Genomic DNA, 57,671 nt, shown 5'->3' with positions numbered 1-57,671 from the left:
TCTTTGCTTGAAAAGCTTATTTTTGCTCAGCATTTATTCTTTGGGTAATATATAGTCTTATTATTGGATATAAAAAGAAAATTAAAGTAACTATAGAAAAACTAAAATACGATAAATAAACATACAATTGAAAATAACTTTTCACTATTCTTTTATATCTTCTTCGTTTTGAAATAATTGGTTTTCTGATTCTATATTAGAAGAATCTTTTAAAGAATCAATTTCATCTAAAATTTCCTGATTAATATCATCTAAAGTATTTTCTTGTTTTTTAAGTAAGATGTCTTCCTGATTATCAATAAATGTTTTTTTCACAAGAGAACTTTTTAAATTTTCTATATCTAAAACGCCTGCAGCAATTTCTCTTAATGCAACAATAGCCTCTTTATCTTTTTTTACATTATCAATCTTGATTTGCGCACCATGATTTAATTCTTTTCCTCTTTGTGCAGCAACTAATACTAACTCAAATCTATTTTCTACAAATTTATTACAATCTTCAATAGTTATTCTTGCCATTTTTACTAATACATATGTTATTTATACTTTATTTTTTTTCTCATCTTCAATTTTATCCTTCTTATCTTCAGCACCCTTCTGAGATTTATTATCTTGTAATTCATTTAAATTATCTTTTTTTACCTTAACTTCACTTTTTTCATTTTTTATTGCACTTTTAGCTTCTTCTTCAGATCTAGCAACTATAATTTTTAATTTAGCCTCAACTTCAGAATGTAAATTAACTACAAAATTATGAAAACCAATTTCTTTTATTTTATTAATTAATACTATATCTTCTACAGAAATTTTTACTTGAAATTTTTCATCTAAATTTTTTGCAATATCTTTATTACTTACAGAACCATATAATTTACCATCGTCTGCAGCCTGTCTGATGATTGTTATAATCTTTCCGTCTATCTTTTTAAAACTGTTTTGTGCTATTTTCTCCTTCTCAGCATTTGCTTTTTCTATAATCTCTCTTTCTACTTGAAATTTCTCTTGATTCTCTTTAGTAAATCTTAAGGCCTTATTCCTAGAAAGAAGATAATTTCTTGCATACCCATCTTTTACTGTAATTAAATCCCCAATATCCCCAAGTTTTTTTATTTTCTCTAACAACAATACTTTCATAATAAATCCTAAAAAATTATAAAACTGTATATGGTAACAAAGCAAGATGCCTAGCGATTTGTATAGATTTTCTAAGCAATCTTTGCTTTTTAGGCGAAATATTTGATATTCTAGAAGGCACTATCTTTCCTTTTTCTGAAATATAATTCTTTAAAAGTTCAACATTTTTATAATTTATCAAACTATCATCTACCTTCTCAAGTGGACAAGTTTGTTTTTTAAATGTTGATGAAGTCCTATTAAATAATAGGGTATTTGGTATTAAATTTTCCATTTTCTATATTAATTTTTAGTTTCACTTGGTGTTTGCATCATTAATGTAGGTTTATCATCAATATTATCAACTCTTATTGTCAAAAATTTAATTACATCTTCGCTAACTTTAAAATCATTCTCAATTTTATTTATTACATCAGAAGAAGTACTTAGGCCAAAAAACACATAATGTCCTTTTTTATTCTTTTTAATTTCATATGCCAAACTTCTTAAGCCCCAATATTCTTTCTTTAAAACTTTACCATTCATTTCTTCAACTAAACCTTGATATTTATCAGCAAGTTTATGAACATCTTGAGCTGGTAAATCCTGCCTTATTACGAAAGCACATTCATAAAATCTCATTTATGCTCCAATTAGTATTATAATTTAAAGTCCTTAAATATTACACAAAACCAAAATAACTGCAAGCTCAATAATCAATTTATAAAAAATTTGTATAAAAATACTATTAAAACTGTAAGGGTATTAATTATCAATATGGCTATTATTAATTTAAAAATTGTTTGATTGTTGTTTAAACTAGTGTTTGAATTAGTGTTTATTTTATAATCATACAAAATATTCTTCATTCTTTTAACAAATTTTTCTTGTCTATATTTTATCTTTTGAATTGTTCCTTTTTTTCCTAAATTCTTTTTTGCCCAATCTTTTATCCAAGGACTAGCCAAATCCCACATATTTATTTTTGGATTTAGAACATATCCAGTGCCTTCAATAGTTAAAATTGTTTTATGTAATAATAATAATTCCGGATGTATTTTGACAGAAAATTTTCTACTAACTTCAAATAAGTGCTTTAACAACTTTCCCAAAGACATATCCTTTAATGATTTGCCAATAATTGGCTCTCCTATACTCCTACATGCTAATTCAAATTGATATTCTGATTGGTCACTTGGCACAAAACCCGAATCAAAATGTAAATTTTTTATTTTTTCATATTCCTTATTCAAAAATCCATATACTACTTCTGCAACAAAAGTCTTCAATTCATAATCTAAATAACATACTATGCCAAAATCAACTAAGGCTATATCACCATTTTTCATTATAAGTATATTTCCTGGATGAATGTCTGCATGAAAAAATCCATCCCTACATGCTTGATTAAAAAAAATTATAGCTAGTTTTTTTGTAAGCTCATCTAAATTAAAATCCTCCTTAATTAAATCTTCCTTTCTTCCTATAGATATACCATCTATCCATTCTAGAGTTAATATATTTTTAGATGTCAAAAACCAATATACCTTAGGGATATATATGTTAGAATCTCTTATACAATTTTCCTTTATTTTATTTGCAGCCGCACCTTCTAATCTTAAATCTAATTCTATTTCTGATGCCTTTTTTAGTGTATTAATCACTTCATCGATTTTGATTCTTTTATCATTCCTTAAAAATATATTTATAACTGAAGATATAAATTGAATAAAATGTAAATTGTTAATGTATTTTTGCTTTATTTTAGGTCTCAAAATCTTAACAGCAACAACATCACCTTCTTTAGTGACAGCTTTATGAACTTGAGCAATAGAAGCAGCAGCTATACTGTTAACATCAAAAATTTTAAATAACTCCTCTGTACTTGAACCAAATTCTGATTTAAATATTTTTTTAACTTCATTAATTGAGAAAGACGGCAATTTATCCTGCAAATTTGATAATTGAATTGCAACTTCTTCCCCAATTATATCAGACCTAGTCGATAAAACTTGTCCTAATTTTATAAAAGCAGGTCCTAACCTAGGAAAAATCTTAAGTAATTTTTCACCTATTTTTTGTTTTAATTTAGCTTTTTTTGATAAATCTTTCCTTACACATAATAAAAATAAATATGAATATATATTACTGCTTAATAAAATTAATATCAGTTTAATTAAAAAATATATATTTTTAATCCCAGATTTCATACCTATTTAATTCTTTGCCATATTCTCTTTTTTGCAATATAGAATAATACTGTAAAAATTAGTAAAAAGATTATAACTTTAATACCTAACGATTTTGAATCTTCCATTTCAGGCTCTGCAACCCATTGTAAAAAATTCACAACATCCTTTGACATTTGATCTATAGAAGCTTTCGTATTATCATTAAATTCTACTTGATCAGCGGTATGTAAAGGAGGTGTCATTGCTAATTGATTTCCACCTGCTGCAAAATATGGGTTATAATACATGTTTTCTCCTAGTTCAAAATTTTTTGGAGGAGTTGAATAGCCTGTTAATAAGGAATAAACATAATTTGCTCCATCATGCCTAGCTTTAATTATTAATGATAAATCAAGAGGATACGCACCATTATTTGCAGCTCTAGCAGCTTTTTCATTTGGATAAGGCCCAGGAATCATGTCTGTTAACCTTGCAGACCTATCAAACATCTCTCCTTCTTCATTAGGACCATCTTTAACTTCATATTCAGATGCAAGCGCTTTTACTTCATCTTCAGAAAATCCTATTTCCATTAAATTCCTAAATGCTAACCTCTTTACAGAATGGCATGCTGAGCAAACTTCTTTATAAACCTTAAAACCTCTTTGGATAGATTGTCTATCAAATTTACCAGTCACACCATTAAATAGCCAATTAATTTGCTTAGGAGGTTTAGGCTCATCTGAAGCTTTTATGTTTAATATTCCAAATTTTAGTAAAATAATAAAAAATACCGAAAACTTTTTCATCTACAAATCGTATAGCTATAAACTTTTATTAACATTTAGATACTGATACCTAATTTTTATATTAAAAATAAATTTCTAACAAGCTTAAAATTTATTATCAAATAATTTTAGACATGAAATAATATAAATCCTTATGATTTTCCTATGCTCTACTTATCGTTTTTTTATTATTGAATACCTTTTCCTTTGGAGCATAATCAACAGCACAAAAGCGGATAAAGTATATAAAACCCTAATTCTATCATCAAAAACGAACCATAACATAATAGTAAATGTGCAATAACAAAAAACTCTCCAAGGTACACTAGCTTATGTAATTTTCTCCATCTAGTAATTGCTAAAATTCTAATAGATACATTATTACTTGTTATCGCTAGAATTGCAAAAATTATAAGTGCAATAAATCCAGGCAATAAAATAGGGTGAAATAACCAACTTAAAGCATTAATAATGCCTCCTTTTTTCACAAGGTAACACAAAAAATGCAATGAAGCATAGGTAAATACAGCAACTCCAATTATTCTTCTGTGTTTATTAATTTTTTTGAGAAAAATATTAGACTTGAATATAATAATCAAAGGATTAAGTGCAAGAACTATGGCTAATAAACTTATTGCAATATATCCAGAATAGATAATAAAATCATGATATAAGTTTTTATTTATTATGAGTCCTAACGCCATGAACAAAGCTGGGAAATTCAACAATATCCAGTTTTTATTTTTACTAAAGAAACGAAACATCACTAATATCAGATTAATACGATTCACCATATGCTAAACTGTAAAACTCACCTATAATTCATCAACTTCATAATGACTACCATAATGATAAAAATCAAGTTGATTTTTAGTAGGTACGGGAATGATTACATTACTACTAATATCTTGTTCTTCAACTTTATCACTCTCACTTATATATTCCCTGTTTAATTCTTGAATTACTTCAGCTAAATCACTAGCGTTTTGTATCATTGAGTATAATGAACCTAAGACCATTACTCCACCTACTAAAGGCGCTGCTCCCGGACTTGAAACACTTAAAGCTACTAACCCTATTTTTATTATTCCTTCTATATATTCTCCTTTATACATATCATGTATAACTGTTACAGCCGTAACAGGTAACATTATACCCGTATTTCCATAATAGATTGCAGTTACCTGCACAGCATCATTCATTGTTTTTGTAATATTTTGTGTTGTTGGATTTATTGTCGTCCTTACCATATCTATTGCTATATCTGCACATTTTATCCCAAAGTGCATTTCACTTAACCCTGCCATCACCCTATCATTCATAGACCCTGTATAACCTGGTGCCGATTTTGCTGTTGATTCACCATTATCCAATCTCAACATAGGAGATATGCCGTCATACTCTTTAGTAGAGGATAAACCTTCATACGGTAATAAGCTTACAACATTATTAGCAAACCCTGTATTCTCAAATTCTTTATTAAATAAATTAGTTGTTTCTATACCAGATATTTCTGCTAATCTACTATTTATATTACTAACATGATTTGCACCAACAGATATACTCACATTATATCCCTTTCCCATCAATTCTGTTGCTTTTTCTGCCATATACTTTTCTCTCGCAAATGTGTATTCTACAGTACTTTTCTTGGAATATTCTAACCCTTTACCTTCCATTCCTAATACTATAACTCCATTTTCCATTGCTGTATTATACAACTTTGCATCCTGATATATTAATGACTCCTCTATACCTTCAGGAAGTGATATCTTATCATCACTTATTTCATTGTGTTTAAGTATTGCTGCTAATAGCTTTACATCTTTCATTCCTAAATTACTTCCTTCTTCCTTCCTCTCTAAAAGTATAGCCTCCATTCTATTTTCTTCTTTACTCCTTCCTTCTATTTGAGCAATTAGTATTTCTATATTAACTCCATGTTGCTCCAAATGATTATACTCTGGTATAATACTTGTACTGCCACTAGCATTCCATACTACCATTGATACAATATTTTCTTCATATAATGATTGTTGTAACTGCTCTATAACTTCGTTATTTTCTTTATTAGCATTTCTTAGCTCTTCTATAAAATTATAATCATCTTTCCCTGTTATATTTGCTAATTTTACTTTCTCACTCCTCTTCATATTATCACTAAATAGATAATTAACCGACATTGCTAAAGTTATTGTTGCTGCTACCTTCAAAACAGCATCATGATTAACTGAAGGAATCATACCTAATAACTTATTGTATATTGATGTTCCTACGTTAGTATAGTAGTAGTATAAGTGTGCATTGCCGTAAATATCTTTAACCAAAGCTGCTTCAGGTTTAGCTTCTAGTATTATTTTTACTATATCTTTATAATCACTTTTAGCAGCACGGTGCAATGGTGTTTTACCTAAAAAGCCTTGAAACAAAGCAGTTTCAGATTTAGCTTCTACTATTATTTTTACTATATCTGTTTGATAATTGAAAACAGCAAAATGTAATGGTGTTTCACCTTCATTATTTTGCTTCAAAGCTGCTTCTGAGTTAATAGCTAATAATTCTTTTACTACATCTATATAACTTCTGTTAGCAGCAGGGTGCAATGGTGGTATATAATCATCTATATCCTCTACTCGATCATTGCAAGCAGCAAGATGTAATGGTGTTTCACCTTCATTATTTTGTTTCAAAGCTGCTTCTGAGTTAATAGCTAATAATTCTTTTACTATATCTATATAACCTCTGTCAGCAGCAGGGTGCAATGGTGTGTTACCCCCAAAGTCTTGAACCGAAACAGCTCCAGGTTTAGCCTCTGCTATTATTCTTACTATATCTTCATAACCATTTTTAACAGCATTGTGCAATGGTGTGTTGCCGTTAAAGTCTTTAACCAAAGCTGCTTCAGGTACAGCTTGTACTATTGTTTTTACTACATCTGTTTGACCTCTATTAGCAGCACTGTGCAATGGTGTGTTGCCGTTAAAGTCTTTAACCAAAGCTGCTATAGGTTTAGTTTCTACTATTACTTTTACTATATCTGTTTGACCTCTATTAGCAGCATAGTGCAATACTGTCATATTATTATTTCTTACGTCTATAGCTGTTATATTTGCTCCTACATCTAATAATGTACCAAATAGTTCTTTGTTACCATATTTTGCTGATAAAATTAGTAAATTATTTTTTGATTCTTGTGATAACTCTTCTCTAAAAACAACTCTTACTTTATTCTTTACTTCTAATCTAAATTCTTTATTATTTGATGACAATAATAGATTTATAAATGTCCTCCCTTCTCTTGATAATTCACTATCTTCATCTAATATCATTGTCCTCTTTATTTCATTTTCTATAATATTTTTAAATACCTCATCTTCTTTTTTATATAATTCTTCCATATGTAACACATAACCTTTCTCTTCATTAAATACAAAATCCCTCATTAACAATTGATTATCATTTAGCTGTTTGAATTCTTTAAAACTTTTTGCTATCTGTTTGAGTAATTGAGTTTTTATACTTCTTATTGCAGGGCCTGCAAATCTTTCTATTGCTTTTTCATTAAACTCATTTGTAAATTCCCTATCTTCCTTTAGCTTATTTTTTATTTTTGCCAACAAATCTTCTTTTATTATTCCTGTATATAACCATTGTCCTATCAATTCTTTATTTTGTTCAGTATCTTGATAAAGCTTATCTAATATACCTGGCAAATGGTTTTCTATCGGACTTTGCATCGTGGTTTCATTAATTATCTGAATATTCACCAACTTATGATCAGATATATGTTTTACCACTGAATTCACTGCCCCAGACGTACACCTATTCTCATCTTCCTCCACTCTATGTTCTTGCCACTGATCTATATCATCTTTTAAGTACCTATCTATATTATATCCTTTTTTAGCATCATATAATCCTTCAACAAAAGTTATAAAATGCTGTTTTTCTGAATCTGGATTTTCCCAATTTTCTTTGTTGGATAATTCATTATATGCTATTGCCACTACTTCTTTCACACTAAATCCACAACTTGTCGGAGCAACAGCATTCACCGTATAGTTATTACCATATTTTCCTTTCTCCAACCCATCTATTAATCTTAATGCTGCTTCTATTTGATACTTGAATTTTGCTACCTCCTCTTGTATGTCATCTTTATTTGATAACGTATCACTAATATAGGCAGATATATTTTCTTCTTCTTTAAGTAATTTAAGCCTTTCTTTTAATTCTGTTATTGTGCCGTCTATATTTTTGTTCCATTCACTATCTCTCTCAACTTTTAATTCTCTCTCGTTAACTTTTGTTATTCTCTCATCTTTTACTTCTTCACCTATTCTTACTAACGATTTATCCACTGACGAATGTATTGATCCTGTATGTGTATCTACTTGAATTTCTACTACATCACCTTCATTTGGAAATAACCTTACATACTTTCCTTTCAATTCATCATAAATTCCTTGATATACTACTTTATTATTTTGTTGTTTAAGTAATTCAATAATAGATATTCCGCCTGGATTATCACTTAAATTCATATAATTTTTAGCTAATTCTTTATCGTATCCTAATACATCATGCACTTTTGCAAAATAATGCATTACATTTTCTTTTGATGCTTCTGCTAGAAATAATTCATGTGCAAATGTTGTTGATTTCTTTATTTGCTCTATTGTTCCATCATCCTTATAATTATCTTCTAATTCTCCCACATTCAATAAGATTAATTCTTCTGTACTTACCTCATCTTTAAACTGATCATATCTTTTAGCTATCTGCCCTATATTTCTTTCTTCTACTAATTCCTCTAAACTTTTTGAAGCACTTTTATATGCATTAACTGCTTGATTGAACAATCCTTGAGTACCATCTGATCTTTTAAGCAAGTTTAATGCAATTTTATACTGACTTTCATCTAATTTATATTCTTCAACTTCTCCCTTTGCTATATCATTTAATTCTCCATTCTCTACTCTCTTTTTAGCTTCCTCAGCTAAAGCACTAATATTAATATTATTTTCTGCAATATAAGTTCTGTACAAACCTAATTCACGTTGCTTTAGACTTTCTAATATTTCGATTAATGTCATTTTCACTACCCCTAGTGTTTATTGTTTTTGCGGCATTATAGACAAAAAAAGTATAAAGTCAAGTATAATGATTTATTTTTATCGCATAAAGAAATAAATGGATAAAAAATGTCTAGGTAGAAGTTAAGCGAGCTTAATGATTCAACCTAAAATAACTTAAATAGAGATACTTATATAAAATCTCACCAAGAACAAACAATTTAATAATTGATGTAATCTATTATAATTATATTCATCACACCCTTTATTTATTAATTTGACGATGTTATAAATTTAAATAGCTAAAGAATCATACATTAATCTAATTAACAATATCTGACTCTTTATATAAACCTTGATTCTTTTATTATGTTAAATTTTCCCACAAGACAAAAGGTACTTTACCATTCCTTTACTTAAGTTATTCTTTTGAGAATATTAATCTTATCTATAAGTATATGCTTAAAAGTCCCTAAAAGATGAAAAATTATTAAAGCTATAAATACATAATTTGCATAGCAATGCACTTCATATGCAATGCCAGCTAATTCTTGATTTTTAGGCAATAAATTTGGTATTTTCATTCCAAAAACCTTAACGCCATATTTTCCTGAATCAGACATTACAAAACCACTAATTGGCACAATGAACATGCAACAATATAACAAAAATATATTAATTTTAGCAGCTATTCTATCAAATAAAGGAACACTATAAATAAATTTTGGAATTTTTGAAAATAACCTATTAATAACTCTTAGAAATACTATTAAAATTACACATACACCTATAGACTTATGAATACTATACCAACTCAATTTATTAATCGATTCATTTGGCAAATATTTCATTAACAAACCTCCTATAATATTACAAAGTATTATAAGAGATAAAAGCCAATGAAAAAATCTCATTGACTTTGAATATTTTGTCATTTTTTTATCAATCAATTGATTATTATATTAATTAGAGCTCATCATGCACTTCTTCACCACCTGTTTGAACACTTAATTCTTCAGGCCTCATATTAGCAGGAGGACCAGGAAAATTAACTGTAACTGAATCTTGGCTATTTTTTATAATTACTATTCCATCAGTTATTGGATTATAAGGTTCTACCATATGATGCTTTAGATATATTTCTTGATCTACCGCATTAAACTTTACTTTGAGAGGACTAGATACATCCCTTAATATTGTTGAAGGTCCAGGTATAATTGTTTGCCCATTATAAACTAAGTTATAATATGCTTCATTACCATTTTTACCAAGATTGACTGTAACTGTATATTTTAAACTATCCTCGTAAGGATTAGGAATATTTAAACCTGATAAATCACCAATTTTCACCGTAACTTTTCCAATAGCATCTTTGTTTGGATTATGAAGAGTGCCATCTTGCCCTAATGCATCATCATATGCAAATGTATAAACTGGTTGCCCTTCAAAACTATGAAAAGCTTTAGAATAAACATCATACCAAGGACTACTATTATCACCTTTAATATTAGGATTTGCCTTATAAAATTCTCCTTTTTTTGATTCAAAGTAACTTTTTTTAAGCAAGGCATCATCTTCAGCAGGTAATAAACCTGCATCAAAGGCAGAAGTTAATTCCCTTGCTATTATCGCACCAATTGAGTGATTTGGAAAACTAAATGAACCTTGAGCTCCTGCAAAAAAAGAAATTGAATGTGGTTTAACGATTTCAATAGACTTCTCATTACCTTGATTGCTAAATATAAATTTATCCCCTTCTGTATGTCCTTCAAAAATATATCCATTAGATAACTTCGGTTGAAAATCTTTATCTCCAGCAAGCTCACTACAATCTATTTTAATTTTGTTACCCTTTTCAGGTGAGTAATAATCCCACACATACTCAATGTAATTTAATCCAAATTTATCACTAGATAAATAATTAGGTGCAAAAACTGGATTTGAACCTGGGCCTGTATCTATCATTGCTTTACCAGGAGACATTACTCTTAAAACAGCATCATCCTCACCAAATTTCAAAAACAATTTATTCCATTCTTCTCTTGCCCCAACTTCATCAAAAATGCCTTTCACTTTATTTAATATTTCACTTCTAGAATCAGATAATCCAGCTTGTTGAAAAGCAGATGTAGACGTAGGCATTGAAATTTGCAGTGGTATTGAGAAGAAATCAACTGCAGTTGGATTCATCCACATTCCACCATTATTATATGTAAATTCAAACTTATCATATACGGTATAATAATTTGCATCTCTTGTCTTAAATCCATCTGGATCAATAATTGCTATAGCCCCTGGATTACTAGAATCAATATAAAGCTGTAGAGGATATTTAACAGATAAATACACCCTTGCTGAATACATTTGTGTAAGATTAAATTCATAACTACCATCTTGATTTCTTGATAAATCTGTAAGTCTATATGAATAATCTAAAGCATTTGTTTTTGCAGTTACAGTTTTACAAACTCCTATATTATCTATAATTTCAACTAAGCATTGCTTTTTTTCATTATTAGTAGCTTTTATAGTTACAAATACATCTTTATCATCTACAATTTGTGCATTATTAATAAAATCAATTGGAAATGTTGGTGAATTAGTCATTTTACTGTACCCCATTATCAGTTAAGTATATTAACGATATTATAATGCAAATAATATTGTCAAGATTTAAATTACAAGTTGTAAAAAGGCATATCAACCAAATTTCTGTCATAATAATATAAACTTTAATACCACCTATAATATTTAAATAAAAAATCACTCATAAATTTATCTCACTCCACATGATAAAAAATATCTTTATTATTTAGCTTTAGTGTAAGACCTTTATCCTATTCAACTCACTGCATTCAACTTTCACACATTTGTGTAAGATTAAATTCATGATTACCATTTTGATTTCTTGATAAATCTGTAAGTCTATATGAATAATCTAAAAAATGTATTTCCACAGTTACAGTTTAAAAAACTCTAATATAATTTTCAATTTTAACTAAATATCACTCCTCCTTATTATTAATAACTTTCATAATTAAAAATATATCCTCAGATCATGCAGTTTCAGCATTATTAATAAATTTAATTGTGAATGTTAACGCATTAGTAATTTATATTACCTAGCCTCATATATGCTAAGGTTTAATATTAGTTATTTTTTTAATTAATTTCCTTAAAAATCTTGACCAGCGCTTGCTAAAACACTTTTAGCCTTCTTATTGCCCATCTTAGCAGCTTTAATTAAATAATCAAAAGCAATATCATAATCTTTTTTAATTCCATTTTCACCATCTTTATATATAACACTTAATATATAATAAGCTTTGGAATACCCATGCTTACCTGAAAGAATGTAATATTTGATTGCTTCATTAATATTTTTCTTAATAGCTAGCCCAAATTCATAACACCTAGCTACATTATATAGGCCATACATATTTTTTAATTCCGCAGCTTTGTTATAGTTGAAAAATGCTTTTGCATAATTTTTTTTAACACCTTCACCATATTCATATGCTATACCTAAATAATTATAGGCATCTGACAATCCTAATTCAGCAGACTTTTCAAAATATTCTACAGCTTTTTTATAATCTTTATTCACTACATCACCAAGATAGTAAAATGTTCCTACTGAATATAGACCTTTTCTCTTAACTTCTTTATTCTTTACCTCTGAAGCTTTCTTAAATAATTCAAATGATTTTTCATAATTCTTCTTATCATCATAAAGTAAAGCTAGATAGTATATAGAGCCTTCATTTCCTAAGTCTATAGCTTTTTTATAATATTCTATAGCTTTGCTATCATCCTTCTTAAAACCACCCAATCCTCGTTCATAGCATAATGCCAAATTATCAAATGATATTGAGCTACCACCATTATCTACTGCCTTCTTATACATCAAACATGCAGTGTTTAAGTTTTTCTTAACCCCCAAGCCATAATGATACATTATACCTAAATTATTTGTAGCAGCAACATACCCATAACTAGAAGATAAATTATAATACTTTAAAGCTTTGTTATAATCTCTAGGAAGCCCATATCCCTTATCATACATAAGACCAAGATAAAATAATGCTTTTGTATTATTAAAATTAGCTGCTTTCTTAAAATGTATTAAGGCATTAGCATAATCTTTTTTATCATAAAAATCTTCCCCTTGATCAACGTTAACCAAAGAATGCTTTATTTGCTCTTTTGTTAATGATTTTATGCTTTGATGATCGTTAACACAACCTGAGAACGCTAAAGTAACTAAAATTAGGATTATGTACTTTTTCATTTTTGTATTTTTAAGCTTGAAATATAGAATTTATAAGACGGTGGCGATAGTAATTGTTCTTGATAACATAAAGTTATCTATATTTGTCTTTAGGAGGTAATCCAGCCGCAGGTTCCCCTACGGCTACCTTGTTACGACTTAACCCCAGTCATCAAACTCTCCTTGGTAAACTGCCTCTTTGCAGTTAGCTCATTTACTTAAGGAAAATTTAACTTCCATGGCTTGACGGGCAGTGTGTACAAGACCCGGGAACGTATTCACCGCAGCGTGCTGATCTGCGATTACTAGCGATTCCAACTTCATGCACCCGAGTTGCAGGGTACAATCCGAACTGAGGTAGCTTTTATAGATTTGCTCCAGGTCGCCCTATTGCATCATATTGTAACTACCATTGTAACACGTGTGTAGCCCAAGTCATAAGGGCCATACTGACTTGACATCATCCTCACCTTCCTCCAATTCTCCATTGGCAGTTTCTTTAAAGTTCCCAGCATTACCTGTTGGCAATTAAAGATAAGGGTTGCGCTCGTTGCGGGACTTAACCCAACATCTCACGACACGAGCTGACGACAGCCATGCAACACCTGTGATAGTCCAGCCGAACTGACTGACTAGTTTTCTAATCATACGACTAACATGTCAAGACTTGGTAAGGTTTTTCGCGTAGCATCGAATTAAACCACATGTTCCACCGCTTGTGCGGGTCCCCGTCAATTCCTTTGAGTTTTAACCTTGCGATCGTAGTTCCCAGGCGGAGTGCTTAATGCGTTAACTTCGACGCTAAAACATAGTTCTAACATCTAGCACTCATCGTTTACTGCGTGGACTACCAGGGTATCTAATCCTGTTTGCTCCCCACGCTTTCGTGCAACAGCGTCAGTATTTAGCCAGACAGATGCTTTCGCCTTCGATATTCCTCCTGATATCTACGGATTTCACCCCTACATCAGGAATTCTTCTATCCTCTCTAATACTCTAGTTTTACAGTTTTGTAAGCAATTCTTTGGTTGAGCCAAAGGCTTTCACTTTCAACTTATAAAACCGCCTACGCACGCTTTACGCCCAATAATTCCGAGTAACGCTTGCCCCCTTCGTATTACCGCGGCTGCTGGCACGAAGTTAGCCGGGACTTTTTCTGTGGATACCGTCATTATCTTCTCCACTAAAAGAATTTTACAACCCTAAGGCCTTCATCATTCACGTGACGTCGCTGGATCAGGCTTTCGCCCATTGTCCAATACTCCCCACTGCTGCCTCCCGTAGGAGTCTGGACCGTGTCTAAGTTCCAGTGTGGCTGATCATCCTCTCAAACCAGCTAAAGATCGTAGCCTTGGTAAGCCATTACCTTACCAACAAGCTAATCTTGCATGGGCTTATCTTGCAGCGATAAATCTTTCACCTCTCGGCAATATACGGTATTAGCTACTGTTTCCAATAGTTATTCCGTACTGCAAGGAAAATTCCCATGTATTACTCACCCGTTTGCCACTAACTTTATTTGTGCAAGCACAAATATCGTCCGTTCGACTTGCATGTGTTAAGCACGCCACTAGCGTTCACTCTGAGCCAGGATCAAACTCTCAAGTTTGACTTATATCTAAGTAGTAAACTTAAAATAAGATTACCACCGTCTTATAAATTCTATATTTACTATTTCAAATATTGTGATCAGGTAGAAATATTTATAAACTTTTTATATGCTAAGTCAATGACTTTTTAACATTTCTATATACTATTTTTACAAATTATTATTTTAAACTAAATTTAAAACCTTTGAATACTTCATTTTTTTTATTATAAAGTAAATAAATATCATTTCATATATAAACTAATATATTAATTATTCATCAAAAAATTATCTTTAAAAACACTTTTAAAAACAATATTTTAGCAAATCTTGCTTTGAAATACCCTTGTTTTTATTAGAATAATAACAAATACTGCCATCCTGAAGTGCATATATTTTATTTCCATATTTTATAGCATATTCAAGATTATGGGTAACCATAATAGATGTAATTTTATGTTTTTTAATTATTACAGAAGTTAATTCCATAACTTCATCTGAAATCTTTGGATCAAGGGCAGATGTATGCTCATCAAGCAATAATAATTTAGGTGGATTAATAAATGCAAGCGCAAGAGCTAAACACTGTTTCTCACCACCAGATAAATCCCTAACTAACGTATTCTTTTTTAGAAGTAAATTCTTATTATAAGGCTTTAACGCTTTATTAAAAAAATCTGCAGATTTTGAATTATTTTTCCCTAAGTACATTAAAAAATTTTCAAATACAGTAAAACTCTCAAATAAATTTTCTTCTAACCTTTGTGTAATTGTAATAACTTTTTTAAAAAACTCTGCACTTGAATACAACCTCACTGATTTCGACTCCAATGTAATATCCCCAGATGAATAATCTATACTTCTATTAACTGCATTTAAGAAAGTACTTTTTCCAGAGCCATTATGGCCTATAATTATAATAAAATCACCTTCATCAACATCAAACGCTATATTTTTAAGTATAGTTAATTTACTATTTGGTAAATAATAATTTATATCTTTAATTTTTAATAATTTCTTTTCCATGGATTACAATTTTTATTAGACATAGTCTTTAACAATAATATAAGTATAATACCTATTAATAATTTAAGATTTATTGGATTTACTCCTATATTTAAAAAAATAGTTACAGCTGAATAATATAAAAAAACACCTAAAAAACATGCTAGAGAATCTATAACCACCGAATAATTATTATGCTTAAAAATTTTCTTAATTATTTGAATACCTATAAGCAAAGCCCCAATTGCAGTAAGTGCAATCCCAAATCCCATATTTATATCAGCAAAATCATAAATTTGACAGGTTAAGGAACCACTAACTGCAGCTAAAGCATTACTAATAGCCAAACCAATTAATCTATATTTCTCTGGATTTTTTCCAAGTTTATAAAGCAATCTATAATTATCACCATATGCCCTCAAATTTAACCCTAACTTCGTTTTAAATAAAACAAATACCAAAATAAAGCATACAATAGCAAAAATAGCTGAAAATACAAATTCATGATAGTGACTAAATAAATAGCTAAAGTAAGTATTTACCGTAATATGATCATATGTTGTTAGATTTGGAACACCCATAATCTGCAAATTAATACTATATAACATAAAAATCATTAATATCCCTGCTATAAGGCTATCTATTTTATTATGTCTTTATACTAATGCCACTATAATTCCTGATAATGCTCCTGATAAAATTGCGCCAAACATTGCAAGTAAAGGGTTTACTAATTCAGTTGTCAATTTAGCAAAAACCACTGCACCTAATACAAAACTACCTTCAACAGTTAAATCTGTCACATTTAATACCTTGTATGAGATATAAATCCCCAAAATCAATGGAAATAAAATAAAACTCTGCTGAAAAATATCTAATATAATATTCATGATTTATTCTATAATTAATAATTTTTCGTTTTGCAATTTATCTTCATTAATATGAACTGATGAAAATTTATTCTTAAATATCATAAAATCCAGCATTATATTATCATTATTTTCAGTTGCATTATCAAATGACATCAAAATTTTTGCAGCTGCAACACCTAACTCCTTTTCTTTTACCCCAATTGCTACATCAGCACCATTCTTAACGCTACCTTCATCAGAAGCAATAACTGGGATACCAATTTTTTTAGCCTCTTTAACAATAGAAGCTATGCCACTAACTACAAGATAATCTTTAAGAATTATTATTGCTTGTGATTTATTATTAATGCTCTTTAAAGAAGACAGAATATCTGAAATATTTTGTACAGAAATAACCTGCACCTCACATTTTTCATTTTTTAATTCTTCAGTCAACAATTTTGATTGCTGAAACATTCTAACATCATTACTATGAATTAATGTTAAATACTTAGGATGATGAATGACAGCATTTATTAAGCTCACAAATTTTTTCATTGGAATTTGATCTTCAACATTGATGAAATTCTGAGCTTTATATTTTTTAGAGAGTTCAGCAGCAATACTAATTATTGTTTGATCTTTCACCATCTTAATTGCAAATTGCGTTGCATTAGTCCCTATTGGCACAACTACATCATAATCACTTCTGGCAATTTGTTGAAAAATTGACTTCATCAAATTAGAGTCACCTTGAGCATTATAAATTGTTAATTTATACTTTTTATTTCTTTCGACACTCAATTCTTTTTTAAATCCAGCAACTATATCATTCATAGCTTGGTGATCCATAGGCAATATAATAGCCACTTTATAAAAATCTTCCTTAGAATAAGTTTTATTAACTACGGAAATTACTAATAATATTATTAGCAAAAAATTATTTATTATCTTTGACATAACTATTTATAAAAAAATATTAAAATATAGAGAATTTAGTGTAGGTGCTAAAAATTATGACAGGCGACTAACGCCAGTTCAAATTGGATGTTGAGATAGAAAATCTCTTATGTTTATAAAAGTAATTCATAAGTACATGGTATATAAACATATTCATAATGACAAGCAAAAAAATTACTTTTTTTATTGACAACATCCTTACGGCGTGGATAAAGTTTTATAATATTTAAAATTTTATGGGGAGTGAAATGTTTGGAAATTGTAGTACATTTAGATTAGTAGATTCATGTAGACCAACAAGGTCATGTATAACTCAACAACAAGGTAACGATATATCAGAGGAAGATGTCGTGGGAGAGTTTCAAATTCCAGGACTACCTAGTGATTTGCAAATATCACACCGCAACGATCTGACTGAAACAGCACCTGAACACTGCGAATTTTGGAATGGATTAGAAGAGCAATCGTCCCAAAGACCATTGCCAGCACCAACACCAGATCTAGAAGAGCCAACAATAACAATAGCAATTCCAGGACAAGTATCTGTGCCTGGGCAAGTATATGAGATTTAAAAAACAATAAAGCTTAAATTTATATATAGTACAAATAATATACATAACCTGAGCTAAAAATTAGAAATTTATATCAAGTCTTGTCATTAAAGAGTACGATTTTTCTCAACAGTCATCACGAGCCATATTAATGGCATGGTGATCTAAGGATACTGCATTACTTATATTTTGTTGATGCATTTCTGGATTGCCACACAAATCAAAGATTTGCTCGCAATGACAAAAAAAAAGTGGTTTGCCGCACTATGGCAATGACTATATCGACAATCAAAACTGTACTAAAACGTTCCTGTATAACAATTTTTTTATCTAATAATTCACTATAAGCAAAATTCAATTATTCAACACCTCATCTAAAAAGCGCATTATAAGCATTTTATAAGCAAATGCAAATTTTTTCCCTTTTTATCCCAAAATTTCCCAAAATAATACTATAATATCCCACTCAAATATGATATAAGTTAATTATAAAGTGTTTTCATTAAATATACTTAAATTGAAAAATGAATCGTGGAAATACTATTTTTCTTTCAACATATGAGGGAAAAATAGATGATAAAAACAGAATATCTATACCTGCAAGCTTTAGGAATATACTTGAATATAAAGCTAGTAGAGAGATTTACGCTTATAGCTCATTCTTAAATGAATGCATTGAGGTTTGCACTGTTGAAAGAATTGATAAATTACAAAACTTTTTAGAAAATATGGATTTATTTTCTGAAAAAAGAGACGCTATATCAACTGCAGTACTTGCTGATTGTGTACCATTGCAATTAGATTCAAAAGGCAGAGTATCATTACCTGAAAGATTAGTTGATTTTGCAAAATTTGGCAAAAAAGTTTTCTTTGTAGGCAAAGGATTAACATTTGAAATATGGGATAAAGACAAATTTAATACTTATTATAAAAAAGCTAGACAGATAGCAAAAGAAAATTCATTTTCACCACCTAAAACAAATACTAAAAGGTAAATAATGAAACATCAGCATCATACCCCAGTATTGTTAAATGAGGTCATAGAAGCGTTAAATCCATCAAGTGGAAAAACTTACATTGATACCACTTTTGGTGCAGGTGGTTATTCTAAAGCTATTCTAGACAAAGCATCATGTAAGGTCATAGGAATTGATTGCGATCAAATAACTATAAATTATGCAGATAAATTAAAAAACACATATCAGGATAAATTTACATTCATTAATGATAATTTCATCAATATAGACTCTGTTTTAAATAACCTCAATATTTCAAAAATTGATGGTATTGTATTTGATCTTGGTGTTTCGTCGATGCAATTAGACAATAAAGATCGTGGATTCTCCTTCAATGGAGATGCACCTTTGGATATGAGGATGGATAATAAAATATCACTTACTGCAAAAAAATTAGTTAACACATTATATCAAGAAGAACTAGCAAATTTAATATACAATTTTGGTGGAGAAAAAAAATCAAGATTAATTGCCAAAAATATCATTAATTATAGACAAAAACAAAAAATTGAATCTACTTCTCAATTGGTGCAAGCAATTGGACTAACGAAATACAATGATAAGATTCACTTTGCAACCAGAACATTCCAGGCACTTAGAATTTCAGTGAATAACGAATTAGAAAATTTAAAAAACACCCTAAAAAAATTACCTAACTTTTTAAAAAACGGAGGAATTATTTCTGTAGTAACATTCCATTCTCTTGAGGATAAAATAGTTAAAGATTTTTTTAAAACCATGAGCCTACAAAGTAATTTTGAACGAATTAATAAAAAAGTAATAATACCTAAATATGCAGAAATAAGATCTAATCCTAGGGCAAGGTCAGCCAAATTAAGAAGTTTGAGGAAAATACATGAAATCTAAAACCCCATTACTTTTTATAATCTATAGCACTTTATTAGTTATAAGTATTATTTCACTTTTTTCTATTAAATCAAAAGTAATTTCTGGAAATAAAGAATTAAATTGGCTTAACAGTCAAATATTACAAGAAACAAATAATATTCAAATATTAAATGCTGAATTAGCATATTTAACAACTCCTGAAAGAATAGACATTTTACAACAAAAATATTTGAATCTTCAAAAAATTGAACAAAAGCAAATTGAAACACTTGATGATAAATGAGTATACCTAAAATAGTACATTTTAATGAAAAATCAGACTGCAGTACTCTTAAAATAAGTCATAAAAGAGTTCAAATAGTATTTTTTTGCATGCTAACTACTCTTATTATATTAGTTCTTAGATTATTTGATTTATCTATTTTTAGCTATGTAGATTTACAAATAGATGATAAAAAAGAAGTTCTGTATAATATAAGAAAAAATATCGTTGATAGAAATGGTATTATATTAGCTTCAACATTACCCACAGCATCAGCATATATATATCCTAAACATTTTTTAAACCCTGTCAAATCATTAAATAGAATATCAGAAGTTCTGAATATCAATGTTAAAGAATTAGAAGAGCGACTTATTAATAACAAACATTTTGTCTGGCTAAAGCGTCATTTAACACCTACTGAGCAACAAAAATTACATAATTTAGGAATCCCAGGAATATATTTTATAAATGATCAAAAGAGAATTTACCCACAAAAAAATCTATTTTCACATATTGTAGGGCTAGTTGACATAGATAACAATGGTATATCAGGATTAGAATCATTTTTTGATGATCATTTAAAAAATCCATCAAATACTGAGAACATACAAACTAGTTTAGATACAAGAATACAATATATTGTTAAGCAAGAATTAAATGATGTAATTAAATTACATGATGCCATAGGGGGTACTGCAATAGTTATGGATGTAAATTCAGGAGAGATAATAAGCTCAGTAAGTTTACCAGATTTCAATCCACATAATACAAAAAACGTAAAAAATAAAAAGCTTTTTAATCAGGCTACTCTTGGAGTTTATGAAATGGGCTCAGTATTAAAATCTTTAACCCTGGCAATTGGAATTGACTCTGGAGAAATTTCTTTAAATGATTCTTTTAATGTTTCAACACCAATTAAAATTGGTAATTATAGGATAGGTGACTATAGAGGTGGGAAAGGTGGATTACTTTCTATACCAGAAATATTAATGTATTCTTCAAACATAGGAGTAGCTCATATTATACAGGAAGTTGGTATCACAAAGCAAAAAGAATATTTCAAAAAACTAGGTATGCTATCAAAAATTCATGTTGAAGTTCCAGAAAAATCAAATCCCATATTTCCATCTGATAAAAGATGGAAAGAATTGCGTTCTATTACTATGAGTTATGGACATGGAATCTCAATGACTCCTATACATTTGATTCAAACTTTTTCAGCGATTGTAAACAGCGGCATATTTAGAAAAGCCACAATAATAAAAAATCAAAATAAAGAAGACAATGGCAAACAAATATTTAAACCATCAACATCTATATTAATGAATAAAATATTACGATTATCTGCAACTAAAGGCTTTGCCAAAAGAGCAAATTCTGATCAATATTTAGTAGGAGCTAAAACAGGAACTGCAGAAAAAATTGTAAATGGAAGATATCATAAAAAATTAAATATTGCATTATGTGTTGCAGCTTTCCCAATAAATAATCCAAAATATTCCATACTTATATTAGTTGATGAGCCCAAACAGAATAAAATCAATCATGGATTTGCAACAGGTGGCATGATAGCTGCACCTGTAATATCTAAGATTACAAATAAAATTGCACCAATCCTTGGTGTAGCACCAATAAACCATAATGATCCAAATGTAATAAAGGCACTATACGTTAACTACAAACCTATGTATAAAAGATTTGCTAAACGTTAAGTTTACTTTAGCTTGAAAAAAGTACAGTACTAAAAGCTTAAAAAAACTAATTTAAATTAATATAGTTTTTATATAACTATACTATACTTTAGTTAATCATGATCAGAAGGGGTTGGCACCACATGTTTTATAGCATCAAAAGGATCTAAAGAAGGATTTTCATATAAATTAATAAGAGCACCTTGAAATTTAGAATCATAGCCACATTTTTTTTATAAAAATCATCATCTTCCATACTAGTCCTGGCCAAACCTAAACAAAAATCCCCATGTTCTGTAAAAGGATTAAGTGGTTTTTTATAAGCACAAAACTCTTCTACTTCTACTTCTACTTCCACACCTCTATTTCTAAGTATTTCCAAAACATTAAAATGACTACTACCTGCTAAAATAATAATATAATCTGAACTTTTATTACATACCTTAGTTAATTCATCAGCCATAAACTTATCTCTATTATGTATAGATTCTGAATCAGTAGGTTTATATACTTCTTCAAATTCATCTATCTCATTTTTTGGCATATCTAAATAAACAGTGCTCATTTGCAAAAATGTTACGCAAAGATAGTAAAAACCTATTAATTGTAAAATAATTTAATTATATTCTTCCTTAATTTTAGCTAAGATTTCATCTTCTACATCTATATTATTACCACTAGCCTGAGCATACTCAGAATTTCCACCACCTTTTCCATCAATAATACTAAAACAAGATTGAATAAGCTCTTTTGCATTGTACTTATTAGAAATATCTTTTGTTACACCAATAAGTAACGAGGTTTTATTATTTTTTTTATCAGTATTAACTAAAATAATTATCGATTTATTTTTAGACTTCAAATTATCATAAAGCCCTTTCAAATTCACCTTTTCGTTATCTATTTTTAATAACAAAATTCTTATATCTTCAACATTAATTTCTTCTAATCTATTAAGAAGCAATTCATTTTTATATTTTTCATTAGATTTTACTAGGTCTTTAATCTGATTTTGCAAATTAACTATATTATCTGATATCTTTTCTTCACTACATCTTAATAATCTCGATATTTCTTCACTTTTATCAGCTTTATCTCTAAAAAAGTTTAAAGCCTTAATTCCTGTTAAAGCTTCAATTCTCCTAACACCAGAAGATATAGATTCTTCAGATGCAATTGCAAAAACTCCTATATCTCCAGTATTTTTAACATGCGTACCACCGCATAATTCTATAGATTCACCCATAGATACTACCCTAACCTCTTCATCATATTTTTCACCAAATAAAGCCATAGCACCAGATTTTTTTGCATTATCTATATCCATTAAATTAGTAGAAACATTGGAATTTAACATAATGATTGAATTTACCCTTTTCTCAACATTTTTTATCTCATTCTTTGTCATCGCTTTATTATGTGCAAAATCAAAACGCAATTTATCATAACTTACTAATGATCCCTTTTGAGTAACATGTTTACCTAAAATATCCCTTAAAGCAAAATGTAAGATATGAGTTGCAGAATGATTAGCTTTAATCAAATTTCTAAGATTATAATCAACCAAAAGCTTAATTTCATCACCGACGTTTATATCATCTTTTAAACAAACATAATGACCATGAATTTTATCAGCAAATTTTTTGGTATCATAAACTTCGTTATCATTTATATACCCTCTATCACCAATTTGCCCACCAGATTCTGCATAAAAAGTAGTTTGATCAGTTACAATTATAACATCTTCACCTGTACTTGCTTTTTTCATCAACTTATTATCTTTTATAATTGCTTGCACTTTGCCAACATAACTACCATCATCTTTTCTAATAAACTCTGTACCCCCAAATTTATCATATATATCAAACCAAATAGAGGAAACATCCTTTTCTCCACTACCACTCCAAGCTGCTCTTGCTTTTCTTTTTTGCTCTTGCATAGCAGATTCAAATCCATCATAATCTAATTTTATTTTTTTTTCTTTTAAAATATCTGCTGTTAAATCTATAGGAAATCCATAAGTATCATATAATTTAAATACTTTAGAGCCATTTAAAAATTCTCCATCAGATAAAGTATCAATTTCTTCTTTTAAGTATTTCATTCCTATTCTCAAAGTTTCTCTAAACCTTTCCTCTTCTATATTTAATGTTGAAGTTATTAAATCACTTGCTTCTTCCAATTCTGAATAAGCATCATTCATCTCATTAATAAAAATTGGCGCTAATTTACTCAATAAATTACCCTTGTATCCAATATTATGAATATGCCTCATTGCTCTTCTTAATATTCTCCTTAAAACATATCCCCTACCCTCATTTGATGGTAAGACACCATCTGCAATTAAAAAGCATGAAGAACGAATATGATCTGAAATTACCTTGCTTGAAACAATTTGATTAGTATTACCTGAAATCTTTTCAACAGAATCTATAAGTTTTTGGAAAATATCAATTTCATAATTACTATTAACTCCTTGCATAACAGCAGTAATTCTTTCTAAACCCATGCCTGTATCTATTGAAGGATTTGGAAGTTGTATTTGCTCACCAGAATCTAATTTTTCATATTGCATAAAAACTAAATTCCAAATTTCTATAAATCTATCACCATCTTCATCCTTAGTACCAGGCAATCCTCCAAAATATTTATCCCCATGATCGTAAAATATTTCAGAACAAGGTCCACATGGCCCAACATTGCCCATTGACCAAAAATTATCATCAGTTTTAATTTTAATAATTTTTTCATCATTAAAATTACTAATCTTTTTCCATAAGTTATATGCTTCTTCATCATTGTGATAAATAGTTATATATAGTTTTTCCTTATTAATACCTAATTCTTTAGTTAAATATTCCCAAGCATAAAAAATTGCTTTTTCCTTAAAATAGTCTCCAAAGGAAAAATTACCTAGCATTTCAAAAAACGTATGATGCCTAGCAGTATACCCCACATTCTCTAAATCGTTATGCTTACCACCTGCACGAATACATTTTTGAGAAGTAGCAACTCTTGGGTATTTTATATTTTCTTTGCCAGTAAATTGATTTTTAAACTGAACCATCCCTGCATTAGTAAACAATAAAGTAGGATCATTGTGAGGAACAAGCGGAGATGATTTTAAAATTTTATGATCATTTAGTTGAAAAAATTTCAAAAAGGACTTTCTAATATCATTAAGCAGCATCAACTCAAAAGCAAAAAATTTATTTATAGCAATTGTATAATATAATCTAGTTTATAGGTAAACAAAAAAGCCATATCAATTATAATAAATTCAATAACGATTTAATCAATGATATCAATTTCAGTATTGCAATGTAGTTAATAAAGATTTATTCTCATACTATAAGTAGTAGAGATATAATTTTATGAAAAAATTTAAAATTCCATGTACATTTTCAGGAAAAACATCTCCAGTAACCTTTTACATAGGTGCACCTGAAAAAGATCATCATCCTATTCAATTTCAAGCCGATTGGCTTTCTAAAGAAAGAGGTGGCACTGTTCCTCCAGATATTATGAAAAGCCTAGAAGAATTAAAAGCTTTATCTGAAAAAAATGGAGTACCTTTTGAAGAATTATGCAGCTATGCTTTAGAATCTATTGAAAAAGGCCAATCTATTGAAAAAAACAAACAGCAAGCAGTTACTTCAGATCAGAAAGAGAAAAAGTAACTAACTTTATTTAAAAAGAATATTGGTATTTTACATATAGCTAAATAACTTTAATAGAAGTAAATTAACCCGAACCGCAGTTAAGAAATAAGAAATTTATAATGAATCTTATCATGATGAAGTGCAGTGTATATCTAGATTGCCACTGATGCCTATCATCATCCTCGCAATGACGTTTTTATTTTTGTCATCACGAGGTTGCATAGCAACCGTGGTGATCCATAATTGTTGTAATTCACACCAGAACTAGTCATCACGAGCCACGTTAGTGGCGTGGTGATCCAGAATTATTACCTTAATTACATTTGTTAATAACTTTCCTATCCTGGATTGCCGCGAGCATTAAAATGCTCTCGCAATGACTGTATTGCTAACAAAATTGTATTCAAGTGTTTGTATATAGCACTTCTTTTGCCTCTTACAAAGCAATTCTTATCTGCAGCTCAGGTTAAATTATAAGGAATTAGCAATATTTAACTTGAAAAAACATATAAATACTATAATTTTAACCTTTAAAATTAATCAACATTATCAATTAAATGAAAAATCTAAAGTACAGCAAGTTTGCTCTTCAAGTTATAATTTCATTTTTATTAATAATGTTAGTAACAAGGATTTGCCTTATTACTCAAAGCATATTTCTTGATCAAATAAACTTTAATATCTTTGAAATATCAAAAATACTATTGTTAGGTGAGTTAAATGATTTATCTACACTTTTTTATATCTTAACACCAATATCAATAATTTATTTACTTTTACCTACTTTTTTATTAAAAACCAAAATTAGCAATCTTATTGGCAAACTATTTATCTTCGCTTATATATATGGATTACTATTTAACTTAGTAGCAGAATACTTTTTTTGGGATGAATTTGGAGTTAGATATAATTTTATTGCAGTAGATTATTTAGTATATCGTAGAGAAGTCACAGGCAATATATATGAATCATATCCTCTTATAAAAATCTTAATTGCCATTGCTATTTGTGTATCAATAATTTATTTTTTCATTTCTTTTCTAACAAAAAGATTTAATTTTAAAAATTTTCCTAAATTCTTTATTATAAAAACATCAATATTGCTAATATTATTTCTTAGTGCCAGTTATTATTTTAATCCAAAAAACTTCACATACAGTAAATTCAGTAATAATAATTACGCAGCCAATCTCTCTTATAATGGCTTAGATAAGCTCTTTAGCGCATATAACAATAACATTCTTAGTTATAAAGATTTTTATATAAATTATAATAAAGATAAGATTTTAAAAAATTTAAGAGACAAACTATTATCAAAAAACAGCACTTATATCTCTAATGAGCTCACAAATATTACTAGGAATATAACCCCAGCTGATAAGAATAAACATAAATATAATATAGCTTTAGTCCTTGTAGAAAGCCTAAGTGCTGAATACTTGAAATATTTTGACAATAATGAGAATATTACACCATTCTTAGATAGCTTAACTTCTAAGAGTATTTTTTTCGACAATTTTTATGCTACTGGAACAAGAACTGTAAGAGGGCTTGAAGCAATAAGCTTGTCACTACCACCTTTGCCAGGAAATTCAATTGTAAGAAGACCTAACAATCAAAATTTATTCAGCATCGGCTCTGTATTTAAAAATTCTGGATATGAAAACAAATTTATTTATGGTGGATTTGGCTATTTTGATAATATGAATGCATTTTTTTCAAAAAATAATTTCAAGATTGTAGATAGAGCAAATTTCTCTAAAGAAGAAATTAATTTTTCAAACATTTGGGGTGTAAGTGATGAAGATTTATTTAATAAATTTATTAGTGAAGCCGATAAATCTTATAATTCTAAAACTCCTTTTTTCTCATTTATACTAACCACCTCAAATCATAGACCATATACATATCCAGAAAACAAAATTGATATTCCATCTGGAACAGGAAGAGCTGGAGCTGTAAAATATACAGATTTTGCAATTCAGCAATTAATAAATAACTCAAAAAACAAGCCTTGGTTTGATGATACGATTTTTGTTATAGTTGCAGATCACTATGCTGGCAGTGCTGGCAAAACTCAAATCCCTATACAAAAATATCATATACCATTATTTATCTATGCACCAAAAATTCTTAAGCCTGAAGTAATACATAACATTTCCAGTCAAATTGATATAGCACCTACTTTAATGGGAATCTTAAATATACCTTATAAAAGCAAATTTTTTGGCAAAGATATTATAAATTCTACAGCTAATAGAGCTTTTGTAAGTACATATCAAAAAGTAGGATACTTCTCTAATAATCAATTAACAATACTTGGACCAAAAGAATCATATTGGAGCTATAAAGTAGATCAAAATTTTACTCAAAAACCAAACACCATAGATCAAAATCATCTATTTGATGCAGTAACATTTTACCAATCGGCTAGCTATCTACTTAATAATCATTATTTGAAAGAATAAATTTGTTGCTTTTAATAAGATTTGTTATTCTGTTAGTAATAACCAAAATAATAAGTTTTTAAATGCCTAAATACCTAAAATATTCTAGTGGCATAATTATTGCCATAGCTGCCATTTTAATTATTATACCATTTTTTATCCCCTTATCACATTATAAAGGCATAATTCAATCTGAATTTAAGAAAAAAACTGGATTAGATATAGTTATTGAAGGAAATTTGAATTTATCTATTATACCTCAGCCTAGAATTAAACTTGAAAAAATAAAAATTCCTTCTCAACTTAAAACAAAGCCTCTATTAGATCTTAACAATGCAACAATCAAATTATCACTTAGCAAACTATTTATCGGCAAAATTGCAATATCTTATATAGAGTTGGATCAGCCGACAATCAATTTGGAAATGCTAAGTGATGGTAATATTAATTGGAAATTACCCAATATAAAACCCAATGATATAAATGAGTCTAAAAGCATAAACACTACAAACAAAAATTCTCATATTATAAAGCTTCCTATTCCTTTGAATCAAATAACAATTAAAAATGGGCAATTTAATTATTTAAAAGAGAATAAACTTACCAAATTAGAAAAAATAAATTTAAATCTACAGTTCAGTAGTACTACAGGACCAATAAAATTCTCAGGCAACTTTAACTCATTAGAACAATATTTTAGCTTAAGCGGAATAATAAAGCAGCTAAAAAATAACATAAATCTTACAACTGAAATCAATGCTTTAGAACAAAAAATTAACCTAATAGGAGACTTAAACCTAGATCAATTTATTTTTAATGGCAACATGATGTTACAAGGTAGCCTTAAAAAACTGCTTAATATTTCTAACCTACCAAAAAATACACCTAAAAATTATAAAATAGAGGCAAAAATTAATGGCACTAAATCAGAAGCTAATCTTAATTCGATAATTTTAACTTTAGGAAAAACCAAAGGTAATGGCAAATTGAATTATAATATCAAAAATAACAAAGGTAATCTTTTTTTAAAGATAAATCCAGGTACAGTAATAATTGACTATGCAATTAAAAAATCTTCATCTAATTCTCTAGAAAATTCAATTAATTTACAAGCACAGAATATCTCTCTTTTATTAAATACTTTAGGTTTTAATTTTCCAAAATTATCTAAGATTATTAGCCAAAAACTTTCATTTAATACAAAAGTTAATTATGCCGTACAAAAATTAACATTTGATAATTTTATATTTAAATCTGGTAATTCTGTATTACGTGGTGATATAGGAATTCAAAATCCAGGATATAATCCAATATTTAACTATAATATTAAAATTGATGCAGGATCTAACTTAACTAATCTTCTTAATGTTAACTTACCCTTTAACACATATAATCTCAGTATTATGGGAGACTCTATAATTAATGGCAAAGATATTAAAACTAATACCCAAATCTTTATTGATAAATTAAAATCAAATATTACAGGAAATATAAATTTAGATCAGGGTATAAAACCTTCATTAAAAATAGAGATTTTAAGTGATGATTTAACAAAATCTATAATGCATCTATTTAAAGTTAACTTACCAAAACTCTATAATTTAAAACTCTCTACATTAATAAATGGCGACTTTAACCAAAAAATAGATATTATTTTAAATAAATCCACAGCAAAAATTGGAAAAGATACTGTTATTCTCAAAGGAAATTCAACAATTACACTTAATACTAAAAAACCATTTGTATCAACAAATCTAGCAATTTCAGAACTCAATCTTAACAATTTAATTTTGAAATCAAATACTAACCACAGCCAAAAATTAAAAAGTGAGATTAATAATCACTGGTCTACTAAAAAAATTGACCTATCTTCATTTGCAGCTATGGATGGAAAATTTGCTTTGGATATTGAAAAATTAACCTATGGATCATTAATATTTGATAATATTAAAACCAAAGCACAACTTGAAAATGGCAAATTCAAAATTAATTCATTTAATGGTAACCTTTATGGTGGTCAATTGAATGGCTTTGGCTCCATCTCAAGTCTAACAAATAGACAAATTGACATCAATATGACACTAAAAAATGCACATTTAAAAAATATTATTCCTGAAAACAATAAATTTAAAATAACTCAAGGCTTACTTAGCTTCACTGCAAATCTAAAATCAGAAGGTGAAAATCAATCTCAATATATTAATAACATTATTGGTAACATAAATTTTAACGCAAGTAATGGAAAAATAAGCGGAGTAGATTTACAAAAAATACTCAATGCTCTAAAACAAATAAAAAATCCTGAAGAAATATTAAATTTACTATATTCATCTTTTTCAAAAGGAGAGACCCTATTCAATAACCTAACAGGCAGATTATTATTTAAAAATGGTATAGCAGATTTACAAGATTGCAAACTCATAGCACAAGGAGCAAATGCGACTGCTATAGGTAAAATCAATTTACCAAATAATAATATTGATATCACAACAAAAATAGATATCGCAATTCAAAAAGTCCCAGCTTTTAAAGTTATAACTTATGGAAATCTTGATAACCCGTCTTATAAATTAGATACAAAATCTCTCAAAAAATACCTAATGCAAAATTTAGCAGTTAATATAATTGGTAATTTTACCAATGCTAAAGATAAGCCTGAAAATTTTATAAAAGATATTTTTAGCAATATTGCGAATTGAAAATTTATTTAATTTTTGATTTATTCTTTAAATTCACTTGTTTAGATCTTGCAATTGCTAAATCATTTTTATCAATATTTTTTGTAATTACGCTACCTGCAGCTATCATTGATTTCGAATCTACTTTTATAGGAGAAATAATTGATGTATTAGAACCTATAAATACTTTTTCCCCAATAACGCTATGGTGTTTATTTTCACCATCATAATTACAGAAAACTGTTCCCGCTCCAATATTAACATCATCAGATATAGTAGCATCACCTATATATGATAAATGACCTGCTTTAACATTATCCATCAAAATTGAATTTTTAATTTCAACAAAATTCCCTATTTTAGAATTATTACCTATTTTTGTATTAGGCCTAATTCTTGCAAAAGGACCTATAACCACACCTTTGTCGATAGCCACACCTTCAATATGTGAAAAAGATTTAATAACCGACCCTTGATTAATGACCGTATCTTTCCCAATAAATACACTAGGATAAATTATAACATCATTTTGCACTTTAATATTATTTGCAAAGTAACTACTTTCAGGGTTTATCACTGTAACACCACTATTTAATAATCTTTTTGCAATAAGCTTTTGATTATAATATTCTGCATTAATTAATTGCACCCTATCATTTATACCCATTACTTCAGATTCATCAGCTACAACATATGTGCATACCTTTTTGCTTAAAACAGCATATTTTACAATATCAGTTAAGTAAAATTCTTTTTGACTATTATAGTCCATATTGTGATTCTCATTTAAAAATCCTTCCACAATATGTTTTTTAGCTAATATAATTCCTGAATTACACAACCTTATCTGTTTTTGTTGATTATTAGCATCTTTATCTTCAATAATTTCAACTACTCTATTATTATCCTTAGAAATAACTCTACCATATCCATCAGGATTCTTTGCATTAAATCCAACAACACATAAATCAGCACCTGTGTCGATCTCATTATACATGTTCATAATCGTATTTTCTGTAACAAATGGTGTATCACCATATAATATAAGTACTAAATCATTAATTGCTGTCATATTATTACATGCTACTTTAACTGCATCACCTGTTCCTAACCTTTGCTTTTGAAGAATTGTTTTTAATTTATATTTAATAGCAAAGTCTTTAAATGTTTGATGATTTTGCAATTCTTCATTAATAACAATATTAAGCGAATCAGCATTAACTACAGCAGCTAAATTTATTACATACTCAATAATTGGCTTTAAGCTAACTTCATGCAACACTTTTGGAATAGAAGATTGCATCCTTTCTCCGTTTCCTGCAGATAATATAATAATTGTTGGTTTAAATTTTCCTTGCATATTTTATAAATATTCCTTATTTATTTGATTGGTTATCTAAAGTTTACAAATTTTATGTTAAAATTTTCTAAGTGGCAATTAGTTAGTATAATTATCATAATATTACTTTCAATCTATTTTTCTATTCCAACTTTTTTTTATAATTTAAAAAAAATTAACTTCATACCACAAGAAAAAATAAATTTTGGACTAGATTTAAAGGGCGGAGTATCTCTTACAATACAGGCAAATTTAACAGATTATATTAAAGAAAAATTTACACAGCATACAAACCAGATTAAAAATAAGTTAATAAATAATAATATTAATTTCAATGACTGGGAAGTGAATGATAACTTATTAAAATTTACTATTACTGAAAATAATAGTAAAATAGATAAAGTAAGGAAACTACTTATAACTAAAGATTTTGATATTAAAAACTCTGATAATCAAATTATTATAAAATTTAACAATGACTATATTCACAAATTAAATTCTGATGTTTTAAAACAAAGTATAGAAGTTATTCGTAAAAGAGTAGATTCAGTAGGAACAAAAGAAGTTGAAATTCAAACAATTGGTAATGATAAAATATTATTGCAAGTTCCCGGTATAAACAATCCTGATGAAATAAAGAAAATCATTGGCAAAACCGCAAGATTGACTTTTCACATGGTAAAAAACAAAGTAGCAGAAAACTTAACTGATTCTGAAAAAATTGCTTTGTTAATTAATTCTAAAATCCTATCATTAGAAAATAGTACTGAATCATTAATTATAGATTCACAACCTTTAATGACTGGAGATATGCTTGAAACTGCATATATTTCACAAGGAACATTAGGTGAGCCAGTGATAAGATTTAAATTAGACAACTTAGGTAGAGAAATTTTTGCAGACATTACAACTAATAACACCGGAAAAATGCTAGCTATTGTATTTGACGAAAAAATAATTAGTTATCCAATGATAAATGAGCCGATTTTAGGTGGCGAAGGTAATATTTCAGGAAGTTTTACCCCTGAATCAGCTTCTGAATTAGCACTATTACTTAGAGCTGGATCCTTACCAGTACCACTTGAAATTACTGAAGAAAGATTAGTAGGTCCAACACTTGGAATTGAATCAATAAAAGCAGGAATAAAAGCTTGTATAATAGCAGCTATATTAGTTTTTATAATAATGTTAGCTTATTATAAGTTATTTGGACTTATAGCAAATTTTGCATTAATTATTAATTTTATAATGATGATTGCTATACTTTCTATTTTTAATGCAACATTAACATTGCCTGGAATTGCTGGAATAGTACTAACTTTAGGCATGGCAGTTGATGCTAATGTTTTAATTTTTGAAAGAATTAAAGAAGAATTAAAAAAAGGAATGCTACCGTTAAATGCCTTACATAATGGCTATCATTATGCTTTTATTACAATTTTTGATTCAAATACAACAACAATTTTTGCAGCAATAGTATTATATATATTTGGCACAGGGCCAACTCAAGGATTTGCAATAACTTTAATAGTAGGAATTTTATGTTCTATGTTTACATCTATTTCAGTTACAAAGATAATAATAACTTTATGGTATAAAATAAAAAAACCAAAAAATATTAGTGTTTAGAAAATTATAATACGTGATAAAAAAATTAAAAAAGAAATTTTTAAATATATCTCTTAAAAAGAAGTTCATTATTTTAATAGCTGGTATAGCAACTATTTCTCCTATTTTTTTAATTGGAATTTTATCACTAATATATTATTACATTGGAATTGAATCATTATTTAATGATCAAGTGAGCAAAGCTGTTTCAGACACTGTTAATGTAGCAAGGTTATATTTAAAAGAAAATAATGAAAAAATAAAATTTGAATTACTTCAAATTGAAAAAATAATAGAAAGACAAATTAAAGTCATAGATGAGAGTACTGAGTTAAATCAAATACTAGAAGAACAAGTTAGAAGCAGTTCTATTTCTGAAGCGATAATATTTACGAAAGATGGTGTAATTGCTAGAAGCTCACTTAGTTTTTCACTAATATCTCAAATTCAAAAAATTACCCCTGAAGATTATAATAAAATTTATGAAGAAAAAGTAGTGTTATTAGAAAACCAAGATGGAGATAAAATAAGGGCCATAACAAAATTAGATAGTATTTTTCGCAGTGATGTATATTTATTAATTGGTAAATTTATTGATAAAGAAATAGTAGACTATCTTAAAAAAACCCAAGATTCAAAAAATAAATATTATTATCTGCTTGCAGATCTAAAATTTACAAAAAGAAACTTACAAATTGCCTTTATTATTATTTCTTCTTTAATGTGTCTTTTTTCATTTATTATTTCTGTAAAATTAGGAAACATAATTGCAAATCCACTTAATAAACTTTTAAATGCCACTTCAAAAATAAAATTAGGTGATTATTCGATTAGGGTACCAGAGAAAAATTCAGAAGACGAAGTATCACAACTTGCTAAAGCATTTAATAAAATGACACAAACCATTGAAGCGCAGCATAATCAGATTAAAGCAGCATATAAAAATATAGATGAAAGAGTAAAATTTATAGAAACAGTTTTAAAAGAAATATCTTCTGGAGTAATAGCTTTAGATAGCAGTGGCTATATTTCATTATATAACAACTCAGCAAAAAAATTACTCAATTTAGAAGATAACAATCTAAATCAACATATCTCTAAAATTATACCTGAAATTAATCTTTTGATTAACAATTTATTAAATGCTCCACAAGACATTCTAAATGAAAATTTAATTATAAAAAGAAAAGGTAAATCTATACACTTATTTATAAAGATAGGTGCTGTAATTATAGAAAATAAAATTAAAAATATAGTTATTAGTTTTGAAGATATTACACAATTAGTCTCAGCACAGAGAGAAGCAGCATGGTCTGATGTGGCAAAAAGAATTGCGCACGAAATAAAAAATCCCATAACTCCCATTCAACTTTCTGCTGAAAGATTACAAAGTAAATTTGCTAATCTAATTGAAAAAAAACATTTAAAAAATTATAATAAATATATAAATACAATAATTAGAAATGTTAATGACATCCATTCAATAGTAAGCGAATTTATTCAATTTGCCAGAATACCAAAACCAAAATTAGCTAGCTATAATATTAATGAAATAATTAACGAAGTCATTTTTAGTCAGAAAAACATATACAAAGAAATTAAATATTCATTTGATTATAACATACAGAACAATAATGTTTACTGTGATAAAACTCAAATTACACAAGTTCTAACCAACATTGTTAAAAATTCAGCAGAATCAATTATATCAAGTGATAATAATAAAGGCACTATTAAAATAAAAATAGAAAAAGTAAATGATGAACATATTAAAATAATAATTGAAGATAATGGTGGGGGTATAAATACAGATTTAATTGATAAAATTACAGAACCATATATAACAACTAAAAACACAGGAATGGGTTTAGGATTATCAATAGTAAAAAAAATACTTGAAGATCACGAAAGTAAATTACACTTATCAAATACTAAAGACGGACTAAGAATTTATTTTAACTTAAAAACTAATAAAAAAAATGATGTATAAAAATAATAAAATACGTGGGATAGGGTACATGATATTAAATTCCTTTGCACTATCTTTAATATACATATTAATGAAAAAACTCACAGTGGATTTAAACTCAAGTCAAGTTGTATTTTTTTATAAACTATGTTGTTTAATTGTAATTCTACCATGGGTTTTTAGTGAAGGATTACAAATATTAAAAACTCAACAATTGAAACTTCATATTATAAGAGGTTTTTTTAGTGCTGGTGGGTCATTGTTTTTTATGTATTCATTGCAATATGTAAAGGTTGTTAATGCAACAGCTTTGGCGTATCTAGAGCAAGTTTTATGGGCAGTAATAGCTATCTTGTTTTTTAACGAAAAATTCTCTTATTCAAAATTTATTGCAATATTTATAAGCTTTCTAGGAGCTTTAGCAGTAATATATCCTGGTTTAATTAATTTATCTTTTCCTTTTTTTGATTTTAGTAAAATATCAATTGCAGATTATAATAAATATTATACGTTTACATTACTTGCTGTAGTTAGTTGGACTGCAAACAGCACTTCAGTAAAAATTTTAGGCAAAACTGCTAAAAATAAAACTCAAGCTTTTTATTCTTTATTATTTTCTTCATTATTCGCTTTTCCAGTAGCATTTATCAGTTGGAAATATGTTGATTTTGGCCTTAATATACCAATACCAAATGGATTTACTTCATTTAGTATAATTGGATTTAAATCTATATATTTTTTATATTTTTCAATTATTACCATATGCTATGTTACACATTCTGTAGCTTTTTTCAAGGCACTGAAAAAAGCTAATATGTCTGCCCTTGCCCCATATCATTATCTTAAAATAATTTTTGTTGGAATTTTAGGATATATAGTATTTAAGCAAGAACCAGATAAATTAACTTATATTGGTTATATTTTTATTATTTCAGCTGGCATATTCTTAATTAAGCACGAACATACAGTAAATAAAGTCAAAAAAATATAGATTAATTATAATAATTCATTTATTCTTTAACTGATGAAAAAAATTCTAGAGTACTGAGGGGTATTTGTTTTTAATATTAATTTTTTTCTCCTTTTTTAATAAATTATTTATATGCACGAACTTTTTTCAGAAGATATTAAAATTCAAATTGCTAAACAGTTTAATAAAAAACCTAAAGATGGTATTAACGCTATTATACGTTTTTGTGATGAAAATGGTATTAAGAATGTTGATAAACAAATAGCAGAATTTTTTATTGAACAAAAGGAAAATTTAGATTTAGAAGCTGTAGGAGATTACTTAAGTGGTGAAAATATTTTCAATCAAAAAGTATTAGAAGCTTTTACACAACAATTTAACTTCCAAAATAAGACTTTTACTGAAGGATTAAGAGAATTTTTGTTTAGCCATAAATTACCTGGAGAAGCACAAAAAATTGATAGATTAGTAAAAAGTTTCAGTGATGTCTATTATGGTCAACAACAAGAATCAGCTCATGAACAAATTTTTGCTGATGCAGATGCAGTATATGTATTAGCATTTCAAACAATAATGTTAAATACAGATTTACATAATTCTGCAATAAAAGATCATATGTCTATTGACAGTTTAAAACAAAATTTAAGAGGTGTTAATGGGGGAGAAAATTTTCCTGATGAATTTTTACTAGGTTTATATGAAGAAATCAAAGAAAATCCATTTGAATTTAATTTTACAAAAATATCACCTGGTATACAAATGAAAACAAGCCTTTTAGATTATGATCAAACTTTTAAGTCTTTAAAAACTTTTATGAATGAAGCAGGCAATGGCCAATTAAAAAATGTGTTTCCAAATATTTCAAATGCTGACTCTCTAGAAGCACAAGTAGATAAGCCTAGATCATTACTAGCAAACCTAATGGGATATAATGGCACTCTAAATTTGACAGATAAGGAGACTGGAGCTAAATGTTCTGTACAAATTTATGAACCAAATATATTTTCAAAAATTTTATTTAATGATAAACCCAAAATAATAATACAACCATTAGGGGATGAAAATCAGGATCATTCATTAAAATTGGCAGCACAAGTAGCAGCATCTTTTAGAACTCCACCAGAAACCTTTAAATCAACTTATGGTTATGAAGCTGATTCAATGGAAAAGGAATATCGAATAAGTAAGAGTGCTATTATAAGCAAATCACATGTTAGTAATATAGAAAGTGGACAAATTACTAGTGGGAAAACACTATAAATAACTATTTCCATTTACTTAGAGAGATTAATAATTTTTTATATAACTTAATTTTATTACCAGTAAATTATATTTAGGGTTTTTACATAAAATAATAAAAAGCAAAATAAAATTTTAAAAATTTATTTTTTTAGCTTTTTATATTATTTCAAAATAACTGATATATTTTTGCACTACATCTTTGGATATATTCTTATAATTTTTAAAATCATAATTTATATCACTTAAAGTATATATTTGTTCTATTAATGTTATACAAAAATTTAGAAAAATTTCATTTGAAATTGACTGAGTAAAATTCATTGAATTATATCTCTCCAAATCATGAAGAAGTATAAGTTTTTCTATTTTTGACTCATCTATTTTAACTAATTTAACCCCATCATCACCTATTACTAAAAATATCTTATTATCAAATATAACAGGCAAATCATAATTTGAGTTTAATTCAAAAAATCTTTCATCATCTAATATGGTCAGACTATGTTTAAAATATACAGAAGAGATTGACAATTCAAATAGATCTAATAAATGATTAAAACCTATCTCTGATCTTAAAAATAATATATTTTTTAAGATTTTATTATAATCAGATAAAGATAAAAATAAATTATATTTTTCACTTAATTCATGTTTATCAATATCTTTATTTGATTGAAGCACATCAATATTTTCAAGATATAAATTTTTAAATTTAGAACATATAAGATTCTTAAATTCAGACAATATTAAACAAAGTGCAATAGATAAATTATTTTGTATAAATGAATAAATATAAAAATCGTATTTTGTTTTATCAGTTGTTTCTATTTTTAAATTTATTCCATCTATCAATCCTTGAAATTCTTTTCTAGTAAATTTCTTATTTATCATTGCTGTAAAAAAAGAGCTAATCTGAGCTGGTGTAGCACCACCTTTTAAAAAGGAATTTGAACATTTCTTCACATCCTTATAGCATAGCTCTTTGCTTTGCATTAATTGTTGAATAAAATCCTTTATAATCATGCTTTTACTTTATTTTTTTGAGTATTATAGCAATAAAGCCTGAAGAACAAATCAATATACAACTTATCCAAATAAAGTTTATCATGGGATTATATTGAATGTTTAGCATAATTTTTTTAGAATCATCTGGTGAATTTATTGAGAAATAAATATCATAAAAGAAATTACTAATCATATCAACCTCTACTGTTTGTTGTTTTTCAATTGGATAAAATCTTATTTCAGGATAAACATTTAAATCATCATTTACAGATATAACTGCAGTTTTTGTTAAATAATTAGATTCGGTTTTATAAATGACATTTTCTAACTTAATATCTAAATTCCTAAAAATCATTTTTTCATTTAACTCAAGTACACTCATCTTTTCATCTTTTAACCCATAAAACATAGATATTGAAAAAATTAATATTGCAAATCCTGAATGAGCAATTGAAACTGGTAATATTTGTAATTTTCTCGATTTAAAAATAAGGGTCAATGATATTATGAATAATAAAATTGAGCAATAAATTCCAAGAACTGAATATAATTTATTTATTTTAAAATAATATACAATTATAGATGTAGTTATTATAGAGATAACAAATGATATTACCTTACCCTTTCTTGCAAATATCTTAAATATATCATTTGTCCCTAAGGTACATAAAATTACCAATAAAAAAGTAATTGGAGTAATTAATGAATTATAATAATTACTATCAATTATTAAATATTTTCTAAAAAATACCTCCATAAACATTGGATATATAGTACCCAATGATACTATAATTGCAATTAATGATAGTACTATATTATTTAGTAATATGTATTTATTAGAAAAAGAACTTGCAGCATTATCTTTACATAATTTTTTAAAATTAACTGCATATAATAACAATGCAAATCCTGAAATCAGAAAAATTGATATTAATATAAAAAATCCTCTTTTAGGGTCTTGAGCAAATGAATGAACCGAAGCAATGGCACCAGACCTTACTATAAATGTTCCAATCATCACCAACGTAAATGTTACTATAGTAAGTAAAATACTCCAATTTAATTGCAATTTAGAATCTTCAGAAAATCTAATAGAGTGAATCAATGCAATTGCAGTTATCCAAGGCATAAGTGATGCATTTTCAACAGGATCCCAAAACCAAAATCCTCCCCATCCTAATTCTCGATAAGCCCACCAAGCACCTGATCCTATTCCTAAAGTTAAAAAACTCCAAGCATATAAAATCCATGGCCTGATAGATTTAATCCATTGATTTTTGTCTTTTAGTATTAGTACCGCCAATGCAGATGAAAAAGGTATTGAAAAACCTACATAGCCTAAATAAAGTATTGGCGGGTGAAATGAGACTCCTATATCTTGTAACAATGGATTCATTCCTAAACCTCTAATAGGTGCAGGTATTATCCTTTCAAAAGGATTAGATGTAAATAATGTATAAATTACAAATAAAAAACCTAAAATAGCTTGAAAAAATAATGTCAGGTTTTTTACAGGTATATTATCATTAGCAATAATAGCAAATAAAAAAGTTGGTATAGTAATTGAAATTATCCAAAGCAACATTGATCCTTCATGATTGCTCCATGAACCTGCAATTTTATATATAATTGGTTTTAGCTCGTGAGAATTATAAAGAACATTTAATACTGAATAATCAGATATTACATAACAAATTACTAGACATAAAAAACTTATTATTGTTGATATTGTTGTAATTCCCCATGAATACAACATAATATTTGCTTTATATTTTATAGGAAATATAAAATTAGTTATTACAAATAATAATGAAATTAATGATAGATATAGAAAAAAATTCCCAATTTCAGCATACATTTTTGCTCCAAAGCTTACGGATATTTTGTTTTTGAGTTATTTATAATACAAATATTATTTATATCCACATAATTAATGGATATAGAATATCATTATTACATTACATACCTAATAGCTTTAGCATGTGGATTTAAAATCCATGAAGCATATATTATAGCTTATAGCTCACAAATGGTTGATGATAATGACACTAAATATACTATATATGATAAGCATAATAAACAAATTTTGTATAAAAATTTCGTATCTTCAATTACTAAGAAAAATATATATCTTTATGACTTGAAAAAAATTTTAATACCTTTTCACTTTTTACCAGATATAACAACGAATAATATACGAAAAGATGGAATAAAACATAAATTTAACACAATAAAATATTCCAAACTGGCAAAATTTATTTTAATGCACGCATTAAAAAGTAAAAATTTGTATTGGATAGGTATTGCAACTCATGCATTTGTAGATACTTGGGCTCATCAAAATTTTATAGGAGAAAATTGTAGTTATAATGCTTTTAACAATGTACTGGCAAAATTTTCACCAAATATTGCACATTTAGATGCCTTAGATAAGCCTGATTTAGTTGGATTAATATGGAAAGATACAAGACTTAAGGATGAAAAAATTAATAATGTAACAAGATTTTCAGAAGCATCTACTATGTTAACAGAATTATATTTAAATTTTACTAAAAGATATAATTTTAATATTAATAAATTCCTATTCACTTTAAAAAAAATTATGAGCAACAATGAAAAAAACAATTATTTTGATGTAAAAATTATGACAAGCACTAGAATTAAAAAATATAATAAAATTGCCAAAATAATTTCAAATTTTGATATATTAAATTACAAAATCAATTATTGGAGAGATGAATTTTTTACTAAACTAAACAATAAAAATTATACTATAAAATCAAATGTATCTTTTAAATCTACAAGCTGGTTTAAATTTCAAGAATCAATTAAATTACACTGTAATTTTACCTTACAAACTTTAAAATTATTGAAAATAAATCTATAAGATTGACCATAAAAAAGTTTTTATATAGCATTTAATTTACATATCAACTATATCAATTTATTACAATGACAGTTTTGTTCATCTCTGGGAGCACTAGAAAAAATTCCTATAATACTAAATTAGTTAAATTTGCTTATAATTATTCTCTTAAAATTGCTCTTAATTCAAAAATAGTCAATTTAAATGATTTTGAAATACCCATTTATAATGGAGATTATGAAAATGAAAATGGTATACCTCAAGATGTAAAAAAATTAAAACAACTATTTATAAGTTGCAAAGCCTTATACATATCTACACCTGAATATAATGGCTTTTTTTCTCCTTTATTAAAAAATACATTAGACTGGTTAAGCCGCCCTGAACCAGGAGATGAAGTATCTTTAAGTGCCTTTAAAAATAAATTTGCAAGCATATCAGCTGCTTCTATAGGAAAATTTGGTGGAATAAGAGCTCTTCCACATTTAAGGCTTTTACTTAATAATTTAGGAGTAACTATTTCACATTATAATATAGCTATACCCTTTGCTGATAAAAATTTTAACCAGAAAGGAGAACTAAAAGATGAAAATTTAAAAAATGCACTTTTTAACTCAATTAACCATTTAAAAATTTTAATAAATGAATAGTTAATCTTCTTTAATTTAATTATATATTTTAATAAAAATTTAATTTTATTATTAATGTGATATATTTAAAGTTGAAAATATATAATAGGTAAAATTAAGTGAAGACATTGAAGTTATTTTTAATTAGCACACCATCTTGGGTGTATTGTTTGTTGTTGTATTATATTTGGAGTGAAATAAAATCTTCTAAAGATATATTGATTCAATTAAAAAAAATATTTATTGCTCCAATCATATTATTACTTTTATTCATACAAAATTTACTAACTTTAAACGAGATTGATATATTTATTATATACTCTTGCTTAATATCAATTTTTATAGGAATAACCACAAGTTATTTAATAATTATAAAACATAAATTTACTTATATTTATAATTTTAAAAATAATGAATTGAAAATTCCTTATTCTAAAGTTTCTTTTATTTATATGCTCTTATTGTTTTTTAGCACTTATTACTTTAAATATTTACAAATTATTGATAAGAGCATATTTGAAGAAAGTATTATAGAAGAATTATATATATCACTATTTGCAATTCTTGCTGGATTATTTATTGGAAAATCAATGGGATATTTATACAATTTTAAGAAATTGTTTTATCTAAATATCAAAAACACACATTTACTATCGTTAAAGTAGTATAAAGTACTTGAAGTTGTTTGTCGCTGTGATACTATTTATTTATACAATTTAAAGTGGTGATAAATATGAAAAGAACATACATCTCAATATTTACTTTTTTAACTTTATTCTTAACAATAACTTTTTATAATATAGAAATTATTAATGCTGATGATCCTAGTAAACAAACCGGGGATGATCCTGGCGCACAAATAGCTAATGTTTTATGTAATGTAATTAGTATAGCACAAGGTAATGTTGGTAAAACTATTGCTATATTAGTAATTATTTCCATTGCCATAGGACTATTTTTAGGTAAAATAACATGGGGCGTTGCTATAGCAGTTTCTGTAGGTATGGGAGTACTATTTGGCGCAAATTCTGTAGTAGAATTCATAGCTGCTGGAAAAGATGGAGCTGGTCCTTGCACTCAAAATAATAAATAATTGTTGATATCATAAAAAAATTATTTGATAAAAAAATAACTAAATTTTTAAATAAACCTAAGTTAAACAACGATGACTTAGGTTTATTATTACAATCTAAATTATTATTAAAAGACAATTTAGATTTTATACTACAGTCCCATACAGTCAATTCATCACTTTTTTATTCATTAAATCAATTAAATTTTATTAATGACTTTAAAAATAATTTAAAAATTGATTATAAATCACTTAAAGACTTTGATGAAGATAATATAGTTTTATCTAAAAAATATGACCTAATTATTAGTTTTATGTCGCTTCATTATAGCAATGATTTAATTGGATCTTTAATTCAATATAAAAATAATTTAAAAAAAAATTCATTATTTTTGGGAATATTATTAGGTGGCCATACATTAATAGAATTAAAAAGCTGTCTAATAAAAACAGATGAAAAATCTTATGGCAAAATATATCCTAGAGTAATACCAATGATTAACCCTCAAATAGTTACACAAATTGCTCAAAGAGCAAATTTAAAAAATCCTATAGTTAGTATTGAAAAAATTAAATTAAGTTATAATAACTTAAAAACACTGATACATGATATAAGATCACTAGGCCAAGCAAATTTTTTACAAGACCAATGTACACACTTTGACCATAAAAATTATTTTAATAATGTAGAAAAAACATACTTTAAAGATTTTTCAGAAAATAATAATATATATGCAACTTTTGAATTTATAATTATATTTTCCTCTAAAAACTAATAAAAATTATGTTACATACTGTTTTAACGAGTTAAAATTTTAAAAATATCTATCTTAAAAATAACCTATAAAATCATTGTGAATCAAAATATAAATACTTTTTCAAAGTTATTTAAAATAAATATTAAAATCTAAATGGAATTTTGTATATAAAACCTTTAGTCAATTTATTGATTTTGTTATTTATTTAAAGTACCTTAACAAATAAGCGCACGTTATTCATTAGTCCAAAATTTTAAATTGACACATAAAAGTCTATTTATTGTTTGGAGTTTAGGAGTAATTGTTTAATTTTATTAAGTGTTTTTAGGAGGTAGTGATGAATAAATTTGTATGGGCTATTATAACTATCATTGTTATAGCAGGCTTATCAATAAGTAGCATTAATAATATACCAAAATCAGAGGCTGAAGTTGAAGCAAGTGCTAGTCAGTTACTTAATCAATATAAAAGAAGGAGTGAATTAGTTCCTCAACTTGTTGAAGTAGTAAAAGGGGCTGCAAATTATGAGAAGACTACACTTGAAAATGTAATTAAGGAGCGTGCCAAAGTAGGTACAATAAAAATTTCTGCTCAAGATTTAAAGAATAATCCTAATCTAACTAAGCAATTTTTTAATGCTCAAACTAATATGGGATCTGCATTAACTAAACTTCTTGCTGTATCTGAGCGTTATCCAGAGTTAAAAGTAACTCAAAACTTTTCAACACTGCAGTCTCAAATAGAAGGAAATGAAAATAGAATTTCTGTAGCTAGAAGAGATTATATTAACTCTGTTAGAAATTTTAACATTTTAATAACTACATTTCCTGGCTTTATGTGGAATAAAATATTTTTCTCTCATGAAAAGTTAGCAAACTACACAGAAAGTGATTCTATAAAAGAAACACCAAAAATAGCTTTTAACTAAAATGAAAAAAATTAGATATTTATATTGTGTAATACTATGTTTTTCGTTTCTTACTGAGTCTAGTTTTGCGCTATCTTTTCCTACTTTAACTGGACGTGTAGTGGACCAAGCAAATGTTATATCTCCAGCTACAAAAGATCAACTAACAGAAATTCTTACAAATATAGAGAATACTACTACAGATCAAATAGTAATAGTAACATTACCAACTCTTGATGGTCATTCTATAGAAGATTACGGTTATAAATTAGCTAGGCACTGGGGTATTGGTCAAAAAGATAAAGATAATGGAGCTATAATTATTGTAGATGTGAATGAAAGATCTATACGCATAGAAGTTGGCTATGGTCTTGAAGCTAAACTTACTGATGCTGTGACATCAGAAATTATTCGTAATCAAATAGCCCCATCACTTAAAAAAGGAAATTATAATCAAGGATTATTAAATGCTGTAAATAAAGTCAAAGAAATATTATCTAAGGGTGATGTAAAAAATAAAAACTCTCAAGAAAGCAATTTTGAGATTAATTTGTGGGCTTGTATTATCTTCATTATATTTATCATTTTGTGGATTTGGGGTTGGCGTAGCATTAAAGGTAAAGGCAGAGATGGAGACGACTCTGGAGATTTTGGTAACAGTGGATTTTCTGATGATGATGGATTTTCTGGCGGCGGTGGCAGCTTTGGTGGCGGAGGTTCATCCGGAAAATTTTAGTTAACTTTTTGGCAATATACACAATAATATGTGGACCTTTGACAAAAAGTTGTTTTTATAATTTTTCCTTTTTTACAATTGAAACAATCTTTATTCTCTCTATTATATACCTTGAAATAGCTTTGAAAATTGCCAAGCATACCGTTAGGAGCGATATAGTCTTTCAAACTAGACCCTCCAGCAATTATAGCATTATTTAATATTATTTTTATACTTTCTATCAATATTTTTATCTCATGCGTATTCAAATACTTTACTGATTTGAATGGTGATATCTTAGCTAAATGTAAAATTTCATTTGCATAAATATTTCCAATACCAACAATATTTTGGTTATTCATTAAAAATTGCTTAATAGATGAATTTTTATTTTTAATTTTAGAAATAAAATAATCATAATTAAGATCTTTAGAAAACGGTTCAATTCCTAAATCTTTAAATAATTTATTTTGAAAAATATCTGAATTTTTAATAAATTGTACTAAACCAAATCTCCTAGGATCATTGTAAATGATCCTCTTATTATCTGATAAATGAAAAACTACATGATCATGCTTTTGATGCTTTTTATAAATTGAATTTTGAAACAATAATCTCCCTGACATTCCTAGATGTATAATTATAGATTTACCAAAATCAGTCTCAATAATTATATATTTTGCTAATCTATATACATTTATGATTTTAGAATCTAATAACTCTGTTTCAAAATTTTTAGTATACGATATTCTAAGATTATATTTGCTTTTATATATATAAATAATTTTACTATAAATTAAAACTTTTTTTAAACCTCTTACAATAGTTTCAACTTCAGGAAGCTCAGGCATAAATCTTTAATAAATACTTTGCAAAATTTATATCTCTTTTAATTTGTGATTGTAACTCCTCAACTATACTAAATTGCCTTTCAGGTCGTACAAAACTTATAAATTCTACTTTTATATCTTTCTCATAAATATCTTGACCAAATTCAAAAATATGCACTTCTAACATTCTTTCATGATTTTGGGAAAAGGTTGGTTTAACACCTATATTAGCAACTCCATAATATGAATTATCTTTCTGATCCTTTACTGTCACCCTAACTAAATAAACACCGTTCAAAGGATATACTAAATCTTTAATTAATTTTATATTTGCAGTTTTATATCCTAGCTTCCCAGCTAACTTTTTACCATAACAAACTACACCACTTATAAAATAGTATATACCTAAAATCTTTCTAACAGTTTCAACCATACCTTTAGCAATTAATTCCCTTAACTTTGAAGAAGAAACTTCAATATAATCTTTCTTATATTTATCTATGACTTCATAAAAAAAACCATAGTTATTAGAAGACTCAGATAAAAAATTAGCATTTCCTAATCTATTTTTACCAAAATGAAAATTATAACCTGTAACAACACCTTTAACATCAAATTTTTTGATTAAAATTTTCTCAACAAAATCACCATGAGACATATTCATAAATTCATGATCAAATTGAAAAATAAACATGTATTTTATGTCAAAATTTTTTAATAATTCAATTTTCTCAACATTATCAAAGATAAGTTTTTTCTTAATTTTAGAGTTTATTATACTATTTGGATGAGGATAAAAAGTTAATATCGCTGGAATCAAATTATTGTCTTTAGCTAATTTTATACATTGTAGTATTATCTTCTGATGTCCTAAATGCACACCATCAAAATTACCAATAGCTAAAACTATATTCTTTAAATCAATTTTAGAATTTATATTACAGTGTATTACCTTCATTTTAAATTTAATTCTAAGTCATTATTTGTAATTTTCATACCCATATGATTTAAGCAAGCACTTGTAATGACTCTCCCTCTAGGAGTACGGTTTATAAAACCAAGCTGAAGTAAATATGGTTCAATTGTATCTTCAATTGTGTCTCTTTCTTCAGATAACCCTGCTGATATTGTATCTATACCAACAGGCCCGCCATTATAATTATTTATTATAAAATTTATATATTTATAATCTAAATTATCCAAACCTATTGAATCGATATGTAATTGTTTCAGTGAATCTCTAACCAGTTCCATATCAATAAAATGATTTTTATTATAGTTAGCATAATCTCTAACTCTTTTTAATAATTTCACAGCAATTCTAGGAGTGCCTCTCGAACACCGAGATATTTCCTCAGCAGCTTCTTGAGAAATTTCAACTTTAAAAATTGTTGCAGCTCTACTTACAACTTTTTCTAATTCTGAGTTACAATAAAAATCTAATTTGAAAGTAATGCCAAATCTATCACGCAGTGGATTGGTTAATAAACCTAATCTAGTAGTTGCTCCTACAAGGGTAAATTTTGGTATATTAATTTTTACTGTCTTAGCAGCAGGACCATCTCCAATAATTAAATCAATATAAAAATCTTCCATAGCAGGATATAAAACTTCTTCCACAGATGAAGTCATTCTATGAATCTCATCTATAAACAAAATATCATTTTCTTCAAGATTTGTTAAAACTGCTGCTAAATCTCTAGTCTTACTTAACATCGGTCCCGAAGTAATTTTAATATTTGAATTTACTTCTTTTGCAATTATTTGTGCTAATGTTGTTTTGCCAAGTCCAGGAGGTCCATGAAATAATACATGATCTAAACTTTCACTCCTAAATTTTGCTGCACCTATAAAAACTTTTAAATTTTCAACTATTTTTTTTTGCCCAATGAACTCTTCTAATTTCCCTGGCCTAATTCCTACTTCATTAAGATCTTCTTTAGTTATTTTATCCCTTATTATTTCGCTACCCTTAATATCCATAGTATTACTTTTGAAATTCTAAATTACCATCTTTTAAAGAGTAAATCTTATCTGAATTTTTTGCAACATCCATATCATGAGTTACTATAATCGTTGTAATTTTATATTTCTTCGATACTGATCTCAATATTTTTGATATGTTTTTTGTATTTGTTACATCCAAATTGCCAGTAGGTTCATCTGCTAAAACTAATTTTGGTTTATTAATTAAACTTCTAGCAATGGCTACTCTTTGTTGTTCTCCACCTGATAATTGATTTGGATAATTATTTACCTTATCCTCTATTTTTAACTCTTTAAACAGCTCTTTAGCAACAGCAGTGGCTTTGTTTGATCCTATACCTAATATGCTTTGAGGTATAATAACATTTTCTAAAGCAGTAAAATCTGGAAGTAAATTATATGATTGAAAAATAAAACCAATAAATTCTCTTCTTAAAATAGTTTGCTTACTCTCCGAAATTTTTTCACAATCAATCCCATTAATTGTTATTGTACCTGAATTTGGAATATCTAATAACCCAATTAACTTCAGCAATGTACTTTTACCCGACCCTGATGGTCCTATAATTGATATTGCCTCACCTTGTTTAATATCTAAATTAATTGCTTTTAGGACTTTATAGTTTTCCTTATTAAATATATAACTCTTACTAATATTCTTTAAAGATATTAAACAAGCCACTACTTATACACTAGCTAGTTAGCTTTTTTTCATTAAACATTACATGTTTCCTTAATACAGGGTCATACTTTTTGAAATTTAATTTTTCCTTTAGCTGTTTTGGATTTCTTTTTTTAACAAAAAAATACCCACTTCCTTCGCTACTAACTAACTTAACCAGAATCGTATTTTTCTTTGCCATAATTCATTACTAAAAACTATTACTTTGCCAGTATTATAGCTAATGTTTTTTAATCTTCAACTTTTAACATATTCCAATATTTTATATATAACCTAATACTTTCACCTAAATCATTATGTATGATGCTTTTATCGATAACTTCAGGACTTGGAAAAATAGCTTTATTATTTTTAAATTTTGAATCTAATAAATTTTTTGCTGCTAAATTAGGTATACTTAAACCAATTTCTTCTATAATTTCTTTAGCAATATCTGTTCTACAAATAAAATTAATAAATTGATACGCATTTTCTTTATTTTTTGCATTTTTTAATATTACAAAATTATCCATAGAAAAAATTGCTCCTTCTTTAGGATAAATAAATTTTAAATTTTCATCTTCAAGCATCGCCTCATAAGCATCCCCATTCCAGCTCATACCGACTACTATATCTTCGCTTAAATAATATTGTTTAGTAGATTCAGCTGCAAACAGACTTATATTTGGAAGTACAGATTTTAACTTTTCATATGCATTTTTTATTTCTTTTTCATCTACAGTATTAGCATCATAACCTAATAAATTTAATGCTATATGAAACACTTCTCTAACATCATCAAGTAATAAAACTTTTTTCTTATATTTTGGATCAAATAAGTCATTCCAACTATCTATCTTTTTATCAACAAATTTTGGATTATACATTATTCCAGTAAACCACATTACATAAGGAATACTAAACTTATTTTTAGGATCAAAATCTAAATTCAACACATCCTTATTTATATTTTTAAAATTAGGAATTTTTGACTTATCTAGTTCTTCAAGCATATTATTTTTTGCCATTTTTTTTATAAAGTAAGTAGAAGGAAAGACAATATCATAACTAGGTTGCTTACCTAATAACATTAACTTTGCATACATTGTCTCATTATTTTCATAAGAGGACATAAAAACTTTTATGCCAGTTTCTTTTGTAAACTTATTAATAATTCTATCTGGAATAGAAGAAAACCAACCGTATATATAAAGCTTATTAGCAAAAGCCATATTAATGTTAAATATTAATATTAATGTTATAATAAATTTAATCATATCTATCTTTTAACAAAGTTTGTGATAATAAAATGAAGAGTATAGAAACTACTAGCATTAATGTACATATTGCATTTACTTCTGGTTTCACACCTATTCTTGCATAAGAAAATATAGTAAGAGGTAATATTTCAAATTGCGGACCACTTACAAAGTAACTAACTAACACATCATCAAGCGATAAAGTAAGAGATATAAGAAAAGCAGCTAATATATTTGGTAATATTAAGGGAATAATTATTCTCTTTAATATATTAAAATCACTTGCCCCTAAATCCCTACCTACTTCAATTGTGTTTTTATCTAATCCCTTAAACCCTGCAAATATTGTAATTATTGCAAATGGTAATGCTAATGTTATATGGGAAATTAATAATGTAGTGAAACCTAACTCAAAATTTAATAACACAAATAAAAATAGCAAACTAACTCCAAGTATTATATCTGGAAACATGATCATTATCTGTATAAAAAAATAAATTATTTTCCTACCAATATATTTATATCTATAGAAACTAAATGATGCAATTGTAGCAATAATACAAGTGCAAAAAGCAGATAAAAACGCAATTATAATTGAATTCTTCATGGATTCAATTATAGCAACGTTATCAAAAAGTTTTAAATACCACTTAAATGTAAATTCCTCCCATTTTACTGATATCTTTGAATCATTAAATGAGTTCATAACTAAAATAAAAATAGGGAAATAAAGAATAAAAATAAAAGTAGTCAAGTATATATATTTTATTTTTTTCATCATTACTTATTATTATAAAAATTAATTTTATAACTTTCTTTTTGGAGTATAATTCCAAAAACAACAAAAATATAAAGCACTATACTAATAGCAGCACCTAAATTCCAGTCATTGTTAAGTAAAACCTGATCCTTTATTAAATTTCCAATTAATATATTTTTTGATCCTCCAAGTAAATCAGATAAATAAAACATCCCGAGTGACGAAAGCATAACCATTGAACAACCAGACATAACACCATTACTACTAAGAGGAAAAATAATTTTTATAAAAATCTGCAACAATGTAGCCCCTAAATCTTTTGCCGATTCTATTGTAGAATTCTCTATTTTTCTCAAAGATAAGTATATTGGAATTATCATAAACGGTATTAAAGTATAAATAAATCCAAATATCACAGCACCTTCACTATAAAGCATGTTGAATGGTAATTTAATTACTCCAATTGTCATTAACATTTTATTTAAAATTCCATTTAATTTTAAAATAAATATTATTGAATAAGTCCTAATTAAAGAACTAGTCCAAAATGGTATTATTACTGCTATCAATAGTAAATTTTTAATTATTTTATTTTTCTCCCTATAAATGATAAATGCATAAGGATATCCAATCACTAAACATAGCAGTACGCTTATTATTCCTATCTTTAAAGAATTAATATAAACCTTAAAGTAAAGTGGTGAAAAAGCCTGAAAAAAATTTTCTATTGTAAAAGTGAAACTAAATAACTCACCATATTCTTTTTTAGTCATACTTATAAAAACAATTAATAAATTGGGTATGACTGCTGTTATAAAAAGCCATAATAAAGTATTGAAAATAACAACTTTTTTAAAAATATTATTATTCTTCATCTTTCAGAATAACCTCCCAACCATCAATCCAATTGATAGTTATATTTTCACCAACTTTATAATCAAAATCTTCATCATCTTCATCAAAAAATTCACTAGCTTTAATAATTTTGCCACTTTTAAGAATTATTGATGATTCAAGTGTTGCACCTTTATATGTTGTATTTTCAACCTTACCAATCAATACATTTTTTAAAGTTTTAGAATCTTTAATAGTTTCAGTTCTTAGGTCTTCTGGCCTAAATAATAATTTTACCTTTTCACCAATTTTAAAATTATAACGATTTTCTGTTACATAAGTAACTTCATTTTCAACAAAAAGAGTAATTTTTTTAGAAGTAATTTTTACAACTTCAGCATCAAAAATGTTTATCTCACCCACAAATTTTGCCACAAACATGTTACAGGGAGTTTCATACACATCTCTTGGCGTTCCTATTTGCTCTATCTTCCCTTCACTCATCACCACAACCCTATCAGCTACAGATAGAGCTTCTTCTTGGTCATGCGTAACTAAAATAAAAGTAATACCTAAATCTTTTTGCAGTGTCTTAAGTTCCATTTGCATTTTTTGCCTTAGATTTTTATCAAGGGCACTTAATGGCTCATCTAAGAGCAAAATATGAGGTTTTTTAATTATTGCTCTTGCTATTGCAACTCTTTGCTTCTGTCCACCAGACAATTGATCAGGCATTCTAAATAACAATCTCTCTAAGCCAACTTTTTCTGCTATTTCATAAACCTTTTCTTTTATATAATTTTTAGATTTACCCTCAACAACTAAGCCAAAAGCAATATTATCATAAACATTCATATGAGGAAATAATGCATAATTTTGAAAAACAGTGTTGACTTTTCTATTTGAAGGTAATGTATTATTAACTTTGATTTTGTTAATCGAAATACTTCCTGAATCTGGAATCTCAAACCCACCTATGAGCCTGAGGAGAGTAGTTTTACCACATCCAGATGGACCTAGTATTGCTATGAATTCACCATTATTTACAGATAAATTAATATCCTTTATTACCTCATCTCCATGGTAATTTTTAGATATATTACTCAGAACCAAGATTGGAAAATTGTTTTTCAAGTTTAAAATACCCTCCAATATTAAATTATGCTAGATTGGCAAAAATCTCTAACAAAGCTCTTTAATATACTTATTTTTTTATATTTATCAAAGCAAAATTGCAATTATATCAATAATTTTGCAAATCGTCATTGTGAAGAGACTTAGCGACTGTAATAATCCAGAAAACTAAAAAGTGACAATAAAAAAAGCAGAGCAAATGCCCTGCTTTTAAAAATTTTAAAAGTATTAAATATTAGAAATTTAATTTAATACCAGTCATAATGATATGACCTTTGTTATTATTTTCAGGATTAGCTTTTTGAGTAGCTTGATTCATTTTGAATGAAGCAAATTCAACATAAGGTAATACACCTGGAGCAACTTTATAGTCAACACCTAACACTGTGTTTCTAAGTTTGTTGAATGCAGATTTTTTATTATCTGTAGCACCTTTTTTACTTTGTAAATGAGTTAAACTTACAGATAATGGACCATTTGCATATCCAACACCAGCTGTCCAGTAACTTGTTTTACCATATTGACTTGAATCTTGTTCAACAACATCATATTTACCCCAGTCACCATAAGAGCCACCAACTGTGAATCCTTTATAACTTAAGTTTGTTCCAACTTCAAAAGCTCTAAGATTTTTATGTTTTTTACCATCAGTAGTACCTGGAGAATTAACATTTTGATTTTTACCAAATTGGCTAACTGCAGCTAATTTAACGCCAACTTCTTTAACTTCAGTTGTATATGATAAACCTGCTTCAAAAATATTTTTAAATCCAGATGCATCTTTAGTTAATCCAGCAACTTGAGAAGCTGTACCAAAAGCTTTTGTATTTGGAATGAATGTTGCACCAAATCTAAAACCAGAGAATTCTGGAGTATAGTAATTTAATTTAGCAGCATTAACGCCCCTTAAACCAGATGTACCAAGCTCATTTGTTGGAAGATTTGCAGTTTGTACGAATGTTTCCTTAGTATCTTTTCCATCGAATGTTGCAGCATTCCAATAATATTGAGCATCACCATTAATACCACCTGTTGCACTTGCAAAAGTTCCAGCATTAACTTTCATTGATTCAGAAGCACCAGTATAGTTACCAACTTCAACTCTACCATAACCACTTTCTAAGAAAGCCATTACCTGCTCTGCAACACTTCTCTCATTATCTTTAAGATATACTTCTTTTTTAGATTTAGACGTATTTGCGTTTAATTTAACTAAACCACCATATTTCAAACCATCTTTAACTTCACCTTTAATATTAAAGTTAATGTATGCATCAGTTGCAATGTTGTTATTTGCTAATTTGTTTCCTGCATCAGGTCCACTCAAAGCCTTTCTAAATGCATCTCTTTGATGTGTATTTACAAATTTTGAATCAATAGACCCAGAAATTGATGTTTCAACATCTCCAGCTTGAGCAGTAAATACAACAGCACCAGCTAAAGCAGTTGTTAATAAAAATTTATTCATAATAGTATTACTTATATTTGTTAAGTTAAGTTACAATATATGCTAAAAATGCAAAATTCAAAGCAATATGCCTAAAATTCATTAAAATAAATCTAGTGTGTTGTTTTTTTACTACACTTTTGAAGTGTTTATTGTGAATCAGTCCAGCAATCCAGAAATATATCAATAAAAATTAAGTGAGGCAATATTTCTGGATCACCACAGTTGATATGCAACTTCGTGATGACTGTGGATAGTATTACACCTCCCTTCGTGATGACTTTGGACGGTATGGTCCCCACCTTCGTGATGACTAAATCAAAATTATTATTGTGAACAATATAATTACCCTCCATGTCATTGCGAGCGCAACACAGTGAAACGTGGCAATCCGGGAAATTATACATATACAAAGAATTGCTATTGTAATAATAAAAGAAATCACTTAAATTCAAATGAAATACAAATACTGATGATTCATGGGCAGTTATTTTTTAACTCTAAGCAATTTATTAATTTATTTATCCTTACCAATATTTGCTATTATCTTAAGTAGCTTGGTTTTCAAATTTACATCGTTAAGCTCTAACTCTAAAAGTATAATACAACATTTTAGTGCTGGAGTTGTATTCTCAGCTTTATCAGTTGAACTAATACCAGAACTATATAATACACCACATAAAGCTCAATTAATATTAGGATATATTATAGGAACAATTCTAATGTTGATCATACAAAGAATATTTAGCAATAATCATTCACATTCTAGTAAGTCTTCAACATCATTATTAATTGCTGTTGCAATAGATATATTTATTGATGGCCTATTAGTTGGGATCAGTTTTGCAATAAGTGTTTCTAAGGGCTTTATTATAAGTATTGCTCTATCGCTTGAATTACTTTTCTTAGTTTTATCTGTCGATTCTTCATTACAAAAATCAGGTAAAAATTTTATGGCAATAATAAAAGTTAATCTTATATTTGCTTTATTAGTATTTATTGGATCAGCTATAGGATTAACATTTCTAAATGCTTCAAAATCAATAATGGTTTTAATAACATCTTTTGCTTCTGCCGCATTATTATACTTAGTTACAGAAGAATTACTTAAGGAAGCTCATGAAGAAAAGGAAACAACATTTTCAACATCAATGTTTTTCTTAGGCTTTTTGATTATTTTATTATTGAAATAATAGCTGTAATTGCAATCAAATACTATAAAGTGTATGATAACTTTATTTAGTTTGAGTCATTGCAAACGAACGAAGTGAATGTGGCAATCCAGTAATATAAAACAAATATTATTTATGGATCACCACGCCACTAACGTGGCTCGTGATGACAAGTTTGGTCAATCCTATTGCTTGTAACAACAGTAGTGCATATTGCAGTTTGGGTTAATTATGAGAATTTTCTAAACATCTAACCACTACTTCAGAAGCTTTTTCTTGCTTCACTTTTGTTGAACTAAATTTCGATAAAAATAAATCAAAATCTTTTAATTGCTTAGTAATTTTTTGCGAATCATCAATTAAATTGATTGATTCCTCAAGTAGATTATCTAAATTAAATTTTTCTTGAAGCAACTCAGGTATCACCATTTTATCCATTATAATATTACATATAGTGATATACTTTATTTTTAATTTTTTCTTAATAAGATAAGCTGTTAATATATTCATCTTGTAAAAAACTATTATAGGTATTTTTTTTACAATTGATTCCAGCACGCTTGTACCAGATTTACATAATATTAAATTACTAATATTAATTAACTCCTTTTTTTCATCATCTTTCTTTGTTATAAGCACATTCTTAAAAGGCAAATTCTTTTTAATTTCATTCTCTAAATGCTGCAATGTAGGTATTATAAAAAATACATCTTTAATGCTTTGAGTCATCTTTATAATATATTGCTTAATAATAGGTAAATGATATTTTAATTCATTATTCCTACTTCCAGGAATTATTGTGATGACTTTGTTATTCGATAAGTTATACTTCTTTCTAATGTTTTGCTTCTTAGATATATCAATAAATGAATTATTATTTATAGTGTGATTACCGACATAACTACATTTCAAGCCAACATTATCAAAATATTTTTTTTCAAAAGGAAATATCACCATCATATGATCAAAAAGTTTGGCACACTTCTGAGCTCTTTCAGGTTTATATGCCCATACCGTAGGAGCTACATAGTGAATTATTGGAATATTAAATTTTAGAAACCTTCTTCCCAATTTTACAAGAGGAAAATTAAATCCAGGAGAATCTACTGTTATTATTAAGTCTGGCTTTATTTTCTTGATGTAGAAAAAAGTCTGAAATAAACGAAATATAATTTTCAATATTTTTGGTATAATTTCTAAATATCCTGTAATAGATAATTCATCATTAGGAAAAATGCTCTGCATTTTTCCTGCATCTATCATTTTTTTCCCTGCAATCCCATAAAATTGAAATTCGTAACTCTTATATTTTTTTAATGAGTTTATTAAATCTGCTGCTAAGATATCACCTGAAGCTTCCCCTACTGAAAAGAATAATTTATAATTTTTTTTCATGTTGTTTGGTGTTATATGAAATAATTTCTTTTAAAATCTCAGTATCATATTTTTTTGGTGGGATTTTCTTTTTAGTTATCCATTCGTAAATATCATTATCTGGAGCATTTAGCAATTCCTGATAATCTAACGT

General features: G+C 27.4%; 53 protein-coding genes and 1 rRNA gene (2 of these 54 running past the window's edge). 20 read left to right on the top strand and 34 right to left on the bottom strand.

Annotation, left to right across the window (positions count from 1 at the left end):
* From ccmE to h2es_RS00525, 17 genes are all read right to left on the bottom strand, one after another.
* On the bottom strand, window positions 1-33 hold the start of the coding sequence (gene ccmE / locus h2es_RS00605; RefSeq protein WP_154510457.1) for a cytochrome c maturation protein CcmE. 369 nt of this gene lie to the left of the window's left edge; the window shows 33 of its 402 coding nt (coding positions 1-33); it begins with the start codon at window positions 31-33; its stop codon lies off the left edge, out of view.
* A 111-nt stretch (window positions 34-144) separates the two neighbouring features.
* Complete coding sequence (rpoZ, locus tag h2es_RS00600) at window positions 145-519, bottom strand: DNA-directed RNA polymerase subunit omega (RefSeq protein WP_126044839.1); 375 nt, start codon at window positions 517-519, stop codon at window positions 145-147.
* A gap of 21 nt (window positions 520-540) precedes the next feature.
* Complete coding sequence (gene rplI / locus h2es_RS00595; RefSeq protein WP_126044838.1) at window positions 541-1,134, bottom strand: 50S ribosomal protein L9; 594 nt, start codon at window positions 1,132-1,134, stop codon at window positions 541-543.
* Window positions 1,135-1,150: 16 nt separating this feature from the next.
* Window positions 1,151-1,408, bottom strand: a complete 258-nt coding sequence (gene rpsR, locus h2es_RS00590; protein ID WP_126044837.1) for a 30S ribosomal protein S18 — start codon at window positions 1,406-1,408, stop codon at window positions 1,151-1,153.
* An 8-nt stretch (window positions 1,409-1,416) separates the two neighbouring features.
* On the bottom strand, window positions 1,417-1,755 hold the full coding sequence (gene rpsF, locus h2es_RS00585) for a 30S ribosomal protein S6 (RefSeq protein ID WP_126044836.1): 339 nt from the start codon (window positions 1,753-1,755) through the stop codon (window positions 1,417-1,419).
* Between the two features lie 74 nt (window positions 1,756-1,829).
* Window positions 1,830-3,323: an AarF/UbiB family protein gene (locus tag h2es_RS00580; protein ID WP_154510455.1), complete on the bottom strand. Its 1,494-nt coding sequence runs from the start codon at window positions 3,321-3,323 to the stop codon at window positions 1,830-1,832.
* A gap of 2 nt (window positions 3,324-3,325) precedes the next feature.
* Window positions 3,326-4,093 carry a cytochrome c1 gene (locus h2es_RS00575; protein ID WP_154510453.1) on the bottom strand — a complete coding sequence of 256 codons (768 nt, stop codon included), beginning with the start codon at window positions 4,091-4,093 and terminating at the stop codon, window positions 3,326-3,328.
* 197 nt (window positions 4,094-4,290) lie between these two features.
* A complete protein-coding gene (locus h2es_RS00570) occupies window positions 4,291-4,836 on the bottom strand; it encodes a ferric reductase-like transmembrane domain-containing protein (RefSeq protein ID WP_195909939.1) in 546 nt (181 codons plus the stop codon).
* A 51-nt stretch (window positions 4,837-4,887) separates the two neighbouring features.
* Window positions 4,888-9,168, bottom strand: coding sequence for an ankyrin repeat domain-containing protein (locus tag h2es_RS00565; RefSeq protein ID WP_154510449.1), 4,281 nt, complete (start codon window positions 9,166-9,168; stop codon window positions 4,888-4,890).
* Window positions 9,169-9,563: 395 nt separating this feature from the next.
* Entirely contained in the window at window positions 9,564-10,061 is a 498-nt protein-coding gene (locus h2es_RS00560; protein WP_230204233.1) for a cytochrome b, read from the bottom strand.
* Window positions 10,062-10,113: 52 nt separating this feature from the next.
* Window positions 10,114-11,754 carry a beta-1,3-glucanase family protein gene (locus h2es_RS00555; protein ID WP_195909938.1) on the bottom strand — a complete coding sequence of 547 codons (1,641 nt, stop codon included), beginning with the start codon at window positions 11,752-11,754 and terminating at the stop codon, window positions 10,114-10,116.
* 568 nt (window positions 11,755-12,322) lie between these two features.
* Entirely contained in the window at window positions 12,323-13,438 is a 1,116-nt protein-coding gene (locus h2es_RS00550; RefSeq protein ID WP_154510443.1) for a tetratricopeptide repeat protein, read from the bottom strand.
* Window positions 13,439-13,527: 89 nt separating this feature from the next.
* Window positions 13,528-15,026, bottom strand: a 16S ribosomal RNA gene (locus tag h2es_RS00545).
* A 285-nt stretch (window positions 15,027-15,311) separates the two neighbouring features.
* Window positions 15,312-16,031, bottom strand: coding sequence for an ATP-binding cassette domain-containing protein (locus tag h2es_RS00540; RefSeq protein WP_154510441.1), 720 nt, complete (start codon window positions 16,029-16,031; stop codon window positions 15,312-15,314).
* Window positions 16,013-16,654, bottom strand: a complete 642-nt coding sequence (locus h2es_RS00535; RefSeq protein ID WP_326844990.1) for an ABC transporter permease subunit — start codon at window positions 16,652-16,654, stop codon at window positions 16,013-16,015. Before h2es_RS00535 ends, h2es_RS00540 begins: the two co-directional genes overlap by 19 nt.
* A gap of 12 nt (window positions 16,655-16,666) precedes the next feature.
* Entirely contained in the window at window positions 16,667-16,813 is a 147-nt protein-coding gene (locus h2es_RS00530; RefSeq protein WP_154510437.1) for a hypothetical protein, read from the bottom strand.
* A gap of 90 nt (window positions 16,814-16,903) precedes the next feature.
* A complete protein-coding gene (locus tag h2es_RS00525; RefSeq protein ID WP_154510435.1) occupies window positions 16,904-17,821 on the bottom strand; it encodes an ABC transporter substrate-binding protein in 918 nt (305 codons plus the stop codon).
* Between the two features lie 248 nt (window positions 17,822-18,069).
* Here h2es_RS00525 and h2es_RS00520 point away from each other — a divergent pair, with 248 nt between their 5' ends.
* From h2es_RS00520 to h2es_RS00500, 5 genes are all read left to right on the top strand, one after another.
* Entirely contained in the window at window positions 18,070-18,393 is a 324-nt protein-coding gene (locus h2es_RS00520; protein WP_154510433.1) for a hypothetical protein, read from the top strand.
* Between the two features lie 503 nt (window positions 18,394-18,896).
* A complete protein-coding gene (locus h2es_RS00515) occupies window positions 18,897-19,367 on the top strand; it encodes a division/cell wall cluster transcriptional repressor MraZ (protein ID WP_154510431.1) in 471 nt (156 codons plus the stop codon).
* Window positions 19,368-19,370: 3 nt separating this feature from the next.
* Window positions 19,371-20,255 (top strand): 16S rRNA (cytosine(1402)-N(4))-methyltransferase RsmH, encoded by an 885-nt coding sequence (rsmH, locus tag h2es_RS00510; RefSeq protein ID WP_154510429.1) that lies wholly within the window; start codon window positions 19,371-19,373, stop codon window positions 20,253-20,255.
* On the top strand, window positions 20,245-20,520 hold the full coding sequence (gene ftsL / locus h2es_RS00505; protein ID WP_126044896.1) for a cell division protein FtsL: 276 nt from the start codon (window positions 20,245-20,247) through the stop codon (window positions 20,518-20,520). Before rsmH ends, ftsL begins: the two co-directional genes overlap by 11 nt.
* Before the next feature lie 89 nt (window positions 20,521-20,609).
* Entirely contained in the window at window positions 20,610-22,214 is a 1,605-nt protein-coding gene (locus tag h2es_RS00500) for a peptidoglycan D,D-transpeptidase FtsI family protein (RefSeq protein ID WP_195909937.1), read from the top strand.
* 145 nt (window positions 22,215-22,359) lie between these two features.
* On the opposite strand, the gene h2es_RS00495 is transcribed toward h2es_RS00500, so the two are convergent.
* Both h2es_RS00495 and alaS read right to left on the bottom strand, forming a co-directional pair.
* Window positions 22,360-22,758, bottom strand: coding sequence for a hypothetical protein (locus h2es_RS00495; RefSeq protein ID WP_195909936.1), 399 nt, complete (start codon window positions 22,756-22,758; stop codon window positions 22,360-22,362).
* A 51-nt stretch (window positions 22,759-22,809) separates the two neighbouring features.
* On the bottom strand, window positions 22,810-25,383 hold the full coding sequence (gene alaS / locus h2es_RS00490; RefSeq protein WP_230204220.1) for an alanine--tRNA ligase: 2,574 nt from the start codon (window positions 25,381-25,383) through the stop codon (window positions 22,810-22,812).
* A gap of 184 nt (window positions 25,384-25,567) precedes the next feature.
* Between alaS and h2es_RS00485 the strand changes: the two genes are divergently transcribed.
* The 3 genes from h2es_RS00485 to h2es_RS00475 all read left to right on the top strand — a co-directional run bounded on the left by h2es_RS00485 (window position 25,568) and on the right by h2es_RS00475 (window position 31,001).
* Window positions 25,568-25,873, top strand: a complete 306-nt coding sequence (locus h2es_RS00485; RefSeq protein WP_154510421.1) for a DUF2610 domain-containing protein — start codon at window positions 25,568-25,570, stop codon at window positions 25,871-25,873.
* A gap of 599 nt (window positions 25,874-26,472) precedes the next feature.
* A complete protein-coding gene (locus tag h2es_RS00480) occupies window positions 26,473-28,323 on the top strand; it encodes an LTA synthase family protein (protein WP_195909935.1) in 1,851 nt (616 codons plus the stop codon).
* Between the two features lie 62 nt (window positions 28,324-28,385).
* Window positions 28,386-31,001, top strand: a complete 2,616-nt coding sequence (locus tag h2es_RS00475; protein ID WP_154510417.1) for an AsmA family protein — start codon at window positions 28,386-28,388, stop codon at window positions 30,999-31,001.
* A gap of 4 nt (window positions 31,002-31,005) precedes the next feature.
* On the opposite strand, the gene glmU is transcribed toward h2es_RS00475, so the two are convergent.
* On the bottom strand, window positions 31,006-32,340 hold the full coding sequence (glmU, locus tag h2es_RS00470; protein ID WP_154510414.1) for a bifunctional UDP-N-acetylglucosamine diphosphorylase/glucosamine-1-phosphate N-acetyltransferase GlmU: 1,335 nt from the start codon (window positions 32,338-32,340) through the stop codon (window positions 31,006-31,008).
* 54 nt (window positions 32,341-32,394) lie between these two features.
* On the opposite strand from glmU, the gene secD reads away from it, so the two are divergent.
* The 4 genes from secD to ralF all read left to right on the top strand — a co-directional run bounded on the left by secD (window position 32,395) and on the right by ralF (window position 38,126).
* Complete coding sequence (gene secD / locus h2es_RS00465) at window positions 32,395-33,948, top strand: protein translocase subunit SecD (RefSeq protein ID WP_154510411.1); 1,554 nt, start codon at window positions 32,395-32,397, stop codon at window positions 33,946-33,948.
* A 13-nt stretch (window positions 33,949-33,961) separates the two neighbouring features.
* Window positions 33,962-35,917: an ATP-binding protein gene (locus h2es_RS07865; protein ID WP_154510408.1), complete on the top strand. Its 1,956-nt coding sequence runs from the start codon at window positions 33,962-33,964 to the stop codon at window positions 35,915-35,917.
* On the top strand, window positions 35,907-36,887 hold the full coding sequence (locus tag h2es_RS00455; protein WP_154510405.1) for a DMT family transporter: 981 nt from the start codon (window positions 35,907-35,909) through the stop codon (window positions 36,885-36,887). Before h2es_RS07865 ends, h2es_RS00455 begins: the two co-directional genes overlap by 11 nt.
* A gap of 111 nt (window positions 36,888-36,998) precedes the next feature.
* Entirely contained in the window at window positions 36,999-38,126 is a 1,128-nt protein-coding gene (ralF, locus tag h2es_RS00450) for a T4SS guanine nucleotide exchange effector RalF (protein WP_154510403.1), read from the top strand.
* Window positions 38,127-38,264: 138 nt separating this feature from the next.
* Here the strand turns inward: ralF and h2es_RS00445 are convergent, their stop codons facing one another.
* Both h2es_RS00445 and h2es_RS00440 read right to left on the bottom strand, forming a co-directional pair.
* Entirely contained in the window at window positions 38,265-39,131 is an 867-nt protein-coding gene (locus h2es_RS00445) for a hypothetical protein (protein ID WP_154510401.1), read from the bottom strand.
* A 4-nt stretch (window positions 39,132-39,135) separates the two neighbouring features.
* Window positions 39,136-40,971: a heme lyase CcmF/NrfE family subunit gene (locus tag h2es_RS00440; RefSeq protein WP_154510399.1), complete on the bottom strand. Its 1,836-nt coding sequence runs from the start codon at window positions 40,969-40,971 to the stop codon at window positions 39,136-39,138.
* Between the two features lie 75 nt (window positions 40,972-41,046).
* Between h2es_RS00440 and h2es_RS00435 the strand changes: the two genes are divergently transcribed.
* The 7 genes from h2es_RS00435 to h2es_RS00405 all read left to right on the top strand — a co-directional run bounded on the left by h2es_RS00435 (window position 41,047) and on the right by h2es_RS00405 (window position 46,081).
* A complete protein-coding gene (locus h2es_RS00435) occupies window positions 41,047-42,000 on the top strand; it encodes a DUF6765 family protein (protein WP_154510397.1) in 954 nt (317 codons plus the stop codon).
* Window positions 42,001-42,065: 65 nt separating this feature from the next.
* On the top strand, window positions 42,066-42,629 hold the full coding sequence (locus tag h2es_RS00430) for an NADPH-dependent FMN reductase (protein WP_154510395.1): 564 nt from the start codon (window positions 42,066-42,068) through the stop codon (window positions 42,627-42,629).
* Between the two features lie 98 nt (window positions 42,630-42,727).
* On the top strand, window positions 42,728-43,273 hold the full coding sequence (locus h2es_RS00425; RefSeq protein ID WP_154510393.1) for a hypothetical protein: 546 nt from the start codon (window positions 42,728-42,730) through the stop codon (window positions 43,271-43,273).
* 68 nt (window positions 43,274-43,341) lie between these two features.
* Window positions 43,342-43,701 carry a TrbC/VirB2 family type IV secretion system protein gene (locus h2es_RS00420; RefSeq protein WP_154510391.1) on the top strand — a complete coding sequence of 120 codons (360 nt, stop codon included), beginning with the start codon at window positions 43,342-43,344 and terminating at the stop codon, window positions 43,699-43,701.
* 293 nt (window positions 43,702-43,994) lie between these two features.
* On the top strand, window positions 43,995-44,456 hold the full coding sequence (locus tag h2es_RS00415) for a hypothetical protein (protein ID WP_154510389.1): 462 nt from the start codon (window positions 43,995-43,997) through the stop codon (window positions 44,454-44,456).
* Window positions 44,457-44,775: 319 nt separating this feature from the next.
* Complete coding sequence (locus tag h2es_RS00410) at window positions 44,776-45,366, top strand: LemA family protein (RefSeq protein WP_154510387.1); 591 nt, start codon at window positions 44,776-44,778, stop codon at window positions 45,364-45,366.
* 1 nt (window position 45,367) lies between these two features.
* On the top strand, window positions 45,368-46,081 hold the full coding sequence (locus h2es_RS00405; protein WP_154510385.1) for a TPM domain-containing protein: 714 nt from the start codon (window positions 45,368-45,370) through the stop codon (window positions 46,079-46,081).
* Here h2es_RS00405 and mutM read toward each other — a convergent pair.
* From mutM to h2es_RS00355, 10 genes are all read right to left on the bottom strand, one after another.
* Window positions 46,078-46,911: a bifunctional DNA-formamidopyrimidine glycosylase/DNA-(apurinic or apyrimidinic site) lyase gene (gene mutM, locus h2es_RS00400; RefSeq protein WP_154510383.1), complete on the bottom strand. Its 834-nt coding sequence runs from the start codon at window positions 46,909-46,911 to the stop codon at window positions 46,078-46,080. The genes h2es_RS00405 and mutM overlap by 4 nt on opposite strands.
* On the bottom strand, window positions 46,904-47,848 hold the full coding sequence (locus h2es_RS00395) for a bifunctional riboflavin kinase/FAD synthetase (protein WP_154510381.1): 945 nt from the start codon (window positions 47,846-47,848) through the stop codon (window positions 46,904-46,906). The genes mutM and h2es_RS00395 overlap by 8 nt, the downstream gene beginning before the upstream one ends.
* Window positions 47,845-48,873: a Holliday junction branch migration DNA helicase RuvB gene (gene ruvB, locus h2es_RS00390; RefSeq protein ID WP_154510379.1), complete on the bottom strand. Its 1,029-nt coding sequence runs from the start codon at window positions 48,871-48,873 to the stop codon at window positions 47,845-47,847. Before ruvB ends, h2es_RS00395 begins: the two co-directional genes overlap by 4 nt.
* A 4-nt stretch (window positions 48,874-48,877) precedes the next feature.
* Entirely contained in the window at window positions 48,878-49,558 is a 681-nt protein-coding gene (locus h2es_RS00385) for an ABC transporter ATP-binding protein (RefSeq protein ID WP_126044702.1), read from the bottom strand.
* 10 nt (window positions 49,559-49,568) lie between these two features.
* Window positions 49,569-49,739 carry a 50S ribosomal protein L33 gene (gene rpmG, locus h2es_RS00380; RefSeq protein WP_126044703.1) on the bottom strand — a complete coding sequence of 57 codons (171 nt, stop codon included), beginning with the start codon at window positions 49,737-49,739 and terminating at the stop codon, window positions 49,569-49,571.
* 49 nt (window positions 49,740-49,788) lie between these two features.
* Window positions 49,789-50,814 carry an ABC transporter substrate-binding protein gene (locus h2es_RS00375; RefSeq protein WP_154510377.1) on the bottom strand — a complete coding sequence of 342 codons (1,026 nt, stop codon included), beginning with the start codon at window positions 50,812-50,814 and terminating at the stop codon, window positions 49,789-49,791.
* Complete coding sequence (locus h2es_RS00370) at window positions 50,807-51,502, bottom strand: ABC transporter permease subunit (RefSeq protein WP_195909933.1); 696 nt, start codon at window positions 51,500-51,502, stop codon at window positions 50,807-50,809. Before h2es_RS00370 ends, h2es_RS00375 begins: the two co-directional genes overlap by 8 nt.
* 74 nt (window positions 51,503-51,576) lie before the next feature.
* On the bottom strand, window positions 51,577-52,431 hold the full coding sequence (locus h2es_RS00365) for an ABC transporter permease (RefSeq protein ID WP_154510372.1): 855 nt from the start codon (window positions 52,429-52,431) through the stop codon (window positions 51,577-51,579).
* On the bottom strand, window positions 52,421-53,524 hold the full coding sequence (gene potA / locus h2es_RS00360) for a spermidine/putrescine ABC transporter ATP-binding protein PotA (protein WP_230204218.1): 1,104 nt from the start codon (window positions 53,522-53,524) through the stop codon (window positions 52,421-52,423). The genes h2es_RS00365 and potA overlap by 11 nt, the downstream gene beginning before the upstream one ends.
* Window positions 53,525-53,759: 235 nt before the next feature.
* Window positions 53,760-54,992, bottom strand: coding sequence for a porin (locus h2es_RS00355; protein ID WP_154510366.1), 1,233 nt, complete (start codon window positions 54,990-54,992; stop codon window positions 53,760-53,762).
* Window positions 54,993-55,450: 458 nt separating this feature from the next.
* Between h2es_RS00355 and h2es_RS00350 the strand changes: the two genes are divergently transcribed.
* Window positions 55,451-56,164, top strand: coding sequence for a ZIP family metal transporter (locus h2es_RS00350; RefSeq protein ID WP_154510363.1), 714 nt, complete (start codon window positions 55,451-55,453; stop codon window positions 56,162-56,164).
* Between the two features lie 204 nt (window positions 56,165-56,368).
* Here the strand turns inward: h2es_RS00350 and lpxB are convergent, their stop codons facing one another.
* Together lpxB and h2es_RS00340 are read right to left on the bottom strand one after the other, a co-directional pair.
* Complete coding sequence (lpxB, locus tag h2es_RS00345; RefSeq protein ID WP_154510360.1) at window positions 56,369-57,538, bottom strand: lipid-A-disaccharide synthase; 1,170 nt, start codon at window positions 57,536-57,538, stop codon at window positions 56,369-56,371.
* Window positions 57,522-57,671, bottom strand: the 3' portion of a protein-coding gene (locus h2es_RS00340; protein WP_154510358.1) for an FAD assembly factor SdhE. Its footprint extends 123 nt past the window's final position; 150 of the gene's 273 nt are visible here — the last part of the coding sequence; the start codon falls outside the window, past its right edge — the gene reads right to left on this strand; it ends in the stop codon at window positions 57,522-57,524. Before h2es_RS00340 ends, lpxB begins: the two co-directional genes overlap by 17 nt.

Source organism: Rickettsiales endosymbiont of Trichoplax sp. H2, from assembly GCF_009690945.1.
Lineage (GTDB): Bacteria > Pseudomonadota > Alphaproteobacteria > Rickettsiales > Midichloriaceae > Aquirickettsia > Aquirickettsia rohweri.
Note: the sequence above shows the minus strand (reverse complement) of the source record. Positions and strands in the feature narration are given on the sequence as shown.

Coding starts and splice junctions, on each gene's coding strand:
- rpmG (WP_126044703.1), bottom strand. CDS start 49,739: ATGGCAAAGAAAAATACGATTCTGGTTAAGTTAGTTAGTAGCGAAGGA.
- secD (WP_154510411.1), top strand. CDS start 32,395: ATGTTAAAATTTTCTAAGTGGCAATTAGTTAGTATAATTATCATAATA.
- h2es_RS00365 (WP_154510372.1), bottom strand. CDS start 52,431: ATGAAGAATAATAATATTTTTAAAAAAGTTGTTATTTTCAATACTTTA.
- h2es_RS00395 (WP_154510381.1), bottom strand. CDS start 47,848: ATGAAGGTAATACACTGTAATATAAATTCTAAAATTGATTTAAAGAAT.
- h2es_RS00580 (WP_154510455.1), bottom strand. CDS start 3,323: ATGAAATCTGGGATTAAAAATATATATTTTTTAATTAAACTGATATTA.
- mutM (WP_154510383.1), bottom strand. CDS start 46,911: ATGCCTGAGCTTCCTGAAGTTGAAACTATTGTAAGAGGTTTAAAAAAA.
- h2es_RS00405 (WP_154510385.1), top strand. CDS start 45,368: ATGAAAAAAATTAGATATTTATATTGTGTAATACTATGTTTTTCGTTT.
- rpoZ (WP_126044839.1), bottom strand. CDS start 519: ATGGCAAGAATAACTATTGAAGATTGTAATAAATTTGTAGAAAATAGA.
- h2es_RS00520 (WP_154510433.1), top strand. CDS start 18,070: ATGTTTGGAAATTGTAGTACATTTAGATTAGTAGATTCATGTAGACCA.
- h2es_RS00410 (WP_154510387.1), top strand. CDS start 44,776: ATGAATAAATTTGTATGGGCTATTATAACTATCATTGTTATAGCAGGC.
- h2es_RS00540 (WP_154510441.1), bottom strand. CDS start 16,031: ATGGAAAAGAAATTATTAAAAATTAAAGATATAAATTATTATTTACCA.
- h2es_RS00515 (WP_154510431.1), top strand. CDS start 18,897: ATGAATCGTGGAAATACTATTTTTCTTTCAACATATGAGGGAAAAATA.
- h2es_RS00495 (WP_195909936.1), bottom strand. CDS start 22,758: ATGAGCACTGTTTATTTAGATATGCCAAAAAATGAGATAGATGAATTT.
- rsmH (WP_154510429.1), top strand. CDS start 19,371: ATGAAACATCAGCATCATACCCCAGTATTGTTAAATGAGGTCATAGAA.
- h2es_RS00370 (WP_195909933.1), bottom strand. CDS start 51,502: ATGAACTCATTTAATGATTCAAAGATATCAGTAAAATGGGAGGAATTT.
- h2es_RS00475 (WP_154510417.1), top strand. CDS start 28,386: ATGCCTAAATACCTAAAATATTCTAGTGGCATAATTATTGCCATAGCT.
- h2es_RS00500 (WP_195909937.1), top strand. CDS start 20,610: ATGCTAACTACTCTTATTATATTAGTTCTTAGATTATTTGATTTATCT.
- h2es_RS00440 (WP_154510399.1), bottom strand. CDS start 40,971: ATGTATGCTGAAATTGGGAATTTTTTTCTATATCTATCATTAATTTCA.
- h2es_RS00375 (WP_154510377.1), bottom strand. CDS start 50,814: ATGATTAAATTTATTATAACATTAATATTAATATTTAACATTAATATG.
- h2es_RS00525 (WP_154510435.1), bottom strand. CDS start 17,821: ATGTCAAAGATAATAAATAATTTTTTGCTAATAATATTATTAGTAATT.
- h2es_RS00570 (WP_195909939.1), bottom strand. CDS start 4,836: ATGTTTCGTTTCTTTAGTAAAAATAAAAACTGGATATTGTTGAATTTC.
- rpsR (WP_126044837.1), bottom strand. CDS start 1,408: ATGGAAAATTTAATACCAAATACCCTATTATTTAATAGGACTTCATCA.
- h2es_RS00445 (WP_154510401.1), bottom strand. CDS start 39,131: ATGATTATAAAGGATTTTATTCAACAATTAATGCAAAGCAAAGAGCTA.
- h2es_RS00555 (WP_195909938.1), bottom strand. CDS start 11,754: ATGACTAATTCACCAACATTTCCAATTGATTTTATTAATAATGCACAA.
- rpsF (WP_126044836.1), bottom strand. CDS start 1,755: ATGAGATTTTATGAATGTGCTTTCGTAATAAGGCAGGATTTACCAGCT.
- h2es_RS00415 (WP_154510389.1), top strand. CDS start 43,995: ATGTCGCTTCATTATAGCAATGATTTAATTGGATCTTTAATTCAATAT.
- lpxB (WP_154510360.1), bottom strand. CDS start 57,538: ATGAAAAAAAATTATAAATTATTCTTTTCAGTAGGGGAAGCTTCAGGT.
- ruvB (WP_154510379.1), bottom strand. CDS start 48,873: ATGGATATTAAGGGTAGCGAAATAATAAGGGATAAAATAACTAAAGAA.
- h2es_RS00355 (WP_154510366.1), bottom strand. CDS start 54,992: ATGAATAAATTTTTATTAACAACTGCTTTAGCTGGTGCTGTTGTATTT.
- h2es_RS00485 (WP_154510421.1), top strand. CDS start 25,568: ATGAAAAAATTTAAAATTCCATGTACATTTTCAGGAAAAACATCTCCA.
- h2es_RS00435 (WP_154510397.1), top strand. CDS start 41,047: ATGGATATAGAATATCATTATTACATTACATACCTAATAGCTTTAGCA.
- ralF (WP_154510403.1), top strand. CDS start 36,999: ATGCACGAACTTTTTTCAGAAGATATTAAAATTCAAATTGCTAAACAG.
- alaS (WP_230204220.1), bottom strand. CDS start 25,383: ATGCTGCTTAATGATATTAGAAAGTCCTTTTTGAAATTTTTTCAACTA.
- glmU (WP_154510414.1), bottom strand. CDS start 32,340: ATGCAAGGAAAATTTAAACCAACAATTATTATATTATCTGCAGGAAAC.
- h2es_RS00565 (WP_154510449.1), bottom strand. CDS start 9,168: ATGACATTAATCGAAATATTAGAAAGTCTAAAGCAACGTGAATTAGGT.
- h2es_RS00560 (WP_230204233.1), bottom strand. CDS start 10,061: ATGAGATTTTTTCATTGGCTTTTATCTCTTATAATACTTTGTAATATT.
- h2es_RS00430 (WP_154510395.1), top strand. CDS start 42,066: ATGACAGTTTTGTTCATCTCTGGGAGCACTAGAAAAAATTCCTATAAT.
- h2es_RS00455 (WP_154510405.1), top strand. CDS start 35,907: ATGATGTATAAAAATAATAAAATACGTGGGATAGGGTACATGATATTA.
- ftsL (WP_126044896.1), top strand. CDS start 20,245: ATGAAATCTAAAACCCCATTACTTTTTATAATCTATAGCACTTTATTA.
- rplI (WP_126044838.1), bottom strand. CDS start 1,134: ATGAAAGTATTGTTGTTAGAGAAAATAAAAAAACTTGGGGATATTGGG.
- h2es_RS00420 (WP_154510391.1), top strand. CDS start 43,342: ATGAAAAGAACATACATCTCAATATTTACTTTTTTAACTTTATTCTTA.
- h2es_RS00575 (WP_154510453.1), bottom strand. CDS start 4,093: ATGAAAAAGTTTTCGGTATTTTTTATTATTTTACTAAAATTTGGAATA.
- h2es_RS00350 (WP_154510363.1), top strand. CDS start 55,451: ATGGGCAGTTATTTTTTAACTCTAAGCAATTTATTAATTTATTTATCC.
- h2es_RS00550 (WP_154510443.1), bottom strand. CDS start 13,438: ATGAAAAAGTACATAATCCTAATTTTAGTTACTTTAGCGTTCTCAGGT.
- h2es_RS00480 (WP_195909935.1), top strand. CDS start 26,473: ATGTTAGTAACAAGGATTTGCCTTATTACTCAAAGCATATTTCTTGAT.